At 57.6% G+C, this 57,671-nt stretch carries 52 protein-coding genes (1 of these 52 running past the window's edge); 16 read left to right on the top strand and 36 right to left on the bottom strand.

Translation table 11 applies throughout. The features are described 5' to 3' along the window. Positions 1-689, bottom strand: the 5' portion of a protein-coding gene (gene pdxY, locus GUY40_RS19365; RefSeq protein ID WP_166570513.1) for a pyridoxal kinase PdxY. The gene continues 208 nt to the left of window position 1, outside the view; the window shows 689 of its 897 coding nt (coding positions 1-689); it begins with the start codon at positions 687-689; its stop codon lies beyond the left edge, outside the window. A gap of 116 nt (positions 690-805) precedes the next feature. On the opposite strand from pdxY, the gene GUY40_RS19360 reads away from it, so the two are divergent. Continuing rightward, positions 806-1,198, top strand: coding sequence for a DUF3301 domain-containing protein (locus GUY40_RS19360; protein ID WP_166570512.1), 393 nt, complete (start codon positions 806-808; stop codon positions 1,196-1,198). Between the two features lie 12 nt (positions 1,199-1,210). Here GUY40_RS19360 and GUY40_RS19355 read toward each other — a convergent pair whose 3' ends face one another. Continuing rightward, complete coding sequence (locus GUY40_RS19355) at positions 1,211-2,185, bottom strand: GTP-binding protein (protein ID WP_166570511.1); 975 nt, start codon at positions 2,183-2,185, stop codon at positions 1,211-1,213. Positions 2,186-2,209: 24 nt separating this feature from the next. On the opposite strand from GUY40_RS19355, the gene GUY40_RS19350 reads away from it, so the two are divergent. Next, on the top strand, positions 2,210-2,563 hold the full coding sequence (locus GUY40_RS19350; protein ID WP_166570510.1) for an NADH:ubiquinone oxidoreductase: 354 nt from the start codon (positions 2,210-2,212) through the stop codon (positions 2,561-2,563). 75 nt (positions 2,564-2,638) lie between these two features. Here the strand turns inward: GUY40_RS19350 and zigA are convergent, their stop codons facing one another. Then, positions 2,639-3,847, bottom strand: coding sequence for a zinc metallochaperone GTPase ZigA (gene zigA, locus GUY40_RS19345; RefSeq protein WP_166570509.1), 1,209 nt, complete (start codon positions 3,845-3,847; stop codon positions 2,639-2,641). 128 nt (positions 3,848-3,975) lie between these two features. Here zigA and folE2 point away from each other — a divergent pair, with 128 nt between their 5' ends. Beyond that, a complete protein-coding gene (gene folE2 / locus GUY40_RS19340; RefSeq protein ID WP_166570508.1) occupies positions 3,976-4,887 on the top strand; it encodes a GTP cyclohydrolase FolE2 in 912 nt (303 codons plus the stop codon). A gap of 2 nt (positions 4,888-4,889) precedes the next feature. Further along, complete coding sequence (locus GUY40_RS19335) at positions 4,890-5,450, top strand: carbonate dehydratase (protein WP_166570507.1); 561 nt, start codon at positions 4,890-4,892, stop codon at positions 5,448-5,450. 7 nt (positions 5,451-5,457) lie between these two features. Here the strand turns inward: GUY40_RS19335 and GUY40_RS19330 are convergent, their stop codons facing one another. Beyond that, the gene (locus GUY40_RS19330) at positions 5,458-5,979 is read right to left on the bottom strand and encodes a DUF3617 domain-containing protein (RefSeq protein WP_166570506.1); all 522 of its coding nucleotides are present in this window, start codon (positions 5,977-5,979) and stop codon (positions 5,458-5,460) included. 144 nt (positions 5,980-6,123) lie between these two features. On the opposite strand from GUY40_RS19330, the gene cls reads away from it, so the two are divergent. Next, on the top strand, positions 6,124-7,563 hold the full coding sequence (gene cls / locus GUY40_RS19325; protein WP_166570505.1) for a cardiolipin synthase: 1,440 nt from the start codon (positions 6,124-6,126) through the stop codon (positions 7,561-7,563). A 40-nt stretch (positions 7,564-7,603) separates the two neighbouring features. Here the strand turns inward: cls and cfaB are convergent, their stop codons facing one another. The 3 genes from cfaB to GUY40_RS19310 form a co-directional block, all read right to left on the bottom strand. Beyond that, positions 7,604-8,788, bottom strand: a complete 1,185-nt coding sequence (gene cfaB / locus GUY40_RS19320) for a C17 cyclopropane fatty acid synthase CfaB (RefSeq protein WP_166570504.1) — start codon at positions 8,786-8,788, stop codon at positions 7,604-7,606. Positions 8,789-8,875: 87 nt separating this feature from the next. Beyond that, positions 8,876-9,019: a hypothetical protein gene (locus tag GUY40_RS19315; protein WP_166570503.1), complete on the bottom strand. Its 144-nt coding sequence runs from the start codon at positions 9,017-9,019 to the stop codon at positions 8,876-8,878. 214 nt (positions 9,020-9,233) lie between these two features. Continuing rightward, positions 9,234-11,294, bottom strand: a complete 2,061-nt coding sequence (locus GUY40_RS19310; RefSeq protein WP_166570502.1) for a TonB-dependent receptor — start codon at positions 11,292-11,294, stop codon at positions 9,234-9,236. A gap of 202 nt (positions 11,295-11,496) precedes the next feature. Between GUY40_RS19310 and GUY40_RS19305 the strand changes: the two genes are divergently transcribed. Further along, entirely contained in the window at positions 11,497-13,140 is a 1,644-nt protein-coding gene (locus tag GUY40_RS19305) for a cyclic peptide export ABC transporter (protein WP_166570501.1), read from the top strand. Here the strand turns inward: GUY40_RS19305 and fhuF are convergent. Continuing rightward, positions 13,131-13,877, bottom strand: coding sequence for a siderophore-iron reductase FhuF (gene fhuF / locus GUY40_RS19300; protein ID WP_256675792.1), 747 nt, complete (start codon positions 13,875-13,877; stop codon positions 13,131-13,133). The genes GUY40_RS19305 and fhuF overlap by 10 nt on opposite strands. 107 nt (positions 13,878-13,984) lie before the next feature. On the opposite strand from fhuF, the gene GUY40_RS19295 reads away from it, so the two are divergent. Further along, complete coding sequence (locus GUY40_RS19295; RefSeq protein ID WP_166570500.1) at positions 13,985-15,697, top strand: ABC transporter ATP-binding protein/permease; 1,713 nt, start codon at positions 13,985-13,987, stop codon at positions 15,695-15,697. Between the two features lie 101 nt (positions 15,698-15,798). On the opposite strand, the gene GUY40_RS28855 is transcribed toward GUY40_RS19295, so the two are convergent. The 23 genes from GUY40_RS28855 to rpmH all read right to left on the bottom strand — a co-directional run bounded on the left by GUY40_RS28855 (position 15,799) and on the right by rpmH (position 37,611). Then, entirely contained in the window at positions 15,799-16,065 is a 267-nt protein-coding gene (locus GUY40_RS28855; protein WP_218585461.1) for a hypothetical protein, read from the bottom strand. 26 nt (positions 16,066-16,091) lie between these two features. Next, the gene (locus tag GUY40_RS19285; protein ID WP_166570499.1) at positions 16,092-16,745 is read right to left on the bottom strand and encodes a hypothetical protein; all 654 of its coding nucleotides are present in this window, start codon (positions 16,743-16,745) and stop codon (positions 16,092-16,094) included. A 332-nt stretch (positions 16,746-17,077) separates the two neighbouring features. Further along, positions 17,078-18,913 carry a glutamine--fructose-6-phosphate transaminase (isomerizing) gene (glmS, locus tag GUY40_RS19280; protein WP_166570498.1) on the bottom strand — a complete coding sequence of 612 codons (1,836 nt, stop codon included), beginning with the start codon at positions 18,911-18,913 and terminating at the stop codon, positions 17,078-17,080. Between the two features lie 9 nt (positions 18,914-18,922). After that, a complete protein-coding gene (locus tag GUY40_RS19275) occupies positions 18,923-19,690 on the bottom strand; it encodes a DeoR/GlpR family DNA-binding transcription regulator (protein WP_166570497.1) in 768 nt (255 codons plus the stop codon). Between the two features lie 161 nt (positions 19,691-19,851). Next, a complete protein-coding gene (gene glmU, locus GUY40_RS19270; protein ID WP_166570496.1) occupies positions 19,852-21,219 on the bottom strand; it encodes a bifunctional UDP-N-acetylglucosamine diphosphorylase/glucosamine-1-phosphate N-acetyltransferase GlmU in 1,368 nt (455 codons plus the stop codon). Between the two features lie 126 nt (positions 21,220-21,345). Beyond that, a complete protein-coding gene (locus GUY40_RS19265; RefSeq protein WP_166570495.1) occupies positions 21,346-21,765 on the bottom strand; it encodes a F0F1 ATP synthase subunit epsilon in 420 nt (139 codons plus the stop codon). A gap of 44 nt (positions 21,766-21,809) precedes the next feature. Continuing rightward, the gene (gene atpD / locus GUY40_RS19260) at positions 21,810-23,186 is read right to left on the bottom strand and encodes a F0F1 ATP synthase subunit beta (RefSeq protein WP_166570494.1); all 1,377 of its coding nucleotides are present in this window, start codon (positions 23,184-23,186) and stop codon (positions 21,810-21,812) included. Between the two features lie 27 nt (positions 23,187-23,213). After that, positions 23,214-24,074 carry a F0F1 ATP synthase subunit gamma gene (gene atpG, locus GUY40_RS19255; RefSeq protein ID WP_166570493.1) on the bottom strand — a complete coding sequence of 287 codons (861 nt, stop codon included), beginning with the start codon at positions 24,072-24,074 and terminating at the stop codon, positions 23,214-23,216. 50 nt (positions 24,075-24,124) lie between these two features. Continuing rightward, positions 24,125-25,669 carry a F0F1 ATP synthase subunit alpha gene (gene atpA / locus GUY40_RS19250; protein ID WP_166570492.1) on the bottom strand — a complete coding sequence of 515 codons (1,545 nt, stop codon included), beginning with the start codon at positions 25,667-25,669 and terminating at the stop codon, positions 24,125-24,127. Positions 25,670-25,690: 21 nt separating this feature from the next. Continuing rightward, a complete protein-coding gene (locus GUY40_RS19245; RefSeq protein ID WP_166570491.1) occupies positions 25,691-26,227 on the bottom strand; it encodes a F0F1 ATP synthase subunit delta in 537 nt (178 codons plus the stop codon). A gap of 12 nt (positions 26,228-26,239) precedes the next feature. Further along, positions 26,240-26,710 carry a F0F1 ATP synthase subunit B gene (locus GUY40_RS19240; RefSeq protein WP_166570490.1) on the bottom strand — a complete coding sequence of 157 codons (471 nt, stop codon included), beginning with the start codon at positions 26,708-26,710 and terminating at the stop codon, positions 26,240-26,242. 57 nt (positions 26,711-26,767) lie between these two features. Next, on the bottom strand, positions 26,768-27,025 hold the full coding sequence (atpE, locus tag GUY40_RS19235; protein ID WP_003097235.1) for a F0F1 ATP synthase subunit C: 258 nt from the start codon (positions 27,023-27,025) through the stop codon (positions 26,768-26,770). Positions 27,026-27,168: 143 nt separating this feature from the next. Next, a complete protein-coding gene (atpB, locus tag GUY40_RS19230) occupies positions 27,169-28,038 on the bottom strand; it encodes a F0F1 ATP synthase subunit A (RefSeq protein WP_166570489.1) in 870 nt (289 codons plus the stop codon). 16 nt (positions 28,039-28,054) lie between these two features. Next, the gene (locus GUY40_RS19225) at positions 28,055-28,462 is read right to left on the bottom strand and encodes a F0F1 ATP synthase subunit I (RefSeq protein WP_166570488.1); all 408 of its coding nucleotides are present in this window, start codon (positions 28,460-28,462) and stop codon (positions 28,055-28,057) included. A 148-nt stretch (positions 28,463-28,610) separates the two neighbouring features. Further along, on the bottom strand, positions 28,611-29,483 hold the full coding sequence (locus tag GUY40_RS19220; RefSeq protein WP_166570487.1) for a ParB/RepB/Spo0J family partition protein: 873 nt from the start codon (positions 29,481-29,483) through the stop codon (positions 28,611-28,613). 9 nt (positions 29,484-29,492) lie between these two features. Further along, positions 29,493-30,284 (bottom strand): ParA family protein, encoded by a 792-nt coding sequence (locus GUY40_RS19215; RefSeq protein ID WP_166570486.1) that lies wholly within the window; start codon positions 30,282-30,284, stop codon positions 29,493-29,495. A gap of 18 nt (positions 30,285-30,302) precedes the next feature. Further along, positions 30,303-30,950: a 16S rRNA (guanine(527)-N(7))-methyltransferase RsmG gene (rsmG, locus tag GUY40_RS19210; RefSeq protein ID WP_166570485.1), complete on the bottom strand. Its 648-nt coding sequence runs from the start codon at positions 30,948-30,950 to the stop codon at positions 30,303-30,305. Then, complete coding sequence (mnmG, locus tag GUY40_RS19205) at positions 30,947-32,839, bottom strand: tRNA uridine-5-carboxymethylaminomethyl(34) synthesis enzyme MnmG (RefSeq protein WP_166570484.1); 1,893 nt, start codon at positions 32,837-32,839, stop codon at positions 30,947-30,949. The genes rsmG and mnmG overlap by 4 nt, the downstream gene beginning before the upstream one ends. Positions 32,840-33,674: 835 nt before the next feature. Beyond that, positions 33,675-35,045: a tRNA uridine-5-carboxymethylaminomethyl(34) synthesis GTPase MnmE gene (gene mnmE / locus GUY40_RS19200; RefSeq protein WP_166570483.1), complete on the bottom strand. Its 1,371-nt coding sequence runs from the start codon at positions 35,043-35,045 to the stop codon at positions 33,675-33,677. Between the two features lie 93 nt (positions 35,046-35,138). Beyond that, positions 35,139-36,818, bottom strand: coding sequence for a membrane protein insertase YidC (gene yidC / locus GUY40_RS19195; RefSeq protein WP_166570482.1), 1,680 nt, complete (start codon positions 36,816-36,818; stop codon positions 35,139-35,141). Between the two features lie 2 nt (positions 36,819-36,820). Then, positions 36,821-37,066, bottom strand: a complete 246-nt coding sequence (gene yidD / locus GUY40_RS19190; RefSeq protein ID WP_166570481.1) for a membrane protein insertion efficiency factor YidD — start codon at positions 37,064-37,066, stop codon at positions 36,821-36,823. Further along, positions 37,059-37,463 (bottom strand): ribonuclease P protein component, encoded by a 405-nt coding sequence (gene rnpA, locus GUY40_RS19185; RefSeq protein WP_166570480.1) that lies wholly within the window; start codon positions 37,461-37,463, stop codon positions 37,059-37,061. Before rnpA ends, yidD begins: the two co-directional genes overlap by 8 nt. Positions 37,464-37,476: 13 nt before the next feature. After that, entirely contained in the window at positions 37,477-37,611 is a 135-nt protein-coding gene (gene rpmH, locus GUY40_RS19180; protein WP_043192020.1) for a 50S ribosomal protein L34, read from the bottom strand. A 562-nt stretch (positions 37,612-38,173) separates the two neighbouring features. On the opposite strand from rpmH, the gene dnaA reads away from it, so the two are divergent. The 5 genes from dnaA (at position 38,174) to GUY40_RS19155 (ending at position 46,894) form a co-directional block, all read left to right on the top strand. Next, a complete protein-coding gene (gene dnaA / locus GUY40_RS19175; protein ID WP_166570479.1) occupies positions 38,174-39,691 on the top strand; it encodes a chromosomal replication initiator protein DnaA in 1,518 nt (505 codons plus the stop codon). Between the two features lie 39 nt (positions 39,692-39,730). Further along, positions 39,731-40,834: a DNA polymerase III subunit beta gene (gene dnaN, locus GUY40_RS19170; protein WP_166570478.1), complete on the top strand. Its 1,104-nt coding sequence runs from the start codon at positions 39,731-39,733 to the stop codon at positions 40,832-40,834. A gap of 17 nt (positions 40,835-40,851) precedes the next feature. After that, positions 40,852-41,955: a DNA replication/repair protein RecF gene (gene recF / locus GUY40_RS19165; protein ID WP_166570477.1), complete on the top strand. Its 1,104-nt coding sequence runs from the start codon at positions 40,852-40,854 to the stop codon at positions 41,953-41,955. 4 nt (positions 41,956-41,959) lie between these two features. Continuing rightward, positions 41,960-44,377, top strand: coding sequence for a DNA topoisomerase (ATP-hydrolyzing) subunit B (gene gyrB, locus GUY40_RS19160; RefSeq protein ID WP_166570476.1), 2,418 nt, complete (start codon positions 41,960-41,962; stop codon positions 44,375-44,377). Between the two features lie 144 nt (positions 44,378-44,521). Continuing rightward, positions 44,522-46,894, top strand: coding sequence for a DEAD/DEAH box helicase family protein (locus GUY40_RS19155; protein WP_166570475.1), 2,373 nt, complete (start codon positions 44,522-44,524; stop codon positions 46,892-46,894). A gap of 94 nt (positions 46,895-46,988) precedes the next feature. Here GUY40_RS19155 and GUY40_RS19150 read toward each other — a convergent pair whose 3' ends face one another. Then, positions 46,989-47,876 (bottom strand): LysR family transcriptional regulator, encoded by an 888-nt coding sequence (locus GUY40_RS19150; RefSeq protein WP_166570474.1) that lies wholly within the window; start codon positions 47,874-47,876, stop codon positions 46,989-46,991. Positions 47,877-48,015: 139 nt separating this feature from the next. On the opposite strand from GUY40_RS19150, the gene GUY40_RS19145 reads away from it, so the two are divergent. Together GUY40_RS19145 and GUY40_RS19140 are read left to right on the top strand one after the other, a co-directional pair. After that, positions 48,016-49,674 carry a GMC family oxidoreductase gene (locus tag GUY40_RS19145; RefSeq protein WP_166570473.1) on the top strand — a complete coding sequence of 553 codons (1,659 nt, stop codon included), beginning with the start codon at positions 48,016-48,018 and terminating at the stop codon, positions 49,672-49,674. Between the two features lie 90 nt (positions 49,675-49,764). Next, the gene (locus tag GUY40_RS19140; protein WP_166570472.1) at positions 49,765-51,393 is read left to right on the top strand and encodes an MFS transporter; all 1,629 of its coding nucleotides are present in this window, start codon (positions 49,765-49,767) and stop codon (positions 51,391-51,393) included. Positions 51,394-51,579: 186 nt separating this feature from the next. Here the strand turns inward: GUY40_RS19140 and GUY40_RS19135 are convergent, their stop codons facing one another. The 4 genes from GUY40_RS19135 to glyQ all read right to left on the bottom strand — a co-directional run bounded on the left by GUY40_RS19135 (position 51,580) and on the right by glyQ (position 56,000). After that, positions 51,580-52,350, bottom strand: coding sequence for a 1-acyl-sn-glycerol-3-phosphate acyltransferase (locus GUY40_RS19135; RefSeq protein ID WP_166570520.1), 771 nt, complete (start codon positions 52,348-52,350; stop codon positions 51,580-51,582). Positions 52,351-52,464: 114 nt separating this feature from the next. Further along, positions 52,465-52,998 (bottom strand): D-glycero-beta-D-manno-heptose 1,7-bisphosphate 7-phosphatase, encoded by a 534-nt coding sequence (gene gmhB, locus GUY40_RS19130; RefSeq protein WP_166570471.1) that lies wholly within the window; start codon positions 52,996-52,998, stop codon positions 52,465-52,467. A 3-nt stretch (positions 52,999-53,001) separates the two neighbouring features. Beyond that, positions 53,002-55,056: a glycine--tRNA ligase subunit beta gene (gene glyS / locus GUY40_RS19125; RefSeq protein WP_166570470.1), complete on the bottom strand. Its 2,055-nt coding sequence runs from the start codon at positions 55,054-55,056 to the stop codon at positions 53,002-53,004. Continuing rightward, on the bottom strand, positions 55,053-56,000 hold the full coding sequence (glyQ, locus tag GUY40_RS19120; protein ID WP_166570469.1) for a glycine--tRNA ligase subunit alpha: 948 nt from the start codon (positions 55,998-56,000) through the stop codon (positions 55,053-55,055). The genes glyS and glyQ overlap by 4 nt, the downstream gene beginning before the upstream one ends. 82 nt (positions 56,001-56,082) lie before the next feature. Here glyQ and GUY40_RS19115 point away from each other — a divergent pair, with 82 nt between their 5' ends. Together GUY40_RS19115 and GUY40_RS19110 are read left to right on the top strand one after the other, a co-directional pair. Next, positions 56,083-56,634, top strand: a complete 552-nt coding sequence (locus GUY40_RS19115; RefSeq protein WP_166570468.1) for a DNA-3-methyladenine glycosylase I — start codon at positions 56,083-56,085, stop codon at positions 56,632-56,634. 38 nt (positions 56,635-56,672) lie between these two features. After that, positions 56,673-57,560: a lysophospholipid acyltransferase gene (locus tag GUY40_RS19110; protein ID WP_166570467.1), complete on the top strand. Its 888-nt coding sequence runs from the start codon at positions 56,673-56,675 to the stop codon at positions 57,558-57,560. The last annotated feature ends 111 nt before the right edge of the window (positions 57,561-57,671 follow it).

The following is a 57,671-nucleotide window of genomic DNA, read 5'->3' as shown; positions in this document are numbered from 1 at the left end:
AATCCTGAGGTCAGGTCCCCCACCCCCACCGGATGACGCGGAAAGGCCAACAGCGGGCGCCTCAAGTGCCAGCTGCCCTCGGCTGTCACCAACAGCATCTCGAAATGCTCGGACGATTTACCGGGGTATATCAAGTGCTTGACCAGCACCGCACGCGGCCCCCGCTGGAGCAGCTCACGGGCCATGGCCACGCAGTCCTGCAGCGACTCGGCGCTACGGTGCAAGAAGGTATTGAGTTCCAGCTGGTTGGGGCACAGCAGGTCAGCGGCGGCTACCGCTTCATGAAGCAGAAAATCGCTGACCTCGGGAGGGACGATGCAGCCCTTCTCCGGGTGGCCCATGACCGGGTCGCACAAATACAGCGCATTCGGGTTCACCGACTTGATGCGCGCAACACCAGCCAGGATGGCTCGCCCTTGGGCTGCACTGCCCATATAGCCGGACAGCACCGCATCGCAATTGCCCAACTCACCGATCGTCGCGATCCCCTCGATCAACGCAGGAATTTGTTGCGGCGCCAGCGGTTCTCCCGCCCACTGGCCATACTGAGTGTGGTTGGAGAACTGCACGGTATTGAGAGGCCAGACTTCGACCCCGATGCGCTGCATGGGAAACACCGCCGCGCTGTTGCCGGCGTGACCGAAGACCACATGGGACTGGATAGCTAACAGGTGCGGTGTACGTTTCATGCAGGGATCCTGGACGACGGACGGAAATTCAAAGCACGCAGTATGGCGCCAAATGTGACCTGTACGACAGACCGTAGACACAGTTAAGCTGAACACACTTAGTCGGAGTGATCGTAATGCTTACCCTCGGAAATCTTTTCGTGTTGATGCTTTTAGGTACCGCTGGTGCCTGGCTCTGGCACAACCATGGGTTGCGGGAAAAAGCACTCGAAAGGGTAAAACAGCATTGCGCCAAGCTCGACATCGAACTGCTCGACGGCAACGTGGCGTTCAAGCGCTTCACCTTTGCCCGCGACGCCCAGGGTCGGCGCCGGTTTGCGCGGGTTTACACTTTCGAGTTCACGGTCACGGGTGAACAACGCCACCCGGGCATGATCACCCAGTTCGGCGCTCACACGGTCCAGATTGAACTGGCACCCTACCCATTCGAAATCAAACCACCGCAATCGAGCGCCGACGTCATAGAGATGAACCAGTGGCGGCAGGAACACAACCGCTGGCGGCGGTGAAAGGCGGAGTTTCTAAACCGGGCCTTGTCGGCAATCCAGAAAGTCTGTTTCAAGCACTGCCGCGTCCTGTGGATAACTGAAAATCAGCTCAAGGCGAGAGTCTTTTCGCCATTCACTGGGCTGCCAGTTCAATGCCTGGCGATCCAGCGCATTGGCTGAATACCACCCTTGCGGGCTGTGGATAACCATTTTTGCCCGACACCACTCCAGACGCTCGATCCAGGCCTGGATTTTCGCCAGGTCGAAAGACTGGCTAGGGTGCCAGCACCAGCCAATACTCCAGTTCTCGCCCTGTTGATAACTCTGGACGATAGGTTTTTTCGTATCGGTCCAGATAATGGGTGATGATGATTTCGCTGTGGGTAACTCTACCTTGCTCGCTACGAAATACTTATCCACAGGGGATTCCGGCAGCGTGGAAAACGCTAATTTGCCCTGCTCCGTCCAGATTAAATCTGTATCAGCAGGCAGAAGCTTATTTATCCACAAGCGCTTTTCTTCTTCGATTGCCTGCGATTTATTCAACACCAGCAACCCCATCTCCGGCAACGCCAGCTGCTGAGCCTCCGGTATAAGTTGTCCACAGGCCAATGCCTGGGCGTCCAGGACCATCACGCCCGGCTGCACAGCTAATACGCCCTTCCAGGGTGCCTGGCGTAATTGCGCCAACAACTGCAGCGGATGCCCCAACCCGGACGGTTCGATAAACAGGCGGTGTGGCCGGGCCTTGCGCAACAGCCGGCCCAGACCCACCTGAAACGGCGCACCGTTGACGCAACACAGACAACCGCCCGCCACTTCGGCGAGTGCGATACCCTCTTGATCGGTGGTCAGCAACGCCGCATCGAGACCGATCTGACCAAACTCATTGATCAGCACTGCCCAACGCTCGTCTGCCGGCCGCTGGGCCATGAGCTGGCGTATGACGGTGGTTTTACCGGCCCCCAAGGGCCCGGTGATGACATGGGTGGGGATATCTTTCAGCATGCTGGATGACTTATGCGAGTGAAAATGCGAACACTGGGAGGCTGCCTGCTGATGCTTGCCTGCACTCAGGTACACGCCGAGGCCTGTGTGGTGCACAGCTCGGGCGAGGGCCTGAAGATGAAAGTCTGCCAGCAGAATCGCACCATACCGCAAAAGCTCTTCCATGATGGCTTTTGCCAACCGACGTTACCTGGGCAACAAGTCAGCGTGGAGTTTGTTGATCAGTGCCCTTTCGGGTCCTTCGGCGTTTGCAGCGACGCTCATGTGGACAATATGCCCTACCGCCAGGATATCCACTATTACGGCGTTGCCAGCGATGCGCGTTACCTCAAGCCATTCTGTGAACAGAACAGCAAGGGGCTGTGGATAACGCCCTGAATCACTCCAGCCAGTCGAGTCTCAACATCAAACGGTGCTCCTCGGCCGTGTCCCCGAACAATTGTCGAGGCTTCATCAGGCTGCCTCTTCGTCGTGCCAGGTGCCAAACGGGTCGGTCAACAACGCCCAACTTTCGGGGCCTTGAGCCATCTCTTCATCGGTCAACAGGCAGGCTTGCAGTTGACTTTGCAGGTGGTTGAAATCGATATGCTGGCCGATGAACACTAATTCCTGACGGCAATCGCCATACGTCGGCGTCCAGTTTTTCCTGATAGCCGCCACGCTTTCAGCGTCTTGCGGCCACTGCTGTTCGGGGACAAAACGCCACCACCGGCCGGCAAAGCCACTGCGCATCATGCCACCGGCCTGAGACCAGCTGCCGGCCTCCTGGTATTTGCTGGCCAGCCAGAAGAAGCCCTTGGAGCGCAGCAGTTTGCCGTTGCTCCATGGTGCGTTCAGAAAGTCGAAGAAGCGTTGTGGATGGAAGGGCCGACGCGCCTGCCAAGCGGTTGAGGCGATGCCGTACTCTTCTGTCTCCGGGCTGTGCTCACCGCGAAGGGTCTGCAACCAGCCCGGCGCCTGGGCGGCGCGTTCAAAATCAAACAGGCCGGTATTGAGAATTCGCTCCAGCGGTATGTGGCCCATCACCATGGGAATGATCTGAGCCTGAGCATTGAGCCGCTTCAGAATGGCAACCAGCTCTTCGCGTTCGTAGCTGCTGATCAGATCGATTTTGCTGACGAGGATGACGTCGGCGAACTCGACCTGCTCGATCAACAAGTCAGTAATCGAACGCTCGTCTTCCTCACCCAGGGTTTCACCACGGCTGGCCAGCTCGTCTGCCGCCTGAAAGTCGCGCAGGAAGTTCATGCCATCGACCACCGTGACCATGGTGTCGAGCCGGGCCTTGTCGGCCAGGCAACGTCCCTGATCATCGCGAAAGGTGAAGGTCTCTGCCACCGGCAACGGTTCGGAGATACCTGTGGATTCAATCAGCAGATAATCAAAACGACCTTCCTCGGCCAACCGGCCGACTTCTTCGAGAAGGTCTTCTCGCAGCGTGCAACAGATGCAACCGTTGCTCATCTCGACCAGTTTTTCTTCCGCGCGGTTGAGGCTGACATTGCGTTGTACTTCGCTGGCATCGATGTTGATTTCACTCATGTCATTGACGATCACAGCCACCCGAAGGTTGTCGCGATTGCGCAGCACATGATTGAGCAAGGTGCTTTTACCAGCTCCTAAAAAACCGGAAAGGACAGTAACGGGCAGGCGGTTGGTCATGTTTGTTTCCTCATCGACGCAGATTGGCGAGCGGCATCACGTGGCACGGCTTCGCTCTATAATTGTGATGTTATAGTATAGCAATACAATTTAGCCAATTGCCTTTTGCCCGGAGATGACCCCCGCCGATGAACGCCATGAACCTTCCCGACATTGCAGCCCAAGTTGCGCAACAATCGTTGGCCCTGGAGTGGGTTGGAATGCAGCAGATCGCCGTACCGATTTTATTCAAAGGTCAGCCGCTCCCAGCTCGCGCTAACGTAGGCGTAAGCCTGGACGATGGTGAAGCGCGAGGCATACACATGTCACGCTTATATCTGAGCCTTGAAGTGCTGGAGCAGCGGCCGCTCACACCGGCGTTACTGCGTGAAATGCTGCTGGGATTTCTGGAAAGCCATCGCGGCCTATCCAACAGCGCTTACCTGCAACTCAGCTTCGAAGCGATGGAGAAAAGACCTGCCTTGATCAGCGATCTTTCCGGCTGGAAGCGCTATCCCATTGTTATAGATGCGCAAATGAAAAACGGAATGTTCCACGTGGAACTAAACGTTGAAGTGACCTACTCATCCACCTGCCCCTGTTCCGCCGCTTTAGCCAGGCAGCTCATTCAACAGCAATTTGAAGCTGATTTTTCCGATCGTCTCTTGGAAATGTCATCGGTGCTGGGATGGCTTGGATCACCTCAAGGCATCATTGCGACGCCGCACAGTCAGCGCAGTACCGCCAATCTACGCATAAGCTTGAAGGAGCAGGTTCAGGAGTTTCCTTTTTCCATGTTGATCGACAGTGCCGAAGCGGCACTCGCAACACCGGTGCAAACCGCAGTCAAACGTGCCGACGAGCAAGCCTTTGCATTGGCCAACGGTCAGAACCTGATGTTCTGCGAAGACGCCGCTCGACGATTGCACCTGGCGTTACTGGGTCTCCCTGAGGCGGCCGGCTTTGAACTTGAAGTGCTGCACGCTGAAAGCCTGCACGCACACGATGCCGTGGCACGCAGTTCCTGGAACTGGCGCCAACAACAACTTCAGGAGGCATAACCATGATTCGCAAAAACCCTTCAGGCGATCTTCCAGTCATCGCGGAATCAGCCTATGTGGACAAGACCGCGATCATCTGCGGGAAGGTAGTGATTGGCGCGAATGTCTTCGTGGGGCCTTACGCGGTCATCCGCGCAGACGAAGTGGACAGCAGCGGGGATATGGAGCCCATCATGATCGGCGCCAATTCAAACATTCAGGATGGGGTGGTGATCCATTCCAAATCGGGCGCAGCGGTGACCATTGGCGAGTTCACCTCAATTGCCCACCGCTCGATTGTGCATGGCCCCTGCACAGTCGGTAATCACGTATTTATCGGTTTCAACAGCGTGCTGTTCAATTGTGTGGTGGGCGATGGAAGTGTGGTGCGGCATAACTCGGTGGTGGATGGTCGTGATCTACCGCAAAATTTCTACGTGCCCTCTACCACCCGGATCGGGCCGGCGACGGACCTCTCGCAATTTCCGCCGGTGAGTATCAGCGCCTCTGAATTTTCCGAAGATGTAGCGCGCACCAACGTGGATCTGGTGCGCGGTTATAAAGCGTTGCAGAACGAGTTTTGAACGCCGGTCAGGTGCGCGGTTTAACCGTACCGCAATCCTGACCCAGCCACACTGCACGGGTTTGCATGCTGCCTTGCTGCTGCACGCCAGTGGCATTGAAGGTGCCATTGACCTTGGTCAGAAACTCTCGATCACTCAAGAACGTCGCTTCGCCATTGCCTTGCGCTTTGGGACAGCTGAAGCGGAATTTCCAGATGTTGCCGGTACGCTCGGTGATTTGCTGGGTGCACCCGGACTGGGGATCTTGCAGGGGAATATTGTCGCTCTTGACCTGCTCAGGCGTCAGGCAACTGCGCACACCCTTCCCCGCCAACGTTACGCCTTGCTTGGCCAGTACCTGCTCCATCATCGCGCGCTGCTCCGGTGCCAGCACTTGCATCTGTCCCAGAATCACGTTCATGTCCGGTAGCGCCTTGCCGTCAACTTGCATGTTGCTTGTCGTCAGCTCCCACAACCCAGGTTGCAACATCTGCGCCTGTGCAAAGGGTGCAGCCAGGACTAACACCAGCAGCGGTAGACGAAATTTCATTCGATGACTCCCAAGTACACCAGCACAACGCTGGATGAGTAGATTAGACGCTAAATTTGATGTTCTGTTGCACGCAAAGAAAACGAGACAAGCGCCAATGAACGTGGTCTGTTAGTGCTAATGGAATCAGGAGCAGGAACACCTATGGACTTTCACAGCCCGTACTTTCTGGGTTACCTCATCGGCATCATTCAGCTGCTGGGAATCATTGCCGCAGTCCATGCAGTGCTGACCGTTCGTACGGCGCAAGGATCGATTGCGTGGGCCCTGTCCTTGGTGTTCATTCCTTTCCTGACCCTCATCCCCTACCTGGTATTTGGCCGCAGCAGTTTCGACGCCTATATCAAGGCGCGGCGCGAAGCGAATCAGGAAATGCATGTGGCCATCGCCGACCTGAACTGGCGCCCTTGGGTGCAGGAAGCACTGACGGCGAAGAGATCTGACTCCTACGCATCACTGCGGGCCATGCCGCAGCTCGGCCGCATGCCGTGCCTGGCCAACAATCAGGTGCGCTTACTGATCAATGGCGCTGCTACGTTCGAAGCTATATTTGCCGCGATCAAACAGGCTCGCAAAATCATCCTGGTCCAGTTTTTCATTATTCACGATGACAAGATCGGCCGTGCGCTGCAGGCGCTGTTGTTCGAAAAAGCAGCCGAAGGGGTCGAAATCTATGTGTTGTACGACAAGGTGGGCAGCCACGGCCTACCCAATCACTATGGCGACAGGCTGAGTGAAGCAGGCGTTCACGTACGCGCCTTTGCGACTCGTCGCGGAGGACTGAATCGATTCCAGGTCAATTTTCGCAATCATCGCAAAATCGTGGTGGTCGACGGCATCACGGGTTTCATCGGCGGGCATAACGTTGGGGATGAGTACCTGGGGGGCAATCCGCGGCTCTCGCCGTGGCGCGACACCCATGTGGAGATCAGCGGACCGGTGATCGCCTGTTTGCAGGAGTCGTTTGCCGAGGACTGGTTCTGGGCGTCACGCCAATTGCCGCCCTTGGTGTTGCCCGACCGATATGCCGATGAAGGGATGCTTTGCCAAGTACTTGCCAGCGGCCCCGCGGACCCTCAAGAAACCTGCTCGCTGTTTTTCGTCGAAGCCATTCACGCCGCCAGCCGTCGAGTCTGGATCACCAGCCCATATTTCATTCCGGACGAAGCCGTGTTTGCCGCATTGCGGCTTGCAGTGTTACGTGGCGTGGATGTACGCATCCTGATCCCGTCGCGGCCCGATCACCGGATCGTTTATGCCGCGTCCAGCCTGTTCGCCTTCGAGGCTGTTCGCGCGGGCGTTCGGATGTTCCGTTATCTGCCAGGCTTTTTGCATCAGAAAGTGGTGCTGATCGATGATGAGATTTCGGCTATTGGCAGCGCCAACATGGACAACCGTTCGTTCCGGCTGAACTTCGAAATCATGTTGCTGACGGTGGATAATGCCTTCACCCAAGAGGTTGAGGCGATGCTGAGTGAAGACTTTTCCCGTGCACGGGAGATCACTGCCGAGGACTCGCGGGATACTCACCGCTTACAGAAACTGGGGATGCGGGTGGCACGTTTGATCTCGCCGATCCTATAGAAAAGCTTCGCGGGCGAAGCGCCCGCGAAACGCTCCAACTTCAGCGATACAGATCTTCGCGGGTCCAGGGCAGGTCATGACGCCCGTCCGCTTTCGGCTTGACCGCCAGGATCTGATGCAGGTTAATCCAGCCTTTGCTGAAGCCGTACGCACAGCCCGCCAGGTATAACCGCCAGATCCGCAGCGCCTGTTCAGGCACAAACTGCGCCGCTTCACCCAATCGACTCTCCAGCCTGTTGCTCCAATGCTCGAGGGTGCGCGCGTAGTGCAGGCGCAGGCTTTCGACATCGACAACTTCAAGACCCACTGCGCTGATTTCTGCAGTAATCATCGACAAGTGAGGCAGCTCGCCACGGGGGAACACGTACCGCTCAATGAACTCGCCTGCGCCTCTGCCCACCGGGCGGCCGTCCACATGCCTGGAGGTGATCCCGTGGTTCATCACCAACCCACCTTCGCGCACGGCAGCGAACAGGCGGCCACAATAGGTCTCCAGGTTCGCATGCCCAACATGTTCAAACATACCGACGCTGACGACCTTGTCGAAGCGCGCGTCTTGCGGCAAGTCACGATAATCCAGAAGCTGCAGCTCAATCTGGCTCTCCAGCCCTTCGTCCTTGACCCTTGCACGCGCCAGTTCCAACTGTTTACAGCTCAGGGTAATACCGAAGACTTTCACGCCATACTCCCGTGCGGCATAGCGTGCCAGCCCTCCCCAGCCACACCCTACATCCAGCAGGTATTCACCGGCCGTCAGTCGCAGCTTGCGACACAGGTGCTCGAATTTGGCGTGCTGCGCCTGCTCCAACGTTTCATTACCAGTCTTGAAGTAGGCGCAGGAATAAGCCATGTCCTGGTCCAGCCAGAGCTGATAGAAATCGTTCGAGAGGTCATAGTGATAAGCAATGGCGGCAGCGTCGGTGTCCTTGTCGTGGACTGTCCTTACAGGAACTATGTCTTCGCCCTCACCCACCAATGCCTGGCTCAACTCGTCACATACCCGAATCACTTCACTGATCTCGCCCTCAAGTTCCAGCTTGCCTTCAACGAAGGCCGTGCCGAGCAGGTCGAGACTGGGGTGGGTAATTTTTGCGACAAGTTGCGGGTCTTTTACCACGATCGTGACACTGGGCGTTGGCCCCAGATCAATTTCATGGCCATCCCATAGCCGCAGGCGTAAAGGTATCTGAAGGTTCTGCAAGACCGTTGGTAATTGAGCGAGCATGGGCAAACCCCCTATTCCGGACGCATAAGGAAAAGGGTAGTTGAAAAGTCGGAAGTTTCAGCTAATCGGGAGCATAGGCGGAATGTATCAAGCTTGCCTGTCGAGCAGTTCAGTTGCAGAACCTACCTGAGAGACTTGGCGATCGGCCTGAGCCTGCGTGACAACGCCTGCAAACATGCCGGCGGCGGCCAAGGCAAGAACGGTACTGGTGACGAAGGTTTTGATGCTCATAGTGGTAATCCCATTTATCCAGTGCGTGTCAGGGGCAGCGGTTCGAGTCTTGACGCACCACTAGAGTCAGAGCAAGTGCAGGTGTTACACCTCTGGGTGGATTTAACGCATAACAGGCTAACCGAGCCTTCCTGGCCCTGGGACAAAGTCTCAGGCCCCAGAAACGACAAAACCCCATGGATCGGGGTTTTGTCGTTGATGTGGAGAATCAGTTTTACATGTCGTAACGCAGAACCAGACCCACCGTACGCGGGGCGCCGGCATCGATGATGTCGCCGCTGCGGTTGTTGGTGACGTATTCCTTGTCGAAGGCGTTTTTCACGAAACCGGACACGGCGACGTTCCTGGTGATCCTGTATTCGGTGTTGAAGTTGACCAGCCAGTAGTTGTCGCTCTTGCGCTCGCCGATGACCTGGCCGTCCTCGTCAAACTCGTATTCCGATGGGGAAGTGCTCTGGTAGGTGACATCCGTGTTGAAGGTCAAACGGTCGTCGAAGCGATAGGTACCGCCCACCGACATCTTGTACTTGGGCGCATAGAGGAAAGACTCGCCGCTCATGTCCCGGCCATCACCCGTGACGAAGTCCTTGTACTTGCCATCGGTGATGGCACCACCGGCGGTCAGCGTCAGCTGTTCGGTGAGGTCTTTTTCAACGAAGACTTCCAGGCCCTTGATGTCACTGCGACCGGCGTTGAAGACCTGAACGAACTCGGTGTTCGGGTCCAGCACGCTGACCTGCTGATCTTTCCAGTCGGTGTAGTACAGGTTGGCGCGGGTACGCAGGGTCTTGTCGAAGAACGAACCGCGGTAGGACAGCTCGTAGTTGGTGGTGTATTCCGGGTCATACGACTCATGACCGCCACCGGCACGGACGTTGACGCCACCGCCGCGATAGCCTTTCTGCACCATGAAACCGAGGTACTGCCCCATGGCCAGCTCATGGTCGATGCCGAGTTTCGGCAGTACGGCGTCAAACGATTTGCTGACTTGCTCCGGGCTGGAGAAGTCATCCTGCTCGAAATCGGTGTCGTTCGTCTCGTGGTCGTAGCGCAGACCGGTGATCAACGTCCAGCGTGGGGCGAACGTCCAGTTGATTTCACCGAACAGCGCCTTGTTTTCAATCGTCGTATCGCCCTTGACGGTAGCGGCCAGTTCGTTATCGAACAACAACCTGTCGTGGAAGTTGTTGGTATTGTGACCATAGTAGGCACCGACGAAGCTCTTCACCGTGTCCGAGCTGTAATTCAGCCGCAGCTCCTGACTGAACAGGTCGCCGTCCTGCTTGCGCAGAATGACTTCGTTGGCGTCAGCGGTCTGGTCGAAGTCCAGACGGTTGCTGTAGTCCGAACGGGTATTGGCGGTAAGACTGGTCAGGGACCAGTCATCGTTCAGGCGATAGTCGACCTTGGCGCTGACGGTGTCTTGCTTGAGGTTGTCGAACGCCTTGGTATCGGACGACACTTTGTAGTAACGGATCTTGTTGTTTTCGCGCATGACCGAGTTGTCGCCCTGACGGTGTTCGTTATGGGCGTAAGTCAGCAGCACATCGAGATCGTCGTTGGGCAGGATCAGCAGCTTGCCACGGGCATTGCTGGTGCGAGTCGGGTTAGCGTCGTCATGGAGTGCGATGTTGTCGATGTAACCGTCAGCTTCCTGGTAATCCACGGCGATACGCCCGGCAATCCTGTCGTCGACGATCGAACCGCCACCGGCAACCGCCGCTCCGCGCTCACCATAGTTCCCCACATTGGTTTGCGCCGAGAAGCTCGGCTGGAAAGTTGGATTCCTGGTCTGGATGACTACCGCACCGGCCAGGGAGTTACGGCCTTGTGTGGTGGACTGCGGGCCCAAGAACACTTCGACCTGCTCCGCGTCCCAGAGCGGGATCGGGCTGAGGGTCAGCGCGCGGTTCGGCTGCACGGCACCGTCGACGAACACCGAGACCGCACCGTTGAGGGTCGCCGGGCCCTGGTCGTCGAAACCGGATACCGGTACGCCGCGGATACCCCAGTTTTCGTTACCCGCCTGGTTGTACACGCCCGGTGTGCGAGCGAACACATCGACCAGGTCATGGTCGGCCTTCTCGCGTAGTTGCTGTTCGGTAACCACGACAACACTGGACTGGGTTTGCTCCAGGGTGCGGTTGATTTTTTCACCCGTTACCGTGATCGGAGCGATCTCCATTGTGTTCGACTGTTCGGCCGCCCATGCGCTGTTTCCCAGGCACACTACCGACCCCACAGCCAACGCAATTGTATTCTTTTTGAAATTCACGCCCCGCTCCCCTGCGACAGATATTTGTGTTGTTCTTCTTACCCTGAACGCTGTTTTCCTACAGCCGGCGGAAGTCTAATCCAAAGTTGCGCTGAAACAAACAGTATTGATAACCCCTCTCATTTGTATTTCTTGTGCATCCAAGTACCAGATCGAATACATTCCAATCTGATTTCTACTGCCTCATACAGCTCTGGTTTCTATGGAATTTATTCGCTATCTATACCGTCACTCGGCGCGCCTGCTGACACTGTCCATCATGACCGGCGCACTGGGCGGGCTGGCCAGTGCCGGACTGGTGATCCTGATCAACCGCGGGCTGGCCAATCCGCAGCAGTTACCGGAACTGGCCCTCGGATTCTTCGGGTTATGCATCGGCATGCTGGTCAGCAAACTCTGCTCGGAACTGTCGCTGCTGCACCTGACCCAGAGCGCGATTTTCCAGATGCGCATCGACTTGTCGCGCAAGTTGCTCGCCACCCCGCTCAAACGCCTGCAAGGCATGGGCAAACACCGTTTGCTGGTGATCCTCACCGAAGACGTGCATACCTTTACCGCTGCGTTCGAGTGGGTGCCGCTGCTGTTCGTCAACGCCGTGGTGACCCTGGCGTGCTTTGCCTATCTGGCCTGGCTGTCGTGGTCGTTGCTGGCGATTCTGGCGTTGTTTTTGCTGGTCGGGCTCGTGGCGTTTCACCTGGCCGAACGCAGGCCGTTGAGCCATCTGGAACGGGTGCGCCAACAAAAGGATGTGCTCTATCAACACTTTCGCAGCCTGATCGAAGGCAGCAAGGAACTGCAGCTGAACAACGCCCGTGGCGAAGCCTTCGTCGAGCGGGTCATCCGTCCGGGCGCCGACGAGTTTCGCGTGCGGTTCCTGCGCGGCATGGCCGGGTATTCGGTGGTGGCCAACCTCGGCACGCTGCTGTTCTACCTCAACCTTGGCGTGCTGCTGTTTGTCGTGCCGTTCTGGCTGCCGCAGTCGATCACCGTGCTGACCAGTTTCACCGTGACCTTGCTGTACCTGGTACGACCGATTTCCGACCTGATGATCGCCCTGCCCTCGCTGCGTCAGGCCAGTATCGCCCTGAACCGCATTCGCCAACTGGATGCCGAACTGAGCACCGAAGCCCAGGTGGCCACGCCGGGCGCTAACGTGTTCGCCAGTGAAGGGCCGATGCGCCTGTTGCTCAACGGCGTGTGCCACCGCTATCCCGGCGAACATGAGGACCATCCCTTCATGCTCGGGCCGCTCGACCTGACGCTGGAACGGGGCGAACTGGTGTTTGTGGTCGGCGGCAACGGCAGTGGCAAGACTACGCTGTCGATGCTGATGCTCGGGCTCTATGCCCCGGAAACCGGCTGCGTGGTGCTCAACGGCGTGGAAGTGGACGACGACAACCGCGAGCAATACCGTCAGCACTTTGCCGCCGTGTTCGCCGACTTTCACCTGTTCGAACATCTGCTGGGCGACGATGGACCGGACGCCGAACACCGCACCGCCGAAGCGACGCGCTACGTGAAAGCGTTGGGATTGGGGCACAAAGTCAGCATTGTCGACGACCGTTTTTCCACCGTGGATCTGTCCACCGGTCAACGCAAGCGATTGGCGCTGGTGTCGGCCTATCTGGACGACAAGCCGTTTTATCTGTTCGACGAATGGGCTGCCGATCAGGACCCCACCTTCAAGCGGGTGTTCTACATGGAGCTGTTACCGGAGCTGAAAGCCCGGGGCAAAACCGTGATTGTGATCACCCACGACGACGCTTACTTCCAACAGGCCGACCGGGTACTGAAAGTCGAGAACGGCCGTCTCACCCAGGTCGAAGCCCACGCGGCTTATGCCTGATGAGGTGGTGTGATGTCAGCGCCCGGCACCAGCGGACAGGTGTCGCAGTACGGGCGCGCATCACCCAGTTGGTGGTGCAGGCAGCACACCTTGCGCATCAGCAACGGCACGCCGCTCGGGCCGGGGGCCAGTTGCAGGAAGCCGTACAACGGATTGCGCGTGCCGTCGGCCCAGTGCCGCTCCCTGAACAAGTGGTCGCGCCATTGCGGCGCGTGCGGCATCTGGAAGTAATCGAGCGCGACATCGATGGCCGCCGCCACGTTGTTCCACAGCAAGCGCTGGGCCACACGCCCGGCGCTGGCCAGCGCCTGCACCAGGGGCGCCATATCGTCCGTCAGCAGTTGTTGCGCAAAGGCCAACGGGTCGTTCAACGGCAGCATTTCGCCGGCAGCAAACACCTGAGCCACGGGCATGCCGTTTTCCAGCATCACATGGGGATCATGCACGGTGCAGCGCATATGTTGCGCAGCGGCGGCCAGCGGCAACGCCAGCGTCACGCAGATAAAATCCATCGACCATTGCGACACCAGCGCGGCCCTGGGCGCAGCGGGATAGTAGTGAGCGTAAAGGTCCAACAATTCGGTGCAGGTTTGCGGATCACGAAACTCAATCAACCCACGACCTTCGACGTTAGCGCTTAGTCGGCAAGTGCTGCGCAGAAAGGCGCCCTCGTAACGAAACAACTGATCGAGCAGGGTTTCGTCGAGCATTCGGGCAGTGGCTTGAAGAGACATCATGAGGTTTCGTAACTGAGTTTGAGAACTGGTAACCTAGCACGTTTTTTTGCATTCCCCAGGTTCATCGCAACGGGTCAATACCCCAGCTTGCCAGGCAGGACGCTCTGATGTTTATCCAGGATATGAAATTGCTGGCCACGCCTTACTGGTCGGCCCAAGGCCGTCGCCGCGCGTGGCTGACCCTTGCCTTGGCCATGCTCGCGGTGGCGGGGATCATTGCGATTCAAGTGCGCTGGAACGAGTGGAGCCTGGGCTTTTACAACTCGTTGCAAAACCTGGATGCCGCCGCGTTCGGCTATCATTTCGTGGAGTTACTGGTGCTCGACGTTGCCTTCATCGCCTGCACCATGGCCAAGTTCCAGGTGCAGCAGCGCTTGTTGATCAACTGGCGAGAAAAACTCACCCAAGCCTTTCTCGCCAAGTGGCTCGACAGCCAGCGTTACTACCGTAGCCGCTTTCACAGCGTAACCTACGACAACCCCGACCAGCGCATTGCCGAGGACTGCAAAATCTTCGTCGAGCAGACCCTGGAGCTGGGCCTGAACCTGCTTCAGGCGATCATTCTGGTCGTTCTGTTCAGCATGATCATGTGGCGCATTTCCGGCACGCTGGAGTTTGAAGTCGCCGGGCATGCCGTCGCCATCCCTGGCTACATGTTGTGGCTGGCTTTGATCTACGCCGTGATCGGCAGCGGCATCGCGCACTGGATCGGCAAACCACTGATCGGGCTCAATTTCCTGCAACAACGCCGTGAAGCGGATTTTCGCTTCGGCCTGACACGCTTGCGTGAAGACGCCGAAAACGTCGCCCTTTCCCGTGGTCAGGGTTTGGAAAGCAAGCAGTTACTCGGACAACTGGGACTGTTGCTGACCAACTACGCCAAACTGGTTCGCTCGAAAAAACACCTGCTGGGTATTAATGCAGCGTATGAGCGATTCGCCTTTACCTTGCCGCTGCTGCTGGTATCGCCCCGCTTCTTCTCGCGGGAAATTCAATTGGGTCAACTGACTCAGATCGCTTCGGCATTCGGCGAAATACAGGCCTCTCTGTCGTTTCTGATTCGCAGCTACCCGCAAATCGCCGAATGGCGTGCGACCAAGACTCGGCTGTGCAGTTTCTGGCGCGAACTCGACGCACTGCCCGCCCCTGTGGACCCCGTCACCGGCCGGACTGCTGGTCTGCGACTGCACGACTTTGCTCCGTTGAACGAGCAAGGCTTACCGTTGTTCGAACCGCTGTCGCTGACCCTGGCACCCGGCGAACGGCTGTTGCTGCGCGGCCCCTCGGGCGTGGGCAAGACCACTCTGCTCCGCTCCTTGGCAGGTTTGTGGCCTCGGCATCAGGGCTACGCCGAACTGGACCGTGCAGGCTTGCTCATCCTTCCGCAAAGGCCATATCTACCCAGCGGTTCGCTGTATGAACTCTTGCATCAAACTGGCGAGGGGTGCACTTGCGACGTTGACGAAGCACGTCTGGTAGAAGTGCTCAATCTGGCAGAGTTGCAGCATCTGCCGTTGCACAGCACCGATGACTGGAGCCGGCGCCTGAGCCCCGGTGAACAACAGCGCCTGGCCATGGCCAGGGCCTTGTTGATTCAACCACCCTTGTTGTTCCTCGACGAGGCCACTTCAGGCCTGGACGAAGTGGCGGAGCGACGTCTTTACAAGGCGCTGGAGGCCACCGAAATCACCGTAGTCAGCATTGGTCATCGTGAAGGCCTCAGTGCTTACCACACCTGCGTCATCGACGTGGTTCCAGTCGCGGTATCAAGCTCGCATACCTATCCAGCGGGCTCCAGTGTCAGCGATGCCATGAGTTAATGAGTGTCTGAAATTCCGCTTTCGAATGCAGGGCAAGCGGGAATGGAGAGTTGTGCACGATGCAGCACCTTGTTCAGCCGCGCGCTGATGTCCTCTTCACATCACTGCATCTCATTTTCCATCCTTTTGCGTCGCGCCAACTCCTTCTCACTCGGCTCGGCACTCGCGAACGAACCGGGCCGGATATCGCCACCTGGTACATAGGTACTCATCACAACGCCAGTGGTCGAAACCTGAGAGCGAACGAGTCGCAGCGCGAATGGCTTGGCAGTCTCGCCAAAGAGGCGCTTGCCCCGCTTAAGCACCACTGGAAAAGTCCACACGTTGTACTCGTCTATTAGTGATGCGGCCTGCAGCGTTTGAATCAAATTGCCGCTGCCGATAAATCGGCCTCTTAATCAGCAGCAAAGCAATACAGTAATCCCGCACCGCCCGAGGCCGCCAAAGCTTCACTGTTGCAGCCGCGCGAGGGGTGCGAGGCGTTCCATGAGCGCGCCGGCGCATCGTCGCTGAGCCCCTTGCGATCATGATGGCCGACCATCGCCGCGCCTTCGCTGCTTTGCGTCCAGTTGCCGCAGGTACGGTCATTGCTACCGGCGAATGCTTTTCCATCGGCCTGCGAGCCGGTGAGGATATCGTGCGTGTTGGGCGTGTCACCACGCCCCTTCACCTGGCGGCCATGCTCGTCCAACGCGGTGTCTTTGTTCAGGTTGTTGCTGTCGCTGTGCAGCTGCGCGATGTCGCTGGCGATGACCACGCCCTTGGCGTTCTGCCAGGGCCCCTTGCCAATACGGTCGCGAGCGTTGACCGCGGCTTCGCTGCCGGTGGCGCTGGTGCTGAGGTAGGCGCGCCAGTCGTGCTGACTCGCCCCTGCGGCGCTGGCCAGCGTCTGGCAATGCTGGTCGGCACCGGCCAGACCTCCCAGATCGGCACCCTTGCCCAAGCCGACGCTGGTGACGAAGAAAGTCATGTCGGCCTGTGCGGCGACACTGCAGCTCAGGGCCAGAGCGGCCATGGCCCCACGCGGGTTGAGAGGGATCGGGAACATGGGCTTTCTCCTATCGATAGATGCACCGCCCGTAGGCGGTGCAGAGATGGTTCGTTCAGCCTAGACTAGTGGAGGCGTCTCTGGTCCATGGGACTGACTCGCTTCGCGGAGATACCTGCAAAGTCCATGCGTCGATCGCGATCGACGTACGAGCGCAGGGACTCATCGCTTTGAATTCGCAAAAGCATTTCTTGATATGGAGGCAGGGTCACCGGGCTTGGTGACAGGGAACAGGGAACCTGGCGCTGGTAGGAGGCAGGGAGACCTGGCGGGGCCTCCCTGCTGCGACAGTTTTTATTGTCAAAAACCAGTCTTGCGGCAGTCGAGAAAATTTATTCCACGGTGACCGATTTGGCCAGGTTACGCGGTTGGTCCACATCCGTGCCCTTGAGCACCGCCACGTAGTACGACAGCAGTTGCAACGGGATCGTGTAGAGGATCGGCGCCAGCTCATCGATGATGTGCGGCATGGCCACCACGTATGTACCTTCACCGTTGCTCAGGCCGGCTTTCTCTTCGGCAAATACCACCAACTGGCCACCGCGGGCGCGAACTTCCTGCAAGTTGGATTTCAATTTCTCCAACAGCTCGTTGTTCGGTGCCACGGTGACCACTGGCATGTCGTTGTCGACCAGCGCCAACGGGCCGTGCTTCAACTCGCCGGCTGGGTAAGCTTCGGCGTGAATGTAGGAAATTTCCTTGAGCTTGAGCGCACCTTCCATGGCGACCGGGAACTGAGCACCACGGCCAAGGAACAGCGTATGGTGCTTGTCGGCGAACAGTTCGGCGATTTTCTCGACCGTTGTGTCCATCGACAGCGCTTCGCCCAGACGCGTCGGCAGCCGGCGCAGCTCTTCAACAAGTTCGGCTTCAAGGCCTGGCGCCAAGGTTTGGCGCACTTGGCCCAGGCTCAGGGTCAGCAACATCAAGGCAACCAACTGGGTGGTAAAGGCCTTGGTCGACGCCACGCCAATTTCCGGACCGGCCTGGGTCAGTAGAGTCAGATCGGACTCGCGCACCAGCGAGCTGATGCTGACGTTACAGATCGCAAGGCTGGCGAGGAAGCCCAACTCCTTGGCGTTGCGCAGTGCAGCCAGGGTGTCAGCGGTTTCGCCGGATTGGGAGATGGACACAAACAGCGTATCGGGCTGAACCACCACCTTGCGGTAGCGGAACTCGCTCGCCACTTCGACCTGGCACGGAATACCGGCCAGTCCTTCAAGCCAGTAACGGGCAACCATGCCGGCGTGATAGCTGGTGCCACAGGCGACGATCTGGATATTGCGCACTTTGGCGAACAGTTCAGCCGCCTGAGGGCCGAACGCTTGAACCAGAACCTGCTGCTGGCCGAGACGGCCCTCCAGGGTGCGCTGGACCACCGTGGGCTGCTCATGGATTTCCTTGAGCATAAAGTGGCGGTACTCGCCCTTGTCCGCAGCTTCCGCACCTTCGTGGTACTGCACCGTTTCACGCACCACCGACTTGCCCTGGGCGTCCCAGATGCTCACCTGGTCACGGCGAATCTCGGCAATATCGCCCTCTTCCAGATACATGAAGCGGTCGGTGACCTGACGAAGTGCCAGTTGGTCGGACGCCAGGAAGTTTTCCCCAAGGCCCAGGCCGATCACTAATGGGCTGCCGCTGCGGGCAGCCAAAAGACGATCAGGCTGGTGCTGGCTGATCACCGCCAGGCCATAGGCGCCGTGCAGTTGCTTGACCGCGGCTTTCAAGGCATCGGCCAGGTCAGGGAGCGTCTTGAGGGTGTGATGCAGCAGGTGAACGATCACCTCGGTATCGGTCTCGGACGAGAACACATAACCCAGGCCTGCCAGCATCTCACGCAGCGCTTCGTGGTTTTCGATGATGCCGTTGTGAACGACCGCCAACTCTTGGCCGGAGAAATGCGGGTGCGCATTGGGCTCGCTTGGCGCGCCGTGGGTGGCCCAGCGGGTGTGGGCGATACCCAGAAGGCCCGCGATAGGCTCGGCCGCTACGGCCGCTTCCAGTTCGCTGACTTTGCCGATACGCCGACGGCGTTCCAGGGTGCCGGCCTGTGTATAAATGGCCAGGCCTGCGCTGTCGTAACCGCGGTACTCAAGACGCTTGAGGCCTTCGATCAAAATGGCGGTGATATTGCGCTCAGCAACGGCGCCGACAATCCCACACATACTCTTCTCCTAACTGATTGCGGCGCAAATCAGGGTGATGCCGCGTTGTTCGATTTGATCGCGGGCTTCAGGCGCCAGGCGATCATCCGTAATCAAAGTGTTGATACTGCTCCAGGGCAGTTCCAGATTGGGAATCTTGCGACCCACCTTGTCCGACTCGACCATCACGATCACTTCTCGGGCGACGTCAGCCATGACTCGGCTCAGCCCCAGCAACTCATTGAAAGTGGTCGTGCCGCGGACCAGGTCAATCCCGTCGGCACCGATAAACAGCTGATCGAAATCGTAGGACCGAAGCACCTGCTCTGCCACCTGGCCCTGGAAGGATTCCGAATGCGGATCCCAGGTGCCGCCCGTCATCAACAGCACCGGCTCGTGCTCCAGTTCGCTCAAGGCGCGGGCGACGTGAAGGGAGTTGGTCATGACCACCAGACCAGGCTGCTGACCCAACTGCGGGATCATGGCCGCCGTGGTGCTGCCGCTGTCGATAATGATTCGTGCGTGTTCGCGGATACGGGATACGGCGGCGCGGGCGATGGCCTGCTTGTAGCGAGAGACCGGTTGCGCACCTTCACTGATCAACTCTTGTGGAACGGTCACGGCACCGCCATAGCGGCGCAACAACAGGCCGTTGGCTTCCAACGCAGCCAGGTCCTTGCGGATGGTCACTTCCGAGGTTTCGAAACGCTTGGCCAATTCATCCACACTGACTTCGCCCTGCTCATTGAGCAGGGCAAGGATATTGTGGCGCCTTTGGGGAGTATTCCGTTTCGACATTTTGATCTTAAGTTTCGTTTCGAAAGATATCGAAGGCAATCAAAACCTAAAGACGCACCATCGTCAAGTACGGCGCAAAGAAAAACGATCTGTGGATAAATCTGCAGCCATAAAAAAACCGACTCTTCAGGTCGGTTTTTTTAATCAGCTGTGGATAACCATCAGCTCTTCTTGATTTTCTCTGGCCGCTTCCAGCCTTCGATGTTGCGTTGACGCGCCCGGGCGATACCCAGCTGGCCAGCCGGAACTTCTTGAGTAATGGTCGAACCGGCAGCGGTGGTGGCACCGCTCAAGATATCCACAGGCGCAACCAGCGAGTTGTTGGAGCCTATGAAGACGTCTTCGCCCAATACAGTCTTGAACTTGTTGGCGCCATCATAATTACAGGTGATGGTACCGGCGCCGATATTGGTGCGCGCACCGATTTCGGCATCGCCCAGGTAGGTCAGGTGACCAGCCTTGGCGCCTTCACCCATGTGAGCATTCTTGAGCTCCACAAAGTTACCCACATGGGCGCGGGCTTCCAGCACGGTGCCCGGACGCAGACGAGCGAACGGGCCGGCATCGCTGCCCTCACCCAGTACCGCGCCTTCGATGTGGCTGTTGGCCTTGATCACCACACCCTTGCGCAGGATGCTGTCCTTGATGACGCAGTTCGGGCCGATGACGACGTTGTCTTCGATCTCCACTCGCCCCTCGAGGATCACGTTGATATCGATCAACACATCACGCCCCACCGTTACCTCGCCGCGAACGTCAAAACGCGCCGGGTCACGCAGGGTAACGCCCAGGCTCATCAGCCGGCGAGCTTCGCGCTGCTGATAATGGCGCTCGAGTTCGGCGAGCTGCTTGCGGTCGTTGGCGCCCTGCACTTCCATCGGATCGTGCGGTTGTTCGGTGGCCACTACCAGACCGTCAGCAACGGCCATGGCGATCACGTCGGTCAGGTAATATTCACCTTGGGCATTCTTGTTGGACAGGCGGCCCAACCAATCGGCCAGGCGTTTGCCAGGTACTGCCAGAATACCGGTGTTGCCTTCGCGAATAGCCTTTTGTGCCGCGGTGGCATCCTTGTGTTCCACGATCTCGCACACCGTGCCGACAGCGTCACGGACGATACGACCGTAGCCGGTAGGGTCCGCCAGGTTGACCGTCAACAAGCCCAACTGCTCGGCGCTTGCTTGTGTGAGCAAACGCTGCAGGGTCTCGACTTCGATCAACGGCACGTCGCCGTACAGAATCAATACGGTTTCAGCGCTCAGCGCAGGCAGTGCCTGGGCCACGGCATGGCCGGTGCCCAATTGTTCTGTCTGCATCACGAAATTCAGATCGTCAGCATTCAATCGTTCCCGAACTGCATCGGCGCCATGGCCGATGACCACGTGGATCCCTTGTGGCTGTAACTGTCGTGCCGTGTGGATAACATGCCCAAGCATGGAATTGCCGGCGACCGGGTGCAGCACTTTGGGAAGTGCCGAGCGCATACGGGTGCCTTGGCCTGCGGCTAGAATAACGATATCAAGTGACATGAACTGGCTACCAATCCTGGGTGGTCAGCGGCTGCGACCAAAAGATGAAATGCAGAAAAAGAAAAAGGGTAGCCGAGGCTACCCTTTAACTCAATTGCCACAGAAGTAATCGGCTAGAACGCCAGATTACCTGCCTTTGCGCAACTGCTGGACGGTACGCAGCTGGGCTGCGGCTTCGGCCAGACGTGCGGCGGCGGCGCCGTAGTCGAAATCCGCGCCTTTCAGATTCAGGGCGTTCTCGGCAGCCTTGAGGGCTTCCTGAGCCTGCGCTTCGTCCAGGTCGGCAGCACGTTGCACAGTATCGGCAAGCACCTTGACCATGTTCGGCTGGACCTCGAGGAAACCACCAGAGATGTAGAACACCTCTTGGGCGCCACCCTGCTTGGTCAGCGTGATCGGACCTGGCTTCAGATTAGTGATCAGCGGCGCGTGGCCTGGAGCGATACCAAGATCACCCAGGTTACCGTGCGCAACCACCATCTCGACCAGACCGGAGAAAATTTCTCCTTCCGCGCTGACGATATCGCAATGGACTGTCATAGCCATCTGCTTGCCTCAACCTGATTAGCGCCCCTTTCGGGGCGCCGGGATTACAGTTTCTTGGCTTTCTCGACCGCTTCTTCGATGCCGCCGACCATGTAGAACGCTTGTTCTGGCAAGTGGTCGTAGTCACCTTTGAGGATGCCGCTGAAGCCAGCAATGGTGTCTTTCAGGGAAACGTATTTGCCTGGGGAACCAGTGAAGACTTCAGCCACGAAGAACGGCTGGGACAGGAAGCGCTGGATCTTACGAGCGCGGGATACCAGTTGCTTGTCGGTTTCGGACAGTTCGTCCATACCCAGGATCGCAATGATGTCCTTCAGCTCTTTGTAGCGCTGCAGCACGTACTGAACACCGCGAGCGGTTTCGTAGTGCTCGTTGCCGATCACGTTCGGGTCCAGCTGGCGCGAAGTCGAGTCCAGTGGATCGACCGCTGGGTAGATACCCAGGGAAGCGATGTCACGGGACAGTACGACGGTGGCGTCCAAGTGGGCGAAGGTGGTTGCTGGCGACGGGTCGGTCAGGTCGTCCGCAGGTACGTATACCGCCTGGATCGAGGTGATCGAACCTTCCTTGGTCGAAGTGATACGCTCTTGCAGAACGCCCATCTCTTCAGCCAGGGTCGGCTGGTAACCTACTGCCGAAGGCATACGGCCCAGCAGTGCGGATACTTCAGTACCGGCCAGGGTGTAACGATAGATGTTGTCGACGAACAGCAGAACGTCGTTACCTTCGTCACGGAACTTCTCAGCCATGGTCAGGCCGGTCAGCGCTACGCGCAGACGGTTTCCTGGTGGCTCGTTCATTTGGCCGTATACCAGAGCAACCTTGTCCAGTACGTTGGAATCCTTCATCTCGTGGTAGAAGTCGTTACCCTCACGAGTACGCTCACCCACACCGGCGAACACGGAATAACCGCTGTGCTCGATGGCGATGTTACGGATCAGTTCCATCATGTTTACGGTTTTGCCTACACCGGCACCACCGAACAGACCTACCTTACCGCCCTTGGCAAACGGGCAAACCAGGTCGATAACCTTGATGCCGGTTTCCAGCAGGTCGTTGCCGCCTGCCTGGTCAGCGAACGAAGGCGCAGGACGGTGAATGCCCCAGCGCTCTTCGGTGTCGATCGGACCAGCTTCGTCGATCGGGTTACCCAGCACGTCCATGATCCGGCCCAGGGTCGCTTTACCGACCGGTACGGAGATGGCTGCGTTGGTGTCGACAACGTCCAGACCGCGCTTCAAGCCTTCGGTCGAACCCATCGCAATGGTACGAACTACGCCGTCGCCCAGCTGCTGCTGAACTTCCAGAGTAGTTTCCGCGCCTTGTACTTTCAGCGCGCTATAGACACTCGGTACGCTGTCACGTGGAAATTCCACGTCGATGACGGCGCCGATGATTTGAACGATACGTCCGCTACTCATAGCTGGATCCTCTGAATATTTGAACCGTTAAACCGCGGCAGCGCCGCCGACGATTTCCGAGATCTCTTGGGTGATCGCAGCCTGACGCGCCTTGTTGTAGATCAGCTGCAATTCGCTGATCAGATCACCGGCGTTATCGGTGGCGTTCTTCATTGCGATCATCCGCGCAGCTTGTTCAGCCGCGTTGTTCTCGACCACCGCCTGGTAGACCTGCGACTCCACGTAACGCACCATCAGGCCGTCCAGCAGCTCTTTGGCGTCAGGTTCGTAGAGGTAGTCCCAGTGGTGCTTGAGTTCTTGATCCGGGGTTGCAACCAACGGAATCAACTGCTCGACCGTTGGGGCTTGCGTCATGGTATTGATGAACTTGTTCGATACCACGGACAGACGATCGATACGACCATCCAGGTAAGCATCCAGCATGACCTTGACGCTGCCGATCAGATCATTGATCGACGGCTCTTCGCCCAGGTGGCTGATTGCTGCAACAACGTTACCGCCGAAGCTGCGGAAAAACGCTGCGCCCTTGCTGCCAACCACGCAAAGATCGATTTCGATACCTTGCTCGCGGTTAACCGCCATGTCCTTGACCAGGGCCTTGAACAGGTTGGTGTTCAAGCCACCGCACAGACCACGGTCACTGCTCACAACCACATAACCGACGCGTTTGACTTCGCGTTCGATCATGAAGGGGTGGCGGTATTCCGGGTTGGCGTTGGCCAGATGACCAATCACCTGGCGGATACGCTCCGCATAAGGACGGCTAGCAGCCATGCGCATTTGAGCCTTGCGCATCTTGCTCACCGCCACTTTTTCCATGGCGCTGGTAATTTTTTGCGTGCTTTTGATGCTCGCAATCTTACTGCGAATCTCTTTTGCGCCTGCCATGTAACACCTATCAGGTTAGCAAGCGGGGGCTGCAAAGCCCCCGCTGCGGCTTACCAGGTTTGGGTGGCCTTGAACTTCTCGATACCGGCTTTGATGCCAGAATCGATTTCGTCGTTGAAGTCACCCTTCACGTTGATCTTCGCCATCAGCGCGGCGTGATCACGGTTGAAGTAAGCAATCAGCGCTTGTTCGAAGCTGCCGATCTTGGCGATTTCAACGTCGGTCAAGAACCCACGCTCAGCGGCATACAGCGACAGCGCCATGTCCGCGATGGACATTGGAGCGTATTGCTTCTGCTTCATCAGCTCGGTAACACGTTGACCGTGCTCGAGTTGCTTACGGGTGGCTTCGTCCAGGTCAGAAGCGAACTGGGCGAATGCCGCCAGTTCACGGTACTGAGCCAGAGCGGTACGGATACCACCGGAGAGCTTCTTGATGATCTTGGTCTGAGCGGCACCACCCACACGGGATACCGAAACACCGGCGTTAACTGCAGGACGGATGCCCGAGTTGAACATGGCCGATTCCAGGAAGATCTGACCGTCGGTGATGGAAATCACGTTGGTCGGAACGAACGCGGAAACGTCGCCAGCCTGGGTTTCGATGATCGGCAGTGCGGTCAGGGAACCGGTCTTGCCAGTTACAGCACCGTTGGTGAACTTCTCGACGTACTCTTCGGAAACGCGCGATGCACGCTCCAGCAGACGGGAGTGGAGATAGAACACGTCACCTGGGTACGCTTCACGTCCTGGTGGACGGCGCAGCAGCAGGGAGATCTGACGGTAGGCAACGGCCTGCTTGGACAGGTCATCGTAAACGATCAGAGCGTCTTCACCGCGGTCACGGAAGAACTCGCCCATGGTGCAACCGGCGTATGGCGCCAGGAATTGCAGTGCGGCGGATTCCGAAGCACTGGCAACAACCACGATGGTGTTGGCCAGGGCGCCGTTTTCTTCCAGCTTGCGAACGATGTTGGCAACGGTCGAACGCTTTTGGCCGACAGCAACATAAACACAGAAAATACCGCTGTCTTTCTGGTTGATGATTGCGTCGATCGCCATCGCGGTTTTACCGATCTGACGGTCACCGATGATCAGCTCACGCTGGCCACGGCCGACTGGGATCATGGCGTCGACGGATTTGTAGCCAGTCTGTACAGGCTGGTCTACCGACTTACGCCAGATCACGCCCGGAGCAACTTTCTCGACCGCGTCGGTCTCGGTGTTGTTCAGCGGGCCTTTGCCGTCGATTGGGTTACCCAGTGCGTCAACGACGCGACCCAGCAGTTCCTTACCAACAGGAACTTCCAGGATGCGGCCGGTGCACTTGGCGCTCATGCCTTCAGCGAGGGTGTCGTATGCGCCCAGTACTACCGCACCAACGGAGTCTTGCTCCAGGTTGAGGGCCATACCGAACACGCCACCTGGAAACTCGATCATTTCGCCGTACATGACGTCGGCCAGACCGTGAATCCGCACGATACCGTCAGAAACGCTGACGACGGTACCTTCGTTGCGGGCTTGGGAGGTCACGTCGAGTTTTTCGATGCGACCCTTGATGATTTCACTAATTTCGGAAGGATTGAGTTGCTGCATTGCTCTGCTGCCCCTTCAAACTCAAGATTTCAATGCTTCGGCCAGTTTCGCGAGTTTGCCGCGAACCGAGCCATCGATTACCAGGTCGCCGGCACGGATGATCACACCCCCAATGAGGGTAGAGTCTTCCGTAGCCTGCAGTCGCACTTCCCGGTTGAGTCGTGCACTGAGAACCTTGGCGAGTTTGTCTTGCTGTTCTTTGTTCAATGCAAAAGCACTGGTTACGTCCACGTCTACGGATTTCTCCCGTTCGGCCTTGTACAGGTCGAACAGTGCCGAGATCTCCGGCAAAAGCCCGAGTCGGTCGTTTTCCGCAGCGACATGAATGAAATTCTGTGCCTGGGCATTCAACTTGTCGCCACACACGTCAATGAACGTGGTGGCCTTCTGTGCGCTCGTCAGTCGCGGGGCCTTGAGCAGGCGCTGCATGGTGTCGTCTTCCGACACCGCAGCAGCCAGGCCGAGCATGGCTGACCAATTGGCCAGTTGCTGATGGGCCTGGGCGTGCTCGAAGGCAGCCTTAGCGTAAGGTCGGGCCAACGTGGTCAGTTCTGCCATGATCGCCCTCGCTTAAATTTCAGCGGCCAGTTTGTTAACCAGCTCCGCATGCGCGTTTTGATCGATTGTGGCGCCAAGGATCTTCTCGGCACCGCCTACGGCCAGGCTACCCAGTTGGGCGCGCAGCGCGTCTTTGACGCCGTTCAGTTCCTGTTCGATCTCGGCTTGAGCCAGAGCCTTCACACGGTCAGCTTCGACGCGGGCCTGTTCACGGGCTTCCTCGACGATCTGAGCACCGCGCTTCTTGGCTTGCTCAATGATTTCGGCTGCCTGAGTCTTCGCTTCGCGCAGTTGTTGACCCACTTTATCTTGGGCCAACTCCAGGTCGCGAGCTGCTCGGCTGGCAGCGTCCAGTCCATCCGCGATCTTCTTCTGACGTTCGTGCAAAGCCGCGATGACCGGAGGCCACACGAACTTCATGCAGAACAGCACAAAGATGAAGAACGCAACGGACTGGCCAATCAGGGTTGCATTAATGTTCACGCCAACACCTCGCTCGTTCTTTGTCCATCACACCAATCAACTCGATGTAACGAGTGATTAGCCAGCGATTTGACCAACGAAGGGGTTCGCAAAGGTGAAGAACAGAGCGATACCAACACCGATCATGGTTACGGCGTCGAGCAGACCGGCAACGATGAACATTTTAACTTGCAGCATTGGAACCATCTCTGGCTGGCGAGCAGCGCCTTCCAGGAACTTGCCGCCCAGCAGGCCGAAACCAATGGCGGTACCCAGTGCACCCAGGCCGATCAGCAGAGCAACAGCGATAGCGGTTAGACCAACTACAGTTTCCATCTTTCCTCCCGACTTTTACGTCGTATTGGTTAGGTTTTTTAGTTTGAAGCGGTAAAACAAAATCGTTTGGTACAGCTGCCCTTGCGGACGTTTTCGACCCTCCCCGAAACCTGCAGAAGGGTCATCAGACACGCCAGGCGGTCTTAATGGTTATCTTCGTGAGCCATCGACAGGTAGACGATGGTAAGCACCATGAAGATGAACGCTTGCAGGGTGATGATCAGGATGTGGAACACAGCCCACGCCCATTGCAGCACCACACCCAGGCCACTGAGCCAGAGCAGGCCACTGCCGAACATCACCGCGATCAGGATGAACACCAGCTCACCGGCATACATGTTGCCGAACAGACGCAGTGCCAGCGAAATTGGCTTGGCGATCAGGGTGACGAACTCCAGCACGAAGTTCACCGGGATCAGCAGGATCTGCAGGAAAATGTTCTTGCTGCCAAACGGATGCAGGGTCAGTTCACCGAGGAAACCACCCAGGCCCTTGACCTTGATGCTGTAGAAAATGATCAGCGCGAAAACCGAGAAGGCCATGGCCAGCGTTGCGTTCACGTCAGTGGTCGACACAGCACGGAACGGAATGTGTGGATCACCGGAGATCAGGATGGCCAGCTGAGGAATCCAGTCGACCGGGATCAGGTCGATGGCGTTCATCATGAAGACCCAGACGAAGATGGTCAGCGCCAGCGGCGCGATAACCGGGCTGCGGCCGTGGAAGGTGTCCTTGACACTGCCGTCGACGAACTCGACCAGCACTTCAACGAAGTTCTGCAGTGCGCCTGGTTGGCCGGAAGTCGCCTTCTTGGCCGCCATGCGGAACAGGAGTACGAAAATCAGACCCAGCGCAACGGACCAACCCAGGGTGTCCAGGTGGAACGCCCAGAAGCCCATTGCTTTGGCTTCTGCTGCGGAATGGGCAAAACCCCATCCGCCGTCTGGTAGTTGACCGAAAGTCAAGTTCTGCAAGTGGTGCTGGATATAGCCCGAAGCGGTTTCTGCTGCCATGGTTGCCTCAAACGCCCTAAGGTCTCGAAAGTCTTGTTTTCATCAGCAGGGGCGCGAACCAGCTGACCAGTTGGGTCAGCAAGAAGACACCGAATACTGCTAACGGCGCCAATGGCTTCACACCTGCAAACGTCAATGCGAACAGCACTGCCGTCAGAATCAATTTGCCAGCCTCGCCGGCATAAAATGACCGGACGATGGCCTGAGCTGCCCGCGCTCCGGTAAACCGGAACGCCTTATAGGCGAAATACACATTGGGGAGCCAGGCGATCAACCCTCCGCAGAGGCCTGAGTAACCGCTGACTGCCCCGCGCCACTGCCACAACGCCAAGGCTGCCAACAGAAACACGACACATTGAGCCAGCAGGACCGGGAAAACCGCCCAGCGATGGAACGGCAGGCGGTTTGGCGTGCGTGTTTCCATCACATCTGCTCCTCGAAAGTCGGCCAGCCATACTTCAGTTATTTGGCATAATTTGTGCCGACAAAATGCGCGCAGAGTATAGGGGTGGATTAACCCCTATTCAACTGTTGGTAGTTATTTCCGACTACACGCTACAACAGGAATTGTTTCAACGGATGTGGGCAAGCACGCCCTGTAATTCGTCCAATGAGTTGTAACGGATCACTAACTGGCCTTTGCCTTTGTTGCCGTGGCGGATCTGTACTGCAGAGCCCAGCCGCTCTGCCAGACGCTGCTCAAGGCGGGTAATGTCCGGATCGGGCTTGACCGGTTCGACAGGTTCGGGTTTGCCATTGAGCCACTGGCGGACCAGTGCTTCGGTCTGACGAACAGTCAGACCACGTGCGACAACATGTCGCGCCCCCTCGACCTGTTGTTCATCCGGCAAACCGAGCAATGCACGCGCATGGCCCATTTCCAGATCACCATGCGACAGCATGGTCTTGATCACTTCCGGCAATGAGATCAGGCGCAGCAAGTTGGCGATCGTCACCCGGGATTTGCCCACGGCGTCGGCGACCTGTTGCTGTGTCAGCTGAAACTCCTGTTGCAGGCGTTGCAGCGCCATCGCTTCTTCGACAGGGTTAAGGTCTTCGCGCTGGATGTTCTCGATCAGCGCCATGGCAATGGCGGCCTCATCGGGCACTTCGCGCACCATCGCCGGGATCGTGTCCAGGCCGGCCTGCTGGCTGGCGCGCCAGCGGCGCTCGCCGGCAATGATTTCATAGCGGTCATTGCCGATCGGTCGCACCACGATCGGTTGCATCACGCCCTGGATACGAATGGACTGGGCCAGCTCTTCGAGCGCCTGTGGGTCCATGTCGCGGCGGGGCTGATACTTGCCGCGCTGGATCAGGTCCAGCGGCAGGTGCTGCAGTTCGCGCTGGTCGACCTTGACGGCTTGCTCTTCGAGCGCGCTGACGGTCGGACCACTGAGCAGTGCATCCAAGCCACGTCCCAGACCTCGTTTCTTGACGGCCATGTGGGTTCCTTAAGTTGGCTGAGCAGTGCGTGTTTGACGACGTTGGCGACGAACCATCTCGCCGGCCAGGGCCAGATAAGCGATGGCACCGCGGGACTGTTTGTCGTACGCCAGCGCCGGCATGCCGAAACTTGGAGCCTCCGCCAGGCGGATATTGCGCGGGATCACCGTATCGTAGAGCTGATCGCCGAAGTGTTCCTTGAGCTGCGCCGAGACGTCGTTGATCAGACTCAGGCGCGGGTCGTACATGGTCCGCAGCAGGCCTTCGATCTTCAGTTGCGGGTTCAGCAACTCGGCAATGCGCTTGATGTTATCCACAAGGTCGCTGAGACCTTCGAGTGCAAAGTATTCACATTGCATCGGAATGATCACGCCATCGGAGGCAACCAGCGCATTGAGCGTCAGCATAGACAGGGACGGCGGGCAGTCGATCAGGATGTAGTCGTAGCTCTCCCGGATCGGTGCCAGCGCGGTGCGCAGCCGGCTTTCCTTCATCTGCATTTCCAGCAGGACCACTTCGGCAGCGGTCAGGTCGCGGTTGGCCGGCAGCAACTGGTAACCACCATGCTCGGAAATGTGCATGGCCTGAGCCAGGTCGCACTCGCCGATCAGCAGGTCGTAGACCGAATGCTCCAGGGCATGCTTATCCACACCACTGCCCATGGTGGCGTTGCCCTGTGGATCGAGGTCGATCAGCAGCACGCGTCGCTTGGTAGCGACCAGCGATGCCGCGAGGTTGATACAGGTGGTGGTTTTACCCACGCCACCTTTCTGGTTCGCTATTGCGAATACCTTAGCCATTCTTGCTTGTGTTCCCAATCATGCCGTGCGGCGCAGTATCAGCAGATGGCGTTGGCCTTGGCAACCCGGAACGGTCAAGGCCTGTTCGCTATCGAGGTGAAAGTCTGCCGGCAATGCTACCAGTTCGTCGGCCGGATGCAGACCTTTCATCGCCAACCATTGTGTCTGGTCGTCGCCAAGGTGACGTGTCCAGTGGGTGAAATCTTCAAGACTGCTGAATGCACGGGAAACAATCCCGGTGAACGGCTGCGGCGGCTGAAAGGCTTCCACCCGACTGTGGATAACCTGCAGGTTGTTAAGCCCAAGCTCCAGTTTTACCTGGGTCTGGAAGCGCGTTTTCTTGCCATTGCTGTCCAGCGTGGTGATCTGTTTCTCGGGAAACATGATCGCCAGCGGGATGCCGGGCATTCCTCCTCCACTGCCCACGTCCAGCCACCTTGGGCTATCGCCGATGTAGGGCAGGATGCTCAGGCTATCGAGCAGGTGACGCGACACCATTTCATCCGGATTGCGCACAGCGGTCAGGTTGTAGGCCTTGTTCCACTTGATCAACAGGGCCAGATAAGCCAGCAGTTGATCATGCTGGTGCACAGTGAGCTCGATGCCCAATGCCCGTGCGCCTGTGGACAACTCTTCGCTGTGCTGCGGGGTAACCATGGAACTCAAGCGCTTTGCTCCAACTCGCGGCCGGCGCCGCGTTTTTTCAAATGAATCAGCAACAGGGAAATGGCGGCCGGGGTCACACCCGGGATACGCGACGCCTGGCCGAGGGTTTCCGGACGGGTCTGGCCAAGCTTGCCCTGAATCTCCTTGGATAACCCGCAGATGCCGTTGTAGTCGATATCCACAGGCAGACGCGTGTTTTCGCTGGCGCGCAAACGGGCGATCTCATCCTGCTGGCGGTCGATATAACCCGCGTATTTGGTCTTGATCTCAACCTGCTCGGCTACTTGCGGATCGAGGCTACCGCCACCGGTCACTTCAACCAGGCCAGCGTAGTCGATTTCCGGACGGCTCAACAGGTTCAGCAAATTGTATTCGTGGGTCAACGGCGTGCCGAATTTGTCGGCGATGGCGTTGCCTTGCTCGGTATTGGGGCGAACCCAGGTACTTTTCAGGCGCTGCTCTTCCAGCTCGATACCTTCACGCTTGGCACAGAAAGCAGCCCAACGCTGGTCATCGATCAAGCCCAGCTCGCGACCTTTTTCGGTCAAGCGCAGGTCAGCGTTGTCTTCACGCAAGATCAGGCGGTATTCGGCACGGGAGGTAAACATCCGGTACGGCTCTTGGGTGCCGAGGGTGATCAGGTCGTCAACCAGCACACCGATGTAGGCCTCGTCCCGACGCGGGCACCAGCTGTCTCGGCCCTGGGCACGCAAGGCGGCGTTGGTTCCGGCCAGCAGCCCCTGGGCGCCGGCTTCTTCGTAGCCGGTGGTGCCGTTGATCTGGCCGGCGAAGAACAGGCCCGCGATCACTTTGGTTTCCAGGCTGTACTTGAGGTCCCGCGGATCGAAGTAGTCGTACTCGATGGCGTAACCCGGCCGAACGATGTGAGCGTTTTCCATGCCACGGATGGACCGCACGATGTCCAGCTGCACATCGAAAGGCAAGGAGGTGGAAATGCCGTTTGGATAGATCTCGTGAGTGGTCAGGCCTTCAGGCTCGATGAAGACCTGATGGCTTTCCTTGTCGGCGAAGCGGTGGATCTTGTCTTCGATCGATGGGCAGTAGCGCGGGCCAATGCCTTCGATGACCCCGGAGTACATCGGCGAACGGTCGAGGTTCGAGGCGATGATCTCGTGAGTACGGGCATTGGTGTGGGTAATCCAGCAACTGACCTGACGCGGATGCTGCTCCTTGTTGCCCATGAACGACATCACCGGGATCGGGGTATCGCCGGGTTGCTCGGTCATGACCGAGAAGTCCACAGACCGACCGTCAATGCGCGGTGGAGTGCCGGTTTTCAAGCGACCAACACGCAGGGGCAGCTCACGCAGGCGCTTGGCCAATGCGATCGAAGGCGGATCGCCCGCGCGGCCGCCGGAATAATTCTGCAAACCGATGTGGATAAGTCCACCGAGGAAGGTGCCAGTGGTCAGGACGACCGAGTCGGCAAAAAACCGCAGGCCCATCTGCGTGACCACACCGCGGACCTGATCCTGCTCGACGATCAGGTCATCGCAGGATTGCTGAAATATCCACAGGTTCGGTTGGTTTTCCAGGATTTCGCGCACGGCTGCCTTGTACAAGGCGCGGTCTGCCTGTGCTCGCGTAGCGCGCACGGCTGGGCCTTTGCGGTTGTTCAACACACGAAACTGGATGCCGCCCAGGTCGGTAGCGGTGGCCATCGCGCCGCCGAGGGCATCGATTTCCTTGACCAGATGGCTTTTGCCGATGCCGCCGATGGCCGGGTTGCAACTCATATGACCGAGGGTTTCCACGTTATGAGTTAGCAGCAGGGTTTTGGCACCCATGCGTGCCGACGCAAGTGCAGCCTCGGTTCCGGCATGGCCGCCGCCGATGACGATCACTTCAAAACGGGAAGGGAAATCCACCACGCACCTCGTGCCTGTTTTCGATGGGTAATTGGGATAGCTGGCAAGTATAGGGACTTCAGCCCCCCTAAAGGAACCTTTTGCACAAAATTTAACCAGCGGTGGATGAATGGCGTGCAATAGAAATTAAAAGAGAAAAATTTATTAAAGCTTTGTTTTTATGTTTATGTTTAGAGGGCGCCATTTCTGTGGATAAGGTTCTACAGGCCTTGTTTTACGGTGTGTACAGAGGTTCAAAACCTTGTGGTCATGTGGTCAGGAGGTCTATGGATAAGCGATTTAAACCTGTGGATGAAAGGGTCAGTTACCCACAGAGGCGAATATCCTCAGTTTTGAAGGCGAGTTATCTACTGAGCTGAAGAATGGTTTTCCACAGGGCTTAATCAACAGTTTGGAGCTGTTGATAAGTGCCGCGGATTCGCTGGAGGTCATTGATTGAGGGTTGTAGAGCGGAAGAAATCCACGTGTGGATAAGCTTGGCCGTGAAGCTCAAACTCAATAAAACCGGACGAATTGACTGTGGGCAAAAAATTGGCAGCTGTTGATATTTGTGATCGACAGGATTTTTAACTTACTGATTTTTATACGATTATTTTTGTGGATATCACACTGTGGACAATTTTTTGGAGCAGAAAATCAAGCGGATAATGGGTTATCCACTGCCAAGCCAATCAAGCCAGGAAGCTTTTCCACAAAACTATGTAACAGGTTGCAACGAAGCGGGGCGCTGCTACCGGGCGACAACCGGACGCCGACAGTCCGGTGTCGTCAATCAGATAGGCCTTTGATCTCGGTGCGGCGCGATAATCGCCGCTCCGGCACCTGGGCCGTTCAGCTATTTGCCAATGCAGAAGCTTGAGAAGATCCGCCCGAGCAGGTCGTCGGAGCTAAACGCCCCGGTGATCTCGCCCAGCGCTTGCTGCGCCAGGCGCAGGTCTTCGGCAAGCAACTCCCCAGCACCCGCCAGGGTCAGCTGAGCGCGTCCGTGCTCCAGGGAGGTGCTGGCTTGTGCCAATGCCTCCAGGTGCCTCCTGCGAGCACTGAAGCTGCTCTCGGCCGTCTGCTCATAGCCCATGCATGCCTTCAAGTGGTCGCGTAGCAGTTCCAGGCCCATATCGGCGGTTTTAGCACTCAGTGAAATCGTGACGTGACCATCTTCGCTCTGGACCAGGCCCACGGCTTCACCGCTCAAGTCCGCCTTGTTACGAATCAAAGTGACCTTGGCTGGATCCGGGCGCTGCTCCAGGAACTCGGGCCATAGCGCAAACGGGTCGTTGGCCTCGGGCGCGGTGGCATCCACCACCAGCAACACACGGTCAGCCTCGCCAATGGCCTTGAGCGCCCGCTCGACGCCGATTTTTTCCACATGATCTTCGGTATCGCGCAAGCCCGCGGTGTCGACTACATGCAGCGGCATCCCGTCGATGTGGATATGTTCGCGCAGGATGTCCCGGGTTGTGCCGGCGATATCGGTCACGATGGCGGCTTCACGCCCCGCCAGTACGTTCAGCAAACTGGATTTGCCGGCGTTCGGGCGGCCAGCGATCACCACCGTCATGCCGTCGCGTAACAGCGCGCCTTGGCCAGCTTCGCGCACCACGGTGGATAACTCGGCTCGAACCTGATCGAGCATGCCCAAGACATGGCCATCGGCGAGAAAGTCGATTTCTTCCTCGGGAAAGTCGATTGCCGCTTCGACATAGATCCGCAAGGCAATGAGCTGTTCAGTAAGCTGATGCACCCGCTGCGAAAAGGCTCCCTGCAGCGAGCGCAACGCATTGCGGGCGGCCTGGGCGGAACTGGCTTCGATCAAGTCCGCAATGGCTTCGGCTTGTGCCAGGTCAAGCTTGTCGTTGAGAAACGCGCGCTCGCTGAATTCGCCGGGGCGTGCCAACCGGCACCCCAGCTCCAGACAACGTTGCAGCAGCATGTCCAGCACGACAGGGCCGCCGTGCCCTTGCAGCTCCAGCACATCTTCGCCTGTGAAGGAGTTCGGACCCGGGAAGTACAGCGCCAGCCCTTCATCAATCACCTGGCTTTCACTGTCACGAAACGGGCCGTAATGGGCATACCGTGGGGTCAGCTGGCGCCCGGTGATCTGCTTTGCCGCCTGGCTCGCCAGAGGCCCGGAAATACGCACGATCCCGACGCCGCCTCGGCCTTGGGCCGTTGCGATTGCCGCGATGGTTTCTCGGGAAGTAGTCATGGTCCTGGCCTCTTGGTAACTCTCGGTAAAAACAACAGATAGCAAAACGCCCCACGAGGGGGCGTTTTATCCACAGATTAGAACATCAACCTGTCAGGCGGCAGCCTTCTTGGCAGCCGACTCGATGCTGCGAGTGATGTACCACTGCTGTGCGATCGACAGGCAGTTGTTCACAACCCAGTACAGCACCAGACCTGCAGGGAACCACAGGAAGAAGAAGGTGAAGATGATTGGCATCAGCTTCATCACCTTGGCCTGCATCGGATCCGGTGGCGTCGGGTTCAGCTGCTGCTGGATGAACATGGTCGCGCCCATGATGATCGGCAGGATGAAGAACGGGTCTTTGATCGACAGGTCAGTGATGTAGAACATCCATGGCGCCTGACGCATTTCCACGCTTTCCAGCAGTACCCAATACAAGGACAGGAAAACCGGCATCTGCACGAGGATTGGCAAGCAACCACCCAGCGGATTGATCTTCTCTTTCTTGTACAGCTCCATCATGGCCTGCGACATTTTCTGCCGGTCATCGCCAAACTGTTCTTTCAGGGCAGCCAGTTTCGGTGCCACTGCGCGCATGCGGGCCATCGACTTGTAGCTGGCGGCCGACAACGGGAAGAACAGGCCTTTGATCAACATGGTCAGAACGATGATCGACCAGCCCCAGTTACCCAACAGGCTGTGGATATGTTGCAGCAGCCAGAAAATCGGCTGGGCGATGAACCACAGGATGCCGTAATCGATGGTCAGTTCCAGGCCTGGGGACAACTCTTTGAGCTCGGCCTGAATTTTCGGGCCGGCATACAGTGTGGCGCTGGTTTCAGCCTTGCCGCCAGCCGGTACGTTCAGCGCTGGGCCAGTAAAACCGATGATGTAGTTGCCTTGGCTGTCCTTGCGGGCCTGAACATTGTTGTTCTCACCCGACGGCGGAATCCACGCCGTCACGAAGTAGTGCTGCAGCCAGGCTACCCAGCCACCCTGAACCGATTCTTTCAGGCCACCCTTGTCGATATCTTTCATCGACACTTTTTTGTACGGCTCGGCACTTGTCCACAGGGCAGCGCCCAGATAAGTGGCCGTACCGGTCGCGGTGCTGGACGATGGATCCGAGCTGTCGTCGCGCTTGAGCTGGGCGAAAAGGTTACCGCTCCAGGCCTGCGGGCTCTGGTTATCGATCAGATAGCTGACGACCAGATCGTATTCACCACGCTTGAACGCGAAACGCTTGATGTAATTGACGCCGTTCTCGCTGAATTTCAGGTCAACAACCAATTGATCCTGACCATCAGCCAGTTGAAAACTCTTTTGATCGGCAGCATACAGAGGGCGACCCGACGAACGAGCATCCGGACCGTTAACGCCGGTCAGACCGCTTTGAGCCAGGTAGGTACGCTCACTACCATTGTCGAACAACTGGAACGGAATGTCCGGATGGTCCTGGCGACGTGGGTACTTCGGCAGCATCAGCTGCACGATGTCACCGCCGTTCGGATCGATAGCAAGTTCCAGCACATCGGTTTTGACCCGGATCAGCTCTTTGCTGACAGCTGCCGGAGCAAGCGTTGGGGTGCTGGCGTCAGGGTTGGCACTCGGAACGTCGGCCGTGGCCGAAGCATTGTTGCCCAGCGAAGTGTCCGGCAAGGATGCAGTAGTGCTGGAAGCAGCATTCTGAGTCGGCAGGGCTGCCTGCCCGTAGTCCTGGTTCCATTTCAGAACCATGACATAGGACACGATTGCCAGGGCGACGATCAGGATCGTGCGTTTAATATCCATGATTACTCGGCTATCGAAGAGGTACGGGGAGTTGAAGCAGGAGGAACCGGGTCAAAACCACCAGCGTTCCACGGATGACAGCGACCTAGCCTGCGAACAGCAAGCCAGCCGCCGCGCAGAACACCATGATTTTCTATGGCTTCATACGCGTAGCAGGAGCAACTGGGGTAGAAACGACAGTGACTGGCCATCAGGGGACTGATGGCGTAACGGTAGAACTGGATCGGAACGAGTGCCAGTTTACGCATCTTGACTGTCTACCCCTACAGATTCGGCATTCACCACTGGAGCAGGCCGACTACGTGCAAGGCGCTTCCAGAGCTTGCCGAAGTGCTGATGCAATTCTGGGTTTTCTATCTCGCCCAAACCTTTTCGCGCGACGATGACGATGTCCCACCCTGCCAACAATTGCTGGTGACAGCGAAACGAATCGCGCATCAAGCGTTTGAGGCGATTGCGCTGAACGGAGAGCTTGACGCTTTTTTTCCCGATAACAAGCCCCAAGCGGGGATGATCAAGACCGTTTTCGCGCGCAAGGATCAACAGGTTTTTGCCTGGGACCTTGCCGGTAGGAGAGTCAAAGACCGCTTTGAAATGCCGGGGTGTCAGAAGACGTTTGTCCCGACTGAAGTCCTGACTCACCACCTGTGCCGAATGATCAAACTGCCAGACGCTTACGGCCCTTGGCGCGACGACGCGACAGGACGGTGCGACCGTTTTTGGTGGCCATGCGGGCACGGAAACCGTGGGTGCGGGCGCGCTTGATGGTGCTTGGTTGGAAAGTACGTTTCATGGCGTGTTACCTGGTTCGTCGACAACGGGCCGGAATGGCCCCCGTTTTAAGAGACCGGCGATTCTAGAGAAAGCAAGCCCGCAGGTCAATTTCCAACCAACGTTTACTTCACACATCTCCATAACGGTCCGACCAAGGGCGAGGTGATCAGTGAACCGCTTAGAAATAAAAATAAAGAAGGACATTATTTAAAGCTTTTCTGTAAAGCTTATAAAACTTAGGAGGCACACCAGCTGTGGATAACCATCCTCAGGCCTTGTTCTACGGGCTGTACAGAGAATAGTAACCTTGTCCACAAGCGGTGCTTGGGCTGTGCGGTGACCTCGGAAAAGGTGTGGATGAAAAGCGGCGTTATCCACAGGGCGGTTATCAACAGATTTTCGCGCAGGGTTGTGCATAGATCTCAAGTCTGGTTATCCACAGGGCTTATTCACACCCTCCGATTCTAAAAAACAGTGCGTGAATGCGATTTCAGGCTGCACCTGCATGTGGATAAGTGTGTGGCGCACCGGTACAATGGCGCTTGTTTTTGCCTCACCGGCTTTCAACTCAGGGGATATCCGTGTCAGTGGAACTTTGGCAGCAGTGCGTAGAGCTTCTGCGCGATGAACTGCCTGCCCAGCAATTCAACACCTGGATCCGTCCGCTACAGGTCGAAGCCGAAGGCGACGAGTTGCGTGTCTACGCACCCAACCGTTTTGTTCTCGACTGGGTCAACGAGAAATACATGGGCCGCTTGCTCGAGCTTTTGGGCGAGCAAGGCAATGGCATGACGCCTGCGCTTTCCTTATTAATAGGCAGCAGACGCAGTTCTGCTCCGCGAGCGGCGCCCAATGCGCCTCTGGCGGCAGCTGTAGCCGCTTCTCAAGCCCAGGTGGTCGCCCCTGCGCCGACCCCTGAGCCTGCCTCGGTTGCCCACGCGCCAGCGCCCACCGCAAGCGCCGAAGTCGATGAAGAGCCTTCGCGAGACAGCTTCGACTCCATGGCAGGTGCTGCTGCTACTCAGGCGCCGAGCCGTTCGGAGCAGCGCACCGTCCAGGTCGAGGGCGCGCTCAAGCACACCAGCTACCTGAACCGCACCTTCACCTTTGAAAACTTCGTCGAAGGTAAATCCAACCAATTGGCCCGTGCCGCTGCCTGGCAGGTTGCCGACAACCCCAAGCATGGCTACAACCCGCTGTTCCTTTATGGTGGCGTCGGCTTGGGTAAAACGCACTTGATGCACGCTGTGGGTAACCACCTGCTCAAGAAAAACCCGAATGCCAAGGTGGTGTACCTGCACTCTGAGCGTTTTGTCGCCGACATGGTCAAGGCGCTGCAACTGAACGCCATCAACGAATTCAAGCGCTTCTATCGGTCGGTCGACGCCTTGTTGATCGACGATATTCAGTTCTTTGCGCGCAAGGAACGCTCCCAGGAGGAGTTTTTCCACACCTTCAACGCCCTTCTTGAAGGTGGTCAGCAGGTCATTCTTACCAGTGACCGCTACCCCAAGGAGATCGAAGGCCTGGAAGAACGCCTCAAGTCGCGTTTCGGCTGGGGCCTGACGGTTGCTGTCGAGCCGCCGGAACTTGAGACCCGTGTGGCGATTCTGATGAAAAAGGCGGATCAGGCGAAGGTCGAGTTGCCCCATGACGCTGCCTTTTTCATTGCCCAACGGATTCGTTCCAATGTCCGTGAGCTGGAAGGTGCGCTCAAGCGGGTTATCGCACACTCGCACTTCATGGGCCGCGATATCACCATCGAATTGATCCGCGAATCGCTCAAGGACTTGCTGGCGCTACAAGACAAACTGGTCAGTGTGGATAACATTCAGCGCACCGTCGCTGAGTACTACAAGATCAAGATTTCCGATTTGTTGTCCAAGCGTCGCTCGCGCTCGGTCGCGCGGCCTCGGCAGGTCGCCATGGCCTTGTCGAAGGAATTGACCAACCACAGCCTGCCGGAAATCGGTGATGTGTTTGGTGGTCGTGACCACACGACCGTTCTGCATGCGTGCCGAAAGATCAACGAACTCAAGGAATCCGACGCGGATATCCGCGAGGACTACAAGAATCTGCTGCGCACGCTTACAACGTGATTAATGTCAGCGCAGTTTATTAAGGCAAGGGACTAGACCATGCATTTCACCATTCAACGCGAAGCCCTGTTGAAACCCCTGCAACTGGTCGCAGGCGTCGTTGAGCGCCGCCAGACCTTGCCGGTACTCTCCAACGTCCTGCTCGTGGTGCAGGGCCAGCAACTGTCGCTGACCGGTACCGACCTTGAAGTCGAACTGGTTGGCCGTGTTCAGCTGGAAGAACCCGCGGAGCCGGGCGAGATCACTGTGCCGGCGCGCAAGCTGATGGACATCTGCAAAAGCCTGCCCAGCGATGTACTGATCGACATCAAGCTTGATGAGCAGAAGCTGGTGGTCAAGGCCGGACGTAGCCGCTTCACCCTGTCGACGTTGCCAGCCAACGATTTTCCGACTGTAGAAGAAGGCCCTGGCTCGCTGACCTGCAGCCTGGAGCAAAGCAGACTGCGCCGATTGATCGAGCGCACAAGCTTCGCCATGGCCCAGCAGGACGTGCGTTACTACCTCAACGGTATGCTGCTCGAAGTTTCCCCTGGCATCCTGCGTGCCGTGGCTACAGACGGTCACCGCTTGGCCATGTGCTCGATGAAGGCAGATATCGCTCATACTGATCGTCATCAAGTGATTGTGCCGCGCAAAGGTATTCTGGAGCTGGCGCGCTTGCTGACCGAGCCGGATGGCACTGTCAGCATCGTATTGGGCCAACACCATATCCGAGCGACTACCGGCGAATTTACCTTCACCTCCAAATTGGTTGACGGCAAATTCCCTGACTACGAGCGTGTACTGCCTAAGGGTGGTGACAAGCTGGTGTTGGGTGATCGTCAGGCACTTCGCGAAGCATTCAGCCGTACCGCGATTCTCTCTAACGAAAAGTACCGCGGCATCCGTCTGCAGTTGGCCAATGGTCAGTTGAAGATTCAGGCGAATAACCCTGAGCAGGAAGAAGCGGAAGAAGAAGTGGGCGTTGATTACAACGGCGGCTCTCTGGAGATCGGCTTCAACGTAAGCTACTTGCTCGACGTACTGGGCGTGATGACTACCGAACAGGTTCGCCTGATCCTGTCCGATTCCAACAGCAGTGCACTGCTGCAAGAGTCTGACAACGATGATTCGGCTTATGTCGTCATGCCGATGCGTCTGTAACAGCTCAGCAGAATCCAATGTCTCTGAGTCGTGTCTCTGTCACCGCGGTGCGTAATCTGCACCCGGTGACTTTCTCCCCCTCCCCCCGAATCAACATCCTTCACGGTGCCAATGGCAGCGGCAAGACCAGTGTTTTGGAAGCTATCCACTTACTTGGTTTGGCACGCTCGTTCCGCAGTGCTCGGCTGCTGCCTGTTATCCAGTACGAGCAATCGGCCTGTACAGTGTTTGGGCAAGTTGATTTGAGCGAAGGTGGGCACAGTAATTTGGGCATTTCCCGCGACCGCCATGGTGAGTTCACCATTCGTATCGACGGACAAAATGCCCGTAGCGCTGCACAGCTGGCAGAGATTTTGCCACTACAGCTGATCAACCCCGACAGCTTCAAGCTGCTTGAAGGGGCTCCAAAGATTCGACGGCAGTTCCTTGATTGGGGCGTGTTCCACGTGGAACCTCGCTTCATGTCCACTTGGCAGCGCCTACAGAAGGCTTTGCGGCAGCGGAACTCATGGCTGCGGCATGGTACACTTGACCCTGCTTCGCAAGCGGCATGGGATCGGGAACTTTGCCTGGCAAGTGCCGAAATCGATGAGTATCGCCGGGCTTATATAAAAGCCTTGAAGCCTGTCTTCGAACAAACCCTGAGCGAGTTGCTTGAGTTGGAGGGTTTGACCCTCAGCTATTACCGAGGGTGGGACAAGGATCGCGACCTCGGTGAAGTGCTCGCCTCTTCTTTACAGCGGGACCAGCAAATGGGACATACCCAAGCAGGTCCACAGCGCGCCGATCTCCGTCTTCGATTGAACCACCACAACGCTGCAGAGATTCTTTCTCGAGGGCAGCAGAAGCTGGTGGTATGTGCCTTGCGTATTGCCCAAGGGCATTTGGTCAGCCAAGCGAGGCGCGGGCAGTGCATTTATCTGGTGGACGATTTGCCGTCCGAGCTGGACGAGCATCACCGAAGTGCGCTTTGCCGCTTGTTGGAAGAATTACACTGCCAGGTTTTTATCACCTGCGTAGATCACGAATTGTTGAGTGAATGCTGGCGCACGGAAACGCCGGTTGCTCTGTTCCACGTGGAACAGGGCCGTATCACCCAGACCCACGACCATCGGGAGTGAAGGCATGAGCGAAAATCAAACGTACGACTCCTCCAGCATTAAAGTGCTGAAAGGGCTGGATGCCGTACGCAAGCGTCCCGGTATGTACATTGGCGACACCGATGATGGTAGCGGTCTGCACCACATGGTGTTCGAGGTGGTCGATAACTCTATCGACGAAGCACTGGCCGGTCACTGCGATGACATCACCGTCATCATCCATCCAGATGAATCCATCACCGTTCGCGACAACGGTCGTGGCATTCCTGTTGATGTCCACAAAGAAGAAGGCGTATCTGCAGCAGAAGTCATCATGACTGTCTTGCACGCAGGCGGTAAGTTCGACGATAACTCCTACAAAGTATCCGGCGGTCTGCACGGTGTGGGCGTCTCCGTTGTGAACGCACTGTCCGAGACCTTGGTGCTGACCGTACGTCGTAGTGGCAAAATCTGGGAGCAAACCTACGTTCACGGCGTGCCTCAAGCGCCGATGAAAATCGTCGGTGAGAGCGAAACCACCGGCACCCAGATCCACTTCAAACCTTCCGACGAAACCTTCAAGAACATTCACTTCAGCTGGGACATCCTGGCAAAGCGTATTCGTGAACTGTCCTTCCTGAACTCAGGTGTCGGCATCGTCCTCAAGGATGAGCGCTCCGGCAAGGAAGAGGCCTTCCGTTACGAAGGCGGCCTTCGTGCGTTCGTTGAATACTTGAATACCAACAAGACGCCGGTTAACCAGGTTTTCCACTTCAATGTTCAGCGCGACGATGGTGTCGGCGTCGAAATCGCCTTGCAGTGGAACGACAGCTTCAACGAGAACCTGTTGTGCTTCACCAACAACATTCCGCAGCGTGACGGTGGTACCCACCTCGTGGGCTTCCGTTCGGCCCTGACCCGTAACCTGAACAACTACATTGAGCAGGAAGGTCTGGCGAAAAAGAACAAGGTCGCCACTACCGGTGACGATGCCCGTGAAGGCCTGACCGCAATCATCTCGGTCAAGGTGCCTGATCCTAAGTTCAGTTCGCAGACCAAAGACAAGCTGGTCTCGTCTGAAGTGAAGACCGCGGTCGAACAGGAGATGGGTAAGTACTTCTCCGACTTCCTGCTGGAAAACCCAAACGAAGCCAAAGCCGTCGTCGGCAAGATGATCGACGCTGCCCGTGCTCGTGAGGCTGCCCGTAAAGCACGGGAAATGACTCGCCGCAAAGGTGCGCTGGATATCGCCGGCCTGCCGGGCAAACTGGCTGACTGCCAGGAGAAGGACCCTGCCCTTTCCGAACTGTACCTGGTGGAGGGTGACTCCGCGGGTGGTTCTGCCAAGCAGGGCCGTAACCGCAAGACTCAGGCGATCCTGCCGCTCAAGGGCAAGATCCTCAACGTCGAGAAAGCCCGCTTCGACAAGATGATTTCCTCGCAGGAAGTCGGCACCTTGATCACCGCGCTGGGTTGCGGGATCGGGCGCGAGGAATACAACATCGACAAACTGCGCTACCACAACATCATCATCATGACCGATGCTGACGTCGACGGTTCGCACATCCGTACCTTGCTGCTGACCTTCTTCTTCCGTCAGTTGCCTGAACTGGTCGAGCGTGGGTACATCTACATCGCTCAGCCACCGCTGTACAAGGTCAAGAAAGGCAAGCAAGAGCAGTACATCAAAGACGACGAGGCCATGGAAGAGTACATGACCCAGTCGGCCCTCGAAGATGCGACCCTGCACCTGGGCGAGTCCGCACCGGGTATTTCCGGTGAGGCACTGGAGCGTCTGGTCAACGAATTCCGTATGGTCATGAAGACCCTCAAGCGTCTGTCGCGCCTGTACCCTCAGGAACTGACCGAGCACTTCGTTTACCTGCCGGCCATTTCGCTGGACCAGCTGTCGGATCATGCTGGCATGCAAGCATGGCTGGCCAAGTTCGACGAGCGTCTGCGGGTTACCGAGAAGTCTGGCCTGGTGTACAAGGCCAGCCTGCGCGAAGACCGCGAACGTAACGTCTGGCTGCCGGAAGTGGAAATCACCTCCCATGGCTTGGCCAACTACGTGACCTTCAACCGTGACTTCTTTGGTAGCAACGACTACAAGACCGTTACCGCGTTGGGCGCGCAGCTGACCTCGTTGCTGGAAGAAGGCGCGTACGTACAGCGTGGCGAGCGCAAGAAAGCCGTCTCGGAATTCAAGGAAGCCCTTGAGTGGCTGATGGCTGAAAGCACCAAGCGCCACACCATCCAGCGATATAAAGGTCTGGGTGAAATGAACCCGGATCAGCTGTGGGAAACCACCATGGACCCGACCGTGCGCCGCATGCTGAAAGTCACCATTGAAGATGCGATCGCTGCTGACCAGATCTTCAACACCCTGATGGGTGACGCGGTTGAACCGCGTCGGGAGTTCATCGAAAGCAACGCCTTGGCGGTGTCTAACCTGGACTTCTGATGCGCTGAGAGCTCTCAATCCGCATGAGAGCTTTCACAAAAAGATTTACTGGAAGCCTTTTAAAGGCCAACGTGTAAAAGCGTTGGCCTTTTTTGTGCGAGCGAGAAATACATCCAGAATTGTTGAGTGACGAGGACGTAACCTGTGACAGACGCCAACCTCCTGGCGAAATTACAAGCGGAAAACGCGCGGCTGATCGCGTTGCTTGAGGCTCACGGTATCGACTGGGCTTTACCTGCGCAGACGGACAAAATCCCCCTCCGGACGGTGGAACCAGCAACGACGCTAGGCACCGACGACAAGATTGCTCTGTACAGACGATTGTTTCGCGGAAGGGCCGACGTCTATCCCTTACGCTGGGAAAGCAAGAGTGGCAAATCGGGATACGCACCTGCCTGTGCGAATGAATGGCGGCCAGGTGTTTGCGACAAGCCGCGCATCAAATGTGGTGATTGCGGTAACCGCCAATTACTAGCGCTGACCGATGATGTGATTTATCGACACTTGGCGGGTGACGTAGTGATCGGTATCTATCCACTGATGCCTGATGACACCTGCTATTTTCTCGCTGTCGATTTCGATGAAGCTGAGTGGCGTGATGATGCTCTCGCTTTTATACAGTCTTGCCGCGAGCTGAATATTCCTGCGGCACTGGAGATTTCCCGATCCGGGAATGGAGCTCATGGTTGGATTTTCTTCGAGCGAAGTGTTCCGGCATACAACGCTCGTCGACTGGGTGCTGCGATCATTAGTCATGCCTGTGAGCGAACCCGACAATTGGCCCTTACCTCCTATGATCGACTGTTTCCCAATCAGGACAACATGCCCAAGGGCGGTTTTGGAAACCTGATTGCCCTTCCCCTACAGAAGCGGGCAAGGGCTCAAAGCAGAAGTGTTTTTGTTGATGACTCCCTTGAGCCTTATCCAGATCAATGGGGTTTTCTGGCCTCTGTTCAGCGGATGCAACCCGAGAATATTGAGTCGGCCATTGTCCTGGCCATAGGCAATCGAGATCCGTTGGATGTCACTTTTGCCGAAGATGAGAGCGATGCGGAGCCCTGGAAGCGTCGTCAGTCAGAATCACGGAAATTGACTTGCCCCTTGCCTCGTACCCTGAAAATCACACTGGCTAACCTGATCTATTTTGAAAAGTCAGAGCTTCCACAGCCTTTGGCGAACAAGTTGATCAGGCTGGCTGCATTTCAAAATCCTGAATTCTACAAAGCGCAGGCGATGCGCCTATCGGTATGGAATAAACCGAGAATCATCGGCTGCGCAGAAAACTTTGCCCAACATATCGCCCTTCCCCGTGGATGCCTCGACGCCGCTTTACAGATTTTGGAAGAGAACGGGATCAGCCCACTCTTCCAAGATGAGCGTTTTGTTGGGAAGTCCATTGATGTGAGCTTTCTGGGGACATTACGTGATGATCAGAAAGTGGCGATTAACGAAATGCTCAAACACGATTGCGGGATTCTCTGCGCCCCGACGGCATTCGGGAAAACAGTGAGTGCAGCCGCCTTGATAGCTACACGTGGGGTTAACACGCTCGTACTCGTGCACCGCACTGAGTTATTGCTCCAATGGCAAGAGCGACTGCAGGCTTTTCTCGGGGTTGGCAAAGGTGTCATTGGCACCATTGGTGGTGGTAAATCCAAGCCTACCGGCATTATCGATATTGCCGTTATGCAGTCGTTATCGCGACAAGGCAACGTCAGCGATAAGGTGAAGGAGTACGGCCAAATCATTGTTGATGAATGCCATCACCTGCCAGCATTCTCGTTTGAAGCGATTTTGAGGAGTGCCGCTGCCAGGTATGTGATGGGATTGACTGCCACGCCGGTGCGCCGGGATGGGCAACAGCCCATCATCTTTATGCAATGCGGGCCGATCCGGCATTCTGCGGCGAGGCCAGAAAGCGCACCTCACGATTTGTCTGTAATACCTCGATTGCTTTCCAGGCCGATAGTGGTTGTAGAAGGTTCGGGCATTCAGGAGGTGTTCCGACATCTTGCCGATGATCCGGCGCGGACCGCCAAAATAGCTTCTGAAGTTGAAATGGCATTCAGGCAAGGCAGGAAAATTCTGGTGCTCACCGAACGGACTGAACACCTGGATGGCTTGGAAGCCGAATTGAAAGGGCGGGTACAGAACCTGTTCATACTCCATGGACGTGTGCCAAAAAAACAGCGCATTGAACGTATGAGCGAGCTTGAGTCACTTCCCTCTAACGCGCCGCGTGTACTGCTGGCGACCGGAAAACTGGTGGGTGAAGGTTTCGATCATCCACCACTGGACACCTTGGTTCTGGCGATGCCGATTTCATGGAAGGGGATACTCCAGCAATACGCTGGCCGCTTGCATCGAGAGCATGCGGACAAAGCCGATGTAAAAGTCATCGACTTTGTTGACGTTGGGCATGCCGCTTTACTCAGGATGTGGGGAAAGCGTCAGGTGGGTTATAGAGCGATGGGCTATCGGATTGTGGATGGATCGGAGTCGATGGAATTGCTATAGGGGCTACCCCGAAACCGAGCAGTACACTTAATGTGGGGGCGCGCTTTACTCCCACGCCGTTCTCCATTCATCTCAATATCGAAAGGTGGGTTTTCTATTCCGCCAACAACGCCCCCTGCTCCCCCGCACACAACGTCAGCAAGTAATCCCACACCACCCGCAACCGCACCGACTTGTGCAGTTCCCGCCGCGTGCAAATCCAATAACTGCGCTGGATGGTTTCGCTTGGCATAACCCTCACCAGTTCCGGGTCCTGGCTGGCCATGTAATTGGGCAGCACTGCAATCCCGAGTCCGGCTCTGGCCGCTTGCTGCTGGGCGATCACGCTGGTGCTGCGGAACACCACATTCGGCGAGCGGCAGAAGCTGTTGAGAAATAGCAGTTCCTGGCTGAATAGCAAGTCGTCGACGTAACCGATCCAATTGTGGTGCGCCAAGTCTTCGCGGCAGTTGAGGGTCGGTGCCTGGGCAAGGTAGGCAGGGCTCGCGTAGAGAGCGAGACGGTAATCGGTCAGCTTTCGGGTTATCAACAGGTCGGCGTTGGGGCGCTCCAGGTGGATGCTGATTTCGGCCTCGCGGTTGAGGATGCTGACAAAACGCGGCACTGCCACCAGCTCCACTTCGAGCCCCGGGTAGCGCTCAAACAGACCGCCCAGCCGAGGCGTGAAAAACATGATGCCGATGCCTTCAGTGACACCTAGCCTGATCTTGCCCAGAGGGGTGATGGCCTGAGTGATCTCTTCTTGTGCCAGCAAGGCGACGTTTTCCATGGCCTCGGCATGTTTGAGCAACGCTTGCCCGGAGGGTGTCAGTTCGTAACCCTGGGCCTGCTGGACGAACAAGGCGGTGCCCAGGCACTGTTCGATGGACTCTATATGCCGGGCCACCGTGCTGTGAGTGGTGTTCAGGCGTTTGGCTGCGGTGAGCAGGCGGCCGCTGCGCTGCAGCTCGAGAAAAAACCGAAGATCGTTCCAGTCGAACATGCTGCTTATCCTTGTGAATCCGGCGATCACGGGCGTTGTGCTAAAACGCACAGCAGTTGGGTGAAATCTAACGTTTTCATCTCGAAACTAATCAATAACATGGACAGGGACAAGAATAAAAATCGGTGTGAGGTGATGAATGTCGTCTGCCCTGCGCACGTATGACTATGTGATTGTCGGCGCCGGTCCTGCCGGGTGCCTGCTGGCCAATCGCTTGTCTGCCGATCCGACCCAACAGGTGCTGCTGCTCGAAGCGGGCGGCCAGGACAACTACCCCTGGATTCACATTCCAGTGGGCTATCTTTTCTGCATTGGAAACCCCCGAACCGACTGGTGCTACAAGACCGAGGCGCAACCCGGTCTGCAAGGTCGCGCGCTGAGTTATCCACGGGGCAAGGTGCTCGGTGGCAGTTCATCGATCAACGGCATGATCTATATGCGTGGCCAGGCCGGTGACTACGATCGTTGGGCAGCGCAAGGGAACCCGGGTTGGGCCTGGAAAGATGTGCTACCGCTGTTCAAGCGCAGCGAACTGCATTTTGCCGGCGGTACTGATTGGCACGGCAGCGAGGGTGAGTGGCGGGTCGAGCGCCAACGCTATGCATGGCCAATTCTCGATGCCTTCAGAGAAGCGGCTGCTCAGTATGGAATTGCCAGCGTTGATGACTTCAACACAGGTAGTAATGAAGGCTGTGGATATTTCCAGGTCAACCAGCGCTCGGGGATTCGCTGGAATGCCACCAAGGCCTTTCTACGACCAGTGCTCAAACGGCCCAACCTCACGGTGCTGACCGGTGTGGACGCACAGCGCGTCGTATTCGAAAACGGCCGTGCTGCGGCAGTCAATGGGCGCTGGCAGGACCGTGACGAGCTCTTCAGGGCCCGCCGAGAAATCATTCTGTGCGCAGGTGCCATAGGCTCGCCCGCCATTTTGCAGCGATCCGGAATCGGGCCTCGCCCACTTCTGGAGCGCTTGGGCATTCCCGTCCTGCATGAGCTGCCTGGTGTGGGTGGAAACCTGCAGGACCATTTGCAGCTGCGCCTGATCTATCAAGTCAGCAACACCCGAACCCTCAATCAAGTCGCCAACAGTCCCTGGGGCAAGATGGGCATGGGGCTGCGTTACCTTTATGACCGCAGCGGGCCGCTGGCGATGGCGCCCAGCCAACTGGGTGCCTTCGTGAAATCCGACCCGGAGCAGCCCTCGGCGAATCTGCAATACCACGTTCAGCCCCTGTCCCTTGAGCGATTCGGTGAGCCCTTGCATCGGTTTGCCGCATTCACGGCATCGGTCTGCAACCTGCGCCCGATGAGTCGCGGGCGTGTGGATATCGCTTCAAAGGAACTTGCCCAAGCGCCTGTGATTGATCCCAATTACCTGAGCCATCCACAGGATCTGAAAGTGGCCGCGCAAGCAATTCGGCTCACCCGAACCATTGTTAGCTCTGCGGCATTGCGACCTTTCGCACCGCAGGAATATTTGCCCGGCCCTGAACTGCAAACGGAAGAACAATTGCAGGAAGCTGCCGGAAAAATCGGCACCACGATTTTCCACCCGGTCGGGACCTGCCGGATGGGGAATGGAGCGGACGACGTGGTCGATGCTGCTCTGCGTGTGCACGGTGTCCAGGGTTTGCGCGTGGCAGACGCCTCGATCATGCCGCAGATCGTCTCCGGTAATACCTGTTCCCCCACCGTCATGATTGCCGAAAAGGCAGCTCAGCTGATTCTGGCTGAACGCGACGCCCTCCTCCGCTCACAGTTCATTCCTGAAGGAGAATCCCTGACCACCCCTTGATCGATATGCATGCGCCGGCAGTGGTCCGCCGGTGTGGACAGTGGAACAAAAAGAATAATCACTGGGGCCTCAAGGCCGAGGACAACACCTATGTCGGACTATGTGCAGGAACAAGGCGCAGCGAAGGCTGCCAGCGCGGGTAAGGAAGAACGCAAGATCATCTTCGCGTCATCGCTCGGGACGGTGTTCGAGTGGTATGACTTTTTTCTTTACGGGGCCCTGGCTGCTGTTATCAGCAAGCAGTTCTTTGCCGGGGTTAACGACACCACAGCATTCATCTTTGCATTGATGGCGTTTGCCGCGGGCTTTCTGGTGCGGCCGTTCGGGGCCTTGGTGTTCGGTCGGCTCGGCGACATGATCGGTCGCAAGTACACGTTTCTGATCACCATTGTGCTGATGGGCTTGTCGACATTTGCGGTCGGGTTGCTGCCGACTTATGCCAGTATCGGCATCGCCGCGCCGATCATCCTGGTGATTCTGCGCATGTTGCAGGGCCTGGCGCTGGGCGGGGAATACGGTGGCGCGGCGACCTATGTAGCGGAACACGCGCCGCCCGGTAAACGCGGCTTTCATACCGGCTGGATTCAATCCACCGCCACGTTGGGCTTGCTCTTGTCCTTGCTGGTAGTGCTTGCCAGCCGCTACATCAGCGGTGATCAATTCGAGACCTGGGGCTGGCGACTGCCATTTCTGTTGTCGATTGTGTTGTTGGCGATTTCCACCTGGATTCGCATGAGCATGCATGAGTCGCCGGCATTCGTGAAAATGAAAGCCCAGGGCAAGATCTGCAAGTCACCGATTCGTGATTCCTTTTTGGTCTGGCCAAACTTGAAGATTGTGCTGACAGCCTTGTTCAGCATCAACGCAGGCCAGGCGGTGACCTTCTACACCGCGCAGTTCTATGTGCTGTTCTTCATGACCCAGATGCTCAAGATGGACCCGGCACTGGCCAATACGCTGCTGATCATCAGCGTGGTGATCGGCGCTCCCTTCTTCGTGTTTTTCGGCTGGCTTTCGGACCGTATCGGCCGTAAGCCGATCATCATGACTGGGCTGTTGTTGGCCACACTTCTCTACTTCCCGCTGTTCAAGGCGCTGAGTCATTACGCGAACCCGCAGATCGACGCGGCCAGTCGCCAGTCCCCTATCGTGGTGATGGCCGACCCGGCCAGCTGCACCTTCCAGTTCGACCCTGTGGGTAAAGCACGCTTCGACAGCCCTTGCGACAAGGTCAAAACCTTCCTGGTCAAACAGGGCTTACCGTACAGCTCACAAGCCTCGGCGCCAGGCAGCGACGTGGTGGTATCGGTGGGCGAACAGCAGATCAAGGGCTTTGACGAAGCTGCGCTGCGCAGTGCCATCGACACCGCTGGCTACCCGGCCAAGGCGGATTCCAGCAGCGTAAACCAGCCGATGGTGGTGATATTGATCGTTGCCATGATCCTGATCGCGACCATGACTTACGGCCCCCTTGCGGCGGTGATGGTGGAATTGTTCCCTACCCGCATCCGCTACACCTCGATGTCGCTGCCCTACCATATCGGCAATGGTTGGTTTGGCGGCTTCCTGCCCACAGTGTCCTTTGCCTTGGTGGTGTACACCGGCGATATCTTCTATGGGCTCTGGTACCCGGTGTTGATCACCGGCGTCAGTCTGATCGTGGGGTTGTTTTGTCTGAAGGAAACCAAGGACGTCGATATTGACGAAGTACACAGCTGAAAGCCCTCGGGGAGTTTTTCGCAGGCAAAAAGAAACCGGCTATTAGGCCGGTTTCTGTTAGCGCCGAAAAAACTTATGCACCTTTGTCATGTGCCGTTCATGTGTAGAAATAAGCAATTAAATTAGTCACTTACGAGATTTTTTCTGGCTTTGTGAAAATACTGTACACAAGTTATCCACAGATCGTCAGGCCACGATCTGCTGTTCGGTTTGCGGTGTTTGCGGCAAGGAGCCCATGTCGCGCTGCGCCTGCTCGTTCCAGGCGGCAAAGCGATCATTGAGCTCCACAATGGCCCGTGGCCCCGTCCCTTGTGGGTGCATTGGCGCGCCAATGACCACCTCGATCGTGCCGGGCTTTTTACCCCAGCCTTCTTTTGGCCAGTATTTACCGGCGTTGTGGGCAATCGGCAGGATTGGCAGCTCTGCGTTTACCGCCAACGCAGCACCGCTGCGCGAAAACTTGCCGATCTTGCCAAATGGCACACGCGTCCCTTCGGGGAAAATCAGCACCCAGACTTTATTCCGGAGCAGCTCATCGCCTTTGGCGGCGACTTGCTTGAGGGCTGCCTTCGGGTTGCCGCGATCAATTGCGATAGGCCGCAGCATCGCCATGGCCCAGCCGAAAAACGGCACGTAGAGCAGCTCACGCTTGAGCACCTGGCTCAGCGGCTGGAAATAGGCCGAGAGAAAGAAGGTTTCCCAAGTGCTCTGGTGATTGGACAGAATCACACAGGGCTGCTGTGGAACGTTCTCGGCACCCGTGACCTTGACCCGGATATTGAGAAACACCCGAACCAGCACCAGCACAAAGCGACACCAGAACACGTTGATGAATCGATAGCGGGCGCGGAAGGGCAAAAACGGCGCCACGAAAAAGCTCAGGGTGCACCACAGAAAAGCACTGGTGCCCAGCAGCAGGTAAAAGACAAAGATCCTGATGGCCTGCACGATCGACATAGTGGCATTTACCATTGCGGGCTCGCCCGCCTGCGTGGAGCGCACGAATAACGACGGATGGCCCACCGTGCGAAGTATGTCGCACCGGTCGGCCGGGTCAGAAATCGAAGCGCCTTATGTGTGGATAAGCGCTCTGGCGACAGCGGCCAGATCCTCGAAAATCAGGGTATTGGCTGGCAAGGTCTTGCCAAGCGTCTTGCTGCCTTTGCCGGTTTTCACCAGAACAGGCTGTGAATCGACGGCCACCGCGGCTTCCAAGTCACCCATACTATCGCCGACAAACCATAAACCGGCCAGATCCACGCCATAATGGTCAGCGATGGTCTTGAGCATGCCGGGTAATGGCTTGCGGCAATTGCAGCCCTCATCGGGGCCATGGGGGCAATAGACGATCTTGCCAACCTCGCCACCCTGCTCCGCCACCAGTTCCCGCAAGCGGGTATGCATGGCTTCAAGGGTGGCCAGGTCGTAGTAGCCGCGAGCAATACCGGACTGGTTGGTAGCCACCGCTACCGTCCAGCCGGCCTTGCTCAACTGCGCGATGGCGTCGATCGAGCCCGGGATGGGAATCCATTCATCCACCGACTTGATGTAAGCGTCGGAGTCTTCGTTGATCACCCCGTCCCGATCGAGTATCAGCAGTTTCAAGACTTACCCCAGCAGCGAGATGTCGGCAACGCCCAGGAACAACCCGCGCAGGCGGGTCAGCAAGGCGTAGCGGTTGGCGCGCACGTTGGCATCTTCGGCATTGACCATCACCGCTTCGAAGAACGCGTCGACAGGTTCGCGCAGGGCGGCCAGGCGTGCCAGCGACTCGCTGTATTGACGGGCAGCCGCCATTGGCTGGATAGCGTGGTCGGCTTGCTGGATCGCCGAATACAGGGAGAACTCATTGGCGTTGTCGAAATACTTGGGTTCGACGGTGGTAGCGATGGTGCCTTCGACCTTGCTCAACAGGTTCGATACACGCTTGTTCACGGCAGCCAGGGCAGCAGCCTCAGGCAGCTGGCGGAAGGCCTGAACGGCTTGTACGCGTTGGTCGAAGTCCAGTGCGGAGCCAGGTTGCAGGGCACGAACCGACAGGTAAGTGGCCATGTCGATGCCTTCGTCTTCGTAGCGCGCACGCAGGCGGTCGAACACGAATTCCATGACTTGCTCGGCCAGGCCGGCTGGTTTGATCTTGTCGCCAAACTGATTGACGGCAAAAACCACGGCAGGCGCCAGGTCCAGGTCGAGTTTTTTCTCGATCAGGATCCGCAGGATACCCAGTGCCGCGCGACGCAGGGCATACGGGTCTTTGCTGCCGGTTGGCAGCATGCCGATACCGAAGATACCGACCAGGGTGTCGAGCTTGTCGGCGATGGCCACGGCCGCACCGGTCAGGGTGGTCGGCAGTTCAGCGCCAGCACCGCGCGGCATGTACTGCTCGTTCAGCGCCAGTGCCACATCGTCCGGCTCGCCGTCGTTGAGGGCGTAATAGTAGCCGGCAACACCTTGCATCTCCGGGAACTCGCCGACCATCTCGGTGGCCAGGTCGCATTTGGACAGCAGGCCTGCGCGAGCAGCGCGCTGGGCATCGCCGCCAATGCGCTGGGCAATGAAGGCGGCCAGTTTCGACACACGCTCCGCCTTGTCGTAGACGCTGCCCAGTTGGGCCTGGAACACGACGTTTTGCAGACGCTGGTTGAAGCTTTCGAGTTTCTGCTTCTTGTCTTGCTTGAAGAAGAATTCGGCGTCGGTCAGGCGCGGGCGCACGACTTTTTCGTTGCCCAGAGTGATCTGCGACGGGTCTTTGCTCTCGACGTTGGCGACGGTGATGAAGCGCGGCAGCAACTTGCCGTCGACGTCCAGCAGGCAGAAATACTTCTGGTTGTCCTGCATGGTGGTGATCAGGGCTTCCTGGGGCACTTCAAGGAACCGCTCTTCGAACGAGCAGACCAGTGGCACTGGCCATTCGACCAGGGCAGTCACTTCGTCCAGCAGGTTTTCCGGGACGATGGCGGTGCCTTCCTGCTGCATGGCCAGTTCCGCAGTGCGCTTGCTGATCAGCTCGCGGCGTTCGGCGAAGTCGGCTAGCACATAGGCGTTGCGCAGGTCTTCCTGATAGGTGGCCGGTGAGCTGATGCGCACGCTTTCCGGGTAATGGAAGCGGTGGCCGCGCGAATCGCGACCGGCTTTTTGCGCAAGGATGGTGCAGTCGATGACCTGGTCACCCAGCAGCATGACCAGCCATTGGGTCGGACGCACGAACTCTTCCTTGCGAGCACCCCAGCGCATGCGCTTGGGAATCGGCAGGTCGTTGAGCGAGTCTTCGACGATGGTCGGCAAGAGGCTGGCGGTCGGCTTGCCGACGATACGCTGGGAGAATCGCAGTTTCGGGCCGCTTTGATCGATTTCAGCCAGGTCCACGCCACATTTCTTGGCGAAGCCCAGGGCTGCTTGAGTCGGATTGCCTTCCGCATCGAATGCGGCCTGGCGAGGCGGGCCGTCGAGGTTGATGCTGCGGTCAGGCTGCTGGCTGTCAAGTTGGCTGATCAGCACGGCCAGACGGCGCGGCGCGGCAAACACACGCTTGGCGGCGTAGTTCAGGCCAGCGGCCTGCAGGCCTTTTTCGATACCGGCCAGGAACGCATCGCCCAGGGTGTTCAGGGCCTTGGGTGGCAGTTCTTCGGTGCCCAGTTCAACCAGGAAATCTTGAGCACTCATTGTGCAGCCTCCAGCTTAGCCAACACTTCATCACGCAGATCAGGGGATGCCATCGGGAAGCCCAGCTTGGCGCGAGCATTCAGATAGCTTTGAGCGACCGCACGGGCCAAGGTCCGCACGCGCAGAATGTAGCGCTGGCGCTCGGTTACCGAGATAGCGCGACGGGCATCGAGCAGGTTAAAGGTGTGCGACGCCTTGAGAACCATTTCATAGGTCGGCAGCGGCAGCTCCAGCTCGATCAGGCGGTTGGCTTCGCTTTCATAGAAGTCGAACAGTTCGAACAGCTTCTCGACGTTGGCGTGCTCGAAGTTGTAGGTCGATTGCTCCACTTCGTTCTGGTGGAACACATCGCCGTACGTCACTTTGCCGAACGGGCCGTCGGTCCAGACCAGGTCGTAGACCGAGTCAACGCCCTGCAGGTACATCGCCAGGCGCTCGAGGCCGTAGGTGATTTCGCCGGTAACCGGGTAGCACTCGATGCCGCCCACTTGCTGGAAGTAGGTGAACTGAGTGACTTCCATGCCGTTGAGCCAGATTTCCCAGCCCAGACCCCAGGCGCCCAGGGTCGGCGATTCCCAGTTGTCTTCGACGAAACGAATGTCGTGGACCAGCGGGTCCAGGCCGATGTGCTTGAGCGACCCCAGGTACAACTCCTGGAAGTTCTCCGGGTTCGGCTTGAGCACCACCTGGAACTGGTAGTAATGCTGCAGACGGTTGGGGTTTTCGCCGTAGCGGCCGTCAGCCGGACGACGGCTGGGCTGCACATAAGCGGCGTTCCAGTTTTCCGGGCCGATGGCCCGCAGAAACGTGGCGGTATGGAAAGTGCCGGCGCCTACTTCCATATCGTAGGGCTGAAGCACCACACAACCTTGCTCGGCCCAGTATTGTTGCAGGGCGAGGATCAAGTCTTGGAAGGTACGCACGGCTGGCGTAGGCTGGCTCACGAAATTCACCTGTTTCTAGGGCTGCGAATATAAAGAGCGGGAGTATAACCCGATTCGTCCGCGCCTCTACCCTTGGAGCTTTATGCCGCGCTGCTTTTGGTGTAACGACGATCCGCTGTACCAGGCTTACCACGATCAGGAGTGGGGTGTGCCGCTGCGTGACAGCAGGCGGTTGTTCGAACTGTTGCTGCTTGAAGGCTTCCAGGCCGGGCTCTCGTGGATAACGGTGCTGAAGAAGCGCGAGCACTACCGCAAGGTCATGTTCGGCTTCGACCCCAAGCGATTGGCGGTCATGACCGACGAAGAGATCGAGGAACGCATGCTCGACCCGGGCATCATTCGCAACCGCCTCAAGCTCAACGCGGCGCGCATCAATGCCAAGGCCTGGCTGACCCAGGCCAACCCGGTCGAACTGCTGTGGTCATTTGTCGGCGGACTGCCAAAAATCAACCATTTCAGTCAGAGGGGCGAGGTGCCGGCGGTGACGCCGGAGGCGCAAGCCATGAGCAAAGTCTTGAAAAAGGCGGGTTTCACCTTTGTCGGGCCGACTATCTGCTACGCCTTCATGCAAGCTTCGGGGATGGTCATGGACCACACAACCGATTGTGATCGCTACGCCATACTGGCCCGCTGATGGTTACAATACCCGGCTTGCAGACATAGGAGTGGCCTGTGGATAAGTTCAAGGGCGCCTTGATGGTAGGCGCTTTGCGGTTGTTCGCCCTGTTGCCGTGGTGCGCCGTGCAACGTGTCGGTTCAGCCATTGGCTGGTTGATGTGGAAGCTGCCCAACAGCTCCCGCGAAGTGGTGCGGGTGAACCTCGCCAAGTGTTTCCCCGAGATGGACCCGGTGGCCCGTGAACAGTTGGTCGGTCGTACCCTCATGGACATTGGCAAATCCCTGACCGAAAGCGCCTGTGCCTGGATCTGGCCGGCGCAGCGCTCGCTGGACCTGGTCCGCGAAGTCGAGGGGCTGGACGTGCTCAAGGATGCACTGGCGTCAGGCAAGGGGGTTGTCGGTATCACCAGCCACCTGGGCAACTGGGAAGTGCTCAATCACTTCTATTGCAACCAGTGCAATCCGATCATTTTCTATCGTCCGCCCAAGCTCAAGGCGGTGGATGATCTGCTGCGCGAGCAACGCGTACAGCTGGGTAACCGGGTCGCCGCCTCCACCAAGGAAGGCATCCTGAGCATCATCAAGGAAGTGCGCAAAGGCGGTCAGGTGGGGATTCCGGCTGACCCTGAACCGGCCGAATCAGCGGGTATCTTCGTGCCGTTCTTCGCCACCCAGGCGCTGACCAGCAAGTTTGTGCCGAACATGCTGGCAGGCGGCAAGGCGGTCGGGGTGTTCCTGCATGCCTTGCGCTTGCCGGATGGCTCGGGGTTCAAGGTAATTCTGGAGGCGGCGCCTGAAGCCATGTACAGCACCGACACCGAAACCAGCGTCGCGGCCATGAGCCAGGTGATCGAGAAATATGTGCGGGCTTATCCGAGCCAGTACATGTGGAGCATGAAGCGCTTCAAGAAACGCCCGGCGGGCGAGGCGCGGTGGTACTGACAAACCTTTTGATAGATGTGGGAGCGGATTTACCGGAGCGCCGGACCGCCGCGAACAAGGACAGCGCGGTGTGTCTGATATACCGCAGCGCCTTTATTCGCGGCGGTCCGG

This window comes from Pseudomonas sp. R5(2019), assembly GCF_009905435.1.
In the GTDB taxonomy this organism is placed as follows: Bacteria; Pseudomonadota; Gammaproteobacteria; order Pseudomonadales; family Pseudomonadaceae; genus Aquipseudomonas.
The sequence above is the reverse complement of the archived record's forward strand: the minus strand, read 5'-3'. Positions and strand labels throughout refer to the sequence as shown.

Coding starts and splice junctions, on each gene's coding strand:
- GUY40_RS19360 (WP_166570512.1), top strand. CDS start 806: ATGCTTACCCTCGGAAATCTTTTCGTGTTGATGCTTTTAGGTACCGCT.
- GUY40_RS19355 (WP_166570511.1), bottom strand. CDS start 2,185: ATGCTGAAAGATATCCCCACCCATGTCATCACCGGGCCCTTGGGGGCC.
- GUY40_RS19350 (WP_166570510.1), top strand. CDS start 2,210: ATGCGAACACTGGGAGGCTGCCTGCTGATGCTTGCCTGCACTCAGGTA.
- zigA (WP_166570509.1), bottom strand. CDS start 3,847: ATGACCAACCGCCTGCCCGTTACTGTCCTTTCCGGTTTTTTAGGAGCT.
- folE2 (WP_166570508.1), top strand. CDS start 3,976: ATGAACGCCATGAACCTTCCCGACATTGCAGCCCAAGTTGCGCAACAA.
- GUY40_RS19335 (WP_166570507.1), top strand. CDS start 4,890: ATGATTCGCAAAAACCCTTCAGGCGATCTTCCAGTCATCGCGGAATCA.
- GUY40_RS19330 (WP_166570506.1), bottom strand. CDS start 5,979: ATGAAATTTCGTCTACCGCTGCTGGTGTTAGTCCTGGCTGCACCCTTT.
- cls (WP_166570505.1), top strand. CDS start 6,124: ATGGACTTTCACAGCCCGTACTTTCTGGGTTACCTCATCGGCATCATT.
- cfaB (WP_166570504.1), bottom strand. CDS start 8,788: ATGCTCGCTCAATTACCAACGGTCTTGCAGAACCTTCAGATACCTTTA.
- GUY40_RS19315 (WP_166570503.1), bottom strand. CDS start 9,019: ATGAGCATCAAAACCTTCGTCACCAGTACCGTTCTTGCCTTGGCCGCC.
- GUY40_RS19305 (WP_166570501.1), top strand. CDS start 11,497: ATGGAATTTATTCGCTATCTATACCGTCACTCGGCGCGCCTGCTGACA.
- fhuF (WP_256675792.1), bottom strand. CDS start 13,877: ATGATGTCTCTTCAAGCCACTGCCCGAATGCTCGACGAAACCCTGCTC.
- GUY40_RS19295 (WP_166570500.1), top strand. CDS start 13,985: ATGTTTATCCAGGATATGAAATTGCTGGCCACGCCTTACTGGTCGGCC.
- GUY40_RS19285 (WP_166570499.1), bottom strand. CDS start 16,745: ATGTTCCCGATCCCTCTCAACCCGCGTGGGGCCATGGCCGCTCTGGCC.
- glmS (WP_166570498.1), bottom strand. CDS start 18,913: ATGTGTGGGATTGTCGGCGCCGTTGCTGAGCGCAATATCACCGCCATT.
- GUY40_RS19275 (WP_166570497.1), bottom strand. CDS start 19,690: ATGTCGAAACGGAATACTCCCCAAAGGCGCCACAATATCCTTGCCCTG.
- glmU (WP_166570496.1), bottom strand. CDS start 21,219: ATGTCACTTGATATCGTTATTCTAGCCGCAGGCCAAGGCACCCGTATG.
- GUY40_RS19265 (WP_166570495.1), bottom strand. CDS start 21,765: ATGGCTATGACAGTCCATTGCGATATCGTCAGCGCGGAAGGAGAAATT.
- atpD (WP_166570494.1), bottom strand. CDS start 23,186: ATGAGTAGCGGACGTATCGTTCAAATCATCGGCGCCGTCATCGACGTG.
- atpG (WP_166570493.1), bottom strand. CDS start 24,074: ATGGCAGGCGCAAAAGAGATTCGCAGTAAGATTGCGAGCATCAAAAGC.
- atpA (WP_166570492.1), bottom strand. CDS start 25,669: ATGCAGCAACTCAATCCTTCCGAAATTAGTGAAATCATCAAGGGTCGC.
- GUY40_RS19245 (WP_166570491.1), bottom strand. CDS start 26,227: ATGGCAGAACTGACCACGTTGGCCCGACCTTACGCTAAGGCTGCCTTC.
- atpE (WP_003097235.1), bottom strand. CDS start 27,025: ATGGAAACTGTAGTTGGTCTAACCGCTATCGCTGTTGCTCTGCTGATC.
- atpB (WP_166570489.1), bottom strand. CDS start 28,038: ATGGCAGCAGAAACCGCTTCGGGCTATATCCAGCACCACTTGCAGAAC.
- GUY40_RS19225 (WP_166570488.1), bottom strand. CDS start 28,462: ATGGAAACACGCACGCCAAACCGCCTGCCGTTCCATCGCTGGGCGGTT.
- GUY40_RS19220 (WP_166570487.1), bottom strand. CDS start 29,483: ATGGCCGTCAAGAAACGAGGTCTGGGACGTGGCTTGGATGCACTGCTC.
- GUY40_RS19215 (WP_166570486.1), bottom strand. CDS start 30,284: ATGGCTAAGGTATTCGCAATAGCGAACCAGAAAGGTGGCGTGGGTAAA.
- mnmE (WP_166570483.1), bottom strand. CDS start 35,045: ATGACTACTTCCCGAGAAACCATCGCGGCAATCGCAACGGCCCAAGGC.
- yidC (WP_166570482.1), bottom strand. CDS start 36,818: ATGGATATTAAACGCACGATCCTGATCGTCGCCCTGGCAATCGTGTCC.
- yidD (WP_166570481.1), bottom strand. CDS start 37,066: ATGCGTAAACTGGCACTCGTTCCGATCCAGTTCTACCGTTACGCCATC.
- rpmH (WP_043192020.1), bottom strand. CDS start 37,611: ATGAAACGTACTTTCCAACCAAGCACCATCAAGCGCGCCCGCACCCAC.
- dnaN (WP_166570478.1), top strand. CDS start 39,731: ATGCATTTCACCATTCAACGCGAAGCCCTGTTGAAACCCCTGCAACTG.
- recF (WP_166570477.1), top strand. CDS start 40,852: ATGTCTCTGAGTCGTGTCTCTGTCACCGCGGTGCGTAATCTGCACCCG.
- gyrB (WP_166570476.1), top strand. CDS start 41,960: ATGAGCGAAAATCAAACGTACGACTCCTCCAGCATTAAAGTGCTGAAA.
- GUY40_RS19150 (WP_166570474.1), bottom strand. CDS start 47,876: ATGTTCGACTGGAACGATCTTCGGTTTTTTCTCGAGCTGCAGCGCAGC.
- GUY40_RS19145 (WP_166570473.1), top strand. CDS start 48,016: ATGTCGTCTGCCCTGCGCACGTATGACTATGTGATTGTCGGCGCCGGT.
- GUY40_RS19140 (WP_166570472.1), top strand. CDS start 49,765: ATGTCGGACTATGTGCAGGAACAAGGCGCAGCGAAGGCTGCCAGCGCG.
- GUY40_RS19135 (WP_166570520.1), bottom strand. CDS start 52,350: ATGTCGATCGTGCAGGCCATCAGGATCTTTGTCTTTTACCTGCTGCTG.
- glyS (WP_166570470.1), bottom strand. CDS start 55,056: ATGAGTGCTCAAGATTTCCTGGTTGAACTGGGCACCGAAGAACTGCCA.
- GUY40_RS19115 (WP_166570468.1), top strand. CDS start 56,083: ATGCCGCGCTGCTTTTGGTGTAACGACGATCCGCTGTACCAGGCTTAC.